The organism is Myxococcales bacterium (assembly GCA_016699535.1).
In the GTDB taxonomy this organism is placed as follows: domain Bacteria; phylum Myxococcota_A; class Polyangia; order Polyangiales.
Window position 1 is genome coordinate 226,483 of the sequence record CP064980.1, and the last position, 56,297, is coordinate 282,779.

The following is a 56,297-nucleotide window of genomic DNA, read 5'->3' on the forward strand; positions in this document are numbered from 1 at the left end:
AACCCTATCCGGCGCATCAAAGAAACCAAACACGTCAGATGCCGGAGGCGTATCAACAATGACTAAGTCATAGTCTTCCTCTTCAAGCACGGCATGAAGCTTTTCCATGGCCATGTATTCATGTGTGCCAGCAAGCGAGGTCGAGATGTAGCGATAGAGGCGATTGTTTAAAATGCGATCAAGATTCTTTGGATCTTTGGTGTGCCGTTTGAGAAGGTCATCAAACGTTTTTTTCTTATCAAGGACCAAAGCATAGAGCTGGCCAGAACATTCCAGCCCCTGCTCTTGAAAAAATTGCGATGAAATTAATTGGCCTTCGTTTGGGAGGGCATCAAGACCCAGACTGTTTGCCAAGCGCTTGGCAGGATCGATTGTAAGACAGAGCACTTTCTTCCCACTCATGGCTGAAATCACCGCAAGCGCCGCAGAAGTGGAAGTCTTTCCAACACCACCCGCGCCAAGCACGATGATGGTTTTTTTTGAATGAATGAGGTCTTCTACAGTCAGCGGCACGCCATACCAAGCTATCAAGTAATTAAGTCTTTGGCACCCTGCTCGAGCAAGCGCTCCGCAAGCTCAGTGCCCATGCGTCGCGCTTCGTTGTAGCGCTGCTCTTGGGTGGCGACAAGGATGTCTTCTTGGGTAAAGGAAGAAAGAGTGCGATCTCCGTCCGAAGAGGCAACCATGGCTTCGATTTTGAGCTGCTGCCCGTTTGACATCGATCGCGCTAAACCCGCGACCGGGACATGACAGTCAACACCAAGCCCCTTGGCCAAAGCTCGCTCTGCTTCGATTTCAAGCCGTGCTGTTGAATTCTCCAAGCATGAAAGTATTTCAGTCGTTCCCGTGTCATCTGTGCGGCCTTGCAAGGCAAGCGCTCCCTGCCCTATGGCTGGTAAGGATAAATCAAAAGGCAAAACACGAATGCGTTTGTCTTGAATACCAAGCCGGCGCAGGCCTGCTAAGGCAAGTACTATCGCGCTCACTTCCCCGCTATCAAGCTTACGAATGCGCGTGTCGATATTGCCGCGCAAAGGAACAAAAGCAAGATCCGGCCGCTTAGCTCGAAGTTGAACCGTGCGACGTGGAGAGCTCGTGCCAATGCTGCTGCCTGCCGTAAGCGCATCAAACTCTTCGCCTTCAAAACTTACAATCGCATCGGAGGGATCCTCACGAGGCGGAATGCACACGATATCAAGACCGTCGGCAATCTCGGCGGGCAAGTCTTTCATTGAATGTACTGCAAAATCTGCTTCCCCTCGCAGCACCGCTTGCTCAAGTTCACTGACAAACAAAGCTTTGCCGCCAATTTGCCACAGAGGCTTATCTTGTTCTTTATCGCCTCGTGTTACGATGGGAAATTCTTCAACCTCAAGCCCAGCATGGTGGAGTTGCAGTTGTTTGATAACCCATCGCGTCTGGGCAAGTGCAAGCTTACTGGTGCGTGTTGCCACCCGGAGTTTCATTTGCTTTCCTTTTCAGTTCTATCCAATGCAAACAGACGTCTTACTAAAGCTAATATTTGTTGTGAACCACTTTGTTTTGTGGCTTCTTTTAAACCGGTAAGAGGTTGGTGCAATACCTTGTTTACCATGCTTTCAGCGAAACGATGGATATCTTTTTCATCAGGCTTTACAACCAAGTCTAAGCTTTGGACAAAGCGCATCAATTCTTTTTCAATGGTCTGTTGTGTTTGCTCGCGCAAGGCAACAATAGTGGGCGTAAGTTCAAGAGAGTTTCGCCATTGCTCAAAACCTTCGACATATTCATCAAGCATGGCCTCTGCAGCGTGTGCTTCCTTTCGTCTGCTTTTAAGGTTGTCCTCGGAGACCTGCTTGAGATCGTCTAAATCATAGACATAAATACCATCAAGGCGCCCTACCTCGGTCTCAACGTTTCTCGGGACAGCAATGTCAATAAAGAAAAGCGGCCGATGCTTTCTCGCTTTTTGAACTGGCTTCATCTGATCCACTGTCACAATGGCTTGTTGAGCTGCCGTCGAAGTAATTACAACGTCAGCTTCACTCAACTGCTCTGTCATCTGATCAAAGGAAACAAAATGGCCACCAATGGCTTTCGCTAGATTCTGACCGCGTTCGGGGCTTCGGTTCATGACCCAAAGGTCGGCTCCCTCAGCCATGAGTTTCTTGGCTGCCTGCTCACTCATTTTTCCTGCGCCAAGCAAAAGCACACGTCTTGCCGCTAGATCTCCAAAAATCTTTGCGGCTAAATCACAAGCAACGGAACTTACGCTTACGGCTCCGCTTGCTATTTGAGTATCCGCACGCACCTTTTTTGCCACTGATAGTGCCGTCTCAAAACATCGACCCAAGACCGTGCTTAGAGCTCCGTGCTGCTGGCCCTGCAACATAGCCTGCTTGACCTGGCCCAATATCTGAGGCTCTCCCACAACCATCGAATCCAAGCTGGCTGTGACACGAAACACATGGCGAACCCCTTGCCGACCCAGATGTTTGTAAAGGTAAGGCTCCAAGGGCTCATCGCTTCGATCGCTTAGAAGTTGCTGAACGCTCGCTACAACCTGCTCGCTTTGCTCGGATGCCCCATAGATTTCCACTCGGTTACACGTGGAAATCAGCGTTGCCTCGCTCATACCAGGAATACGCAGAAGCTCACCAAGCACTTCTTGTTCATTACTCATCCCGCGGCTGAGTTTTTCGCGAACGCGAAGTGGCGCACTGTGGTGGGATAAGCCCACAACAAAAATCTCCATCATTGAAGCAGTCCCGGGGCTTGGATGGTGTAGCTCGCAAGAGCGATCATCGAAAAAACAAAGCCTACGATGGTTCCCCAAGCGGTGCGTCGTCCACGCCAGCCTGCAAGACCACGAAGCAGGAGCATCCCAAAAAAAACGAACCAAGCCAGAATGGCGAACACCTGACCTTTTCCGAAATCGAACAACACGTGATTGATGCGGTAATTCCAGAGTGCGCCCGTGAAAATACCCAAGGTAAGCAAAGGAAAGCCTAAGGTCACCAGCCATGAATCCAAGCTTTCAAGGACTTGCAGATCTGGAAGCCACTTGAACATCACGCCTAAACGTTTGGTGCGCAGCAAATACTCTTGAATCAAATAGGCCACCGAAACGCTGAATGCCAGAACAAATGCCGCTACACCAATAACACTAATCGCGACATGGAAGGTTCGTAGTGCTGCGCTCAATGCAACGTGTCGCGATCCTTCTGTGCGCACCAGTTGCGCTACAACAAAGAGGGTCAACACAAGCGGTGTGACAATCAACCCTAGTCCTCGCAGGTCTTTTTTCTTTGCAGTGCCCGCAAGATAGGCCAGGCCAATCACCCACGACCCAAACATCATCGCACCGCGAGCATCGAGCGCCATATAACCGAGATCTTTTAGATCGAGGAAAAAGGCTACCGTGTGCAAAGCAAGCGTTATTGTAAGTAGGGTTCGCGCGTGCGCGGCAGCCGGCTCAAAACCGCGCAAGAATGCTGCCAAATAAAGAAGCATGATCGCGCAATAAAGCGAGAGAATAACAATGGATAGAAAATAGATGCCCATAAATAGCGTATGGCTTGTTACTATCGGCTCAGGAAAAAACGCGCAAGCAGATCAAGTTCGGGAACGGAATTATCCGGTCTGCTATGCGTAGGAATCGAGCTTTTGTCTGCGCCTGAAATTGCCTCACCGACAAAGCCTTCGACAACTTCATAGGCATTATCGCCTAGCAGCACCGAGTCAGCGCAATGCTCCGCGCCTAGCATCGCAAGCTGCTCCATATCCTTGACCTTTCCCACAAGGTTAGCCTGATCTTGCTGACCACTAAGTTCACGCAGAAAACGAACGGCAGATTTTATGGCAAATTTCTGTTTACCCTTTGCCAAGGTCATGATCTCGCCCTGGATGTCAATCCGGCGATCGGAAAGCCAACTGTCTACGGCGTCTTGGGGAAGAAATACACGGTTCGACGTCATCACTGACAAGGCTACCATGTTGCACCGCTATCGGGTAGAATGCCTCGCAGACCTTCTTATTTGGATTGACAAGGCGATAAAGCAGACCTACGTTTCCGATACTCGAAAGGGATAGCTGGAAAATCTGGGCCCTTTCATACACTGCGGGAGACCCAGATTGATGCAGTCCCGAAAAAGGAGCAGCCATGGCAGGTAAAAATATCGTCCTTACCAACGACCAGAACTTCGAAACGGATGTTCTCCAATCCGAAGTCCCCGTTCTTGTGGATTTTATGGCGACCTGGTGCGGACCTTGCCGAGTGATTGCCCCTTTCATTGAACAGCTTTCAGATGAATACGAGGGCAGAGCCATATTCGCTAAAGTTGATATCGATGAGAGTCCTGGAACAGCCCAGCGCTATGGCATCCGTGGCGTGCCCACCCTCTATGTATTCAAGGGTGGTGAATTGTAGGCCAACAAGTCGGCGCAGCCGCCAAGCCCGCCATCGCCGCTATGATCGAGCGCGCCTTATAGCCAAAGGTTAGAGACTGCCACGCACAATTAGTCCGAGCATTCGGCACGCGAGGAGCTGTTGTTTTCAGGCACTCCCTTAGACGTTTGACGCGATCGCAAACGCTAAGGCAACGATAAGCAAAGCGAACCCCCCGGCAAGCAGTAGGGTAATGGTCCAGGTGCGAGCCGATGCGGGTTTTGTTTTACGGCCTATGGCAATAAGCATTTCAGCATTGTTGGTTTCGCTATCGAAATTATCCCCGGCTACCCGTTGCACGGTCGGCGTTTCACTGTACATCATAGGGTTGTTTGAAGGCTTGAAGCTTACAACCTCGATTTCTTTAGTTTTGACGTGTTGTTGTTCTTGAGACTCGGCATCAAAGGCAAGCGCATCAAGCAACCCGTTTCCAACTTTTTGTCTCGCTATCGGATCACGCTTCAAACACAGACTCAACGCTTCGCCTGTTTTACCAAGGTTTTTTACTTGGAGATCGGGATCCGGAAGACGACCTGTAAGGGCTTCATACACCACGGTTGCAAGTCCGTAGCAATCTGAAGCGGAGTAGCTTTGACCTTGCTCACTTATCTCTGGAGCAAAAGCAAGACGCAATGCCACGTTTTCTGAAAGGAAACGCTTGAAACGTTCAGCCGGTAAAAAACTCGTTAAATACCAACCGGACAATGCAATGTGATTCCCATCCACCCAGACATTCTCCGCGCGGATATTGCCGTGAGGAACGGTGTGCTGCTTTTTGTGCAACAACGCAACGATTGGCGCCAGAAGCAATAAAACTTCTTTTCGTGTGTAACGTTTTGCTTTTGATGCCCTGCGCCGAAGCGTTCGGCGCAAAGGAACACCATTGGGCAAGGGCTCAACTGTATAAACACGACTTCCTTCGATGCCTACATCGAGAATCGGCGCAGTGGTTTGAGCACTACTGCACTCTTTGATGCGATCAACAATATGCTGTCGTTCTTGCGCATTGGGGACCAACCGTGTTGAGAGGACATGCAACAAAGCCATCTCACCACGTTGAACGTCCGTCACTTTGTAAGCTCGAACGATGGCATCCTCATGAACACGCTCTACAATTTCATAACGCGAAGCAAAGAGGTCCCCTTTTAAAAGTTGCTCCGTCGAAGCCGAGGGTTTTGCTGAAACTTTCGTTTCCTCCCTCTCCTCGATCGTGCTTGCCTCAGGATTGTCCTGACTGGTTGGCGTATGTTCGTAGTTCATCATAAGTAGTGCTCGCGTTGCGCAAGCGCGCGCTCGACGGGGCGCCCAAACGATATGTTCCCTCAAAAAGCTGCTTTACCCAAAGCCTTCGGTTTTTATTTTACGGCGCATTGCTAGCAAAAAGCATGCTAGAAGTCCTACATTTTCTTACACTGTCGTTATTATAGCACTTTTCGAAAATAAACCGGGCTAGGAAGCCTGTTCGTGGCTACTATTGTTGCCAGTGTATGGGGTCAATGAGCCCCGGTGCTGCCAAAACCTCCGGAGCCACGCTCGGTACTACCGAGTTCATTGGCATCCTTCGCTTCGCTGACAGTAACCTTATTTACGGGTGCAACCACAAGCTGAGCAATGCGCTCTTTGGGTTTGATGGTGTAGTCCTCGGGTCCAAGATTAATTAGAATTACTTTTACTTCCCCTCGGTAGTCCTCATCAATGGTGCCTGGCGAATTGAGTAAGGTGATTCCATGCTTCGCGGCTAGGCCCGAACGTGGGCGGACTTGGCCTTCAAAACCCGAAGGAAGCGCTATGATTAATCCAGTCGGGACCATTAATGACACACCTTTACAAAGAAGTAGAGGTGTTTCAATCGCTGCTTGCAGATCGAGACCCGCAGCTGCATCGCTTGCATAAAAAGGAAGATCAACGAGCTCCGGATTTATTCGAAAAACCCGAAGCTCATTGCCCTTAGTCATGGGATCTTTCATGACGGATCCAAAAGCGCTTAACGGCGCCTCTCGCCTGAGCGATCGCGACGAGGACCACGATTGCCACCGGGGCGAGCCCCCGAGCGCTCAGATCGTTCTGGCCTAGGCCGCTCAACATAGCCCTCTGGTTTTGGCAAAAGCTCTTTTCTTGAAAGACGAATCTTACCATCACGATCCACATTGGTGATTTTGACCTCGGCTTCGTCACCTAGCTTGAAATAGTCCTCGACTTTTTCAACGTGCTGCCAGTCCATATCGGAAATATGACAGAGGCCATCGTGGTTCGGGGTGATTTCAAAAAAAGCTCCGTAGGGTTCAATGCGGCGTACGATACCTTTGTAAGTCTCACCCACTTCAGGTTCCCACGTCAGGCCACGAATCATTTCCAGTGCCTTCTCTGCTGCGTCGCCCTCAGAAGACGCAACATTCACAGTGCCATCATCTTCAACATTGATGGCTACTCCCGTCTGCTCGATGATGCCCTTGATGGTCTTTCCGCCTGGACCGATAAGCAATCGCACCTGGTCGGGCTTAATCTTGACCATGGTAATGCGAGGTGCATAAGGAGACAGCTCCTCGCGAGGCGTCTGCAGACTCTCGGCCATTTTTTCAAGCACATGCAAGCGTGCGTTCTTGGCTTGTGACAGAGCCGATTCAAGGATGCCACGCGTCAAACCGCCAATTTTGATGTCCATTTGAATAGCCGTGATGCCATCGGAGGTGCCACAGACTTTAAAGTCCATGTCGCCAAGATGATCTTCGTCACCAAGGATATCCGTTAGGATAGCATAATCATCGCCTTCTTTGATGAGACCCATGGCCACACCGGCAACGGACTTCTTCAAAGGCACTCCGGCATCCATCAGCGCCAAGGTCCCGCCACACACCGAAGCCATCGACGAAGAGCCGTTGGATTCTGTGACCTCTGAAACAATGCGAATCGTATAAGGAAACTCATCTTTTGATGGGATCATGTTCATGAGCGCGCGTTCAGCAAGATTGCCATGGCCCACTTCACGTCGACCCGGTCCACGCATTGGCTTAACTTCGCCCACCGAATAGGCTGGAAAGTTGTAATGCAACATAAAGCGTTTCCAAACGTCACCATTGAGGGTGTCAAGACGCTGTTCATCTTGGTTGGTGCCCAGCGTTGCTGTCACAATGGCTTGTGTCTCGCCTCGCGTAAAAAGCGCCGAGCCGTGCACACGCGGCAGTAAGCCAACTTCGGTAGTAATCGGGCGTACAGTCACCATATCACGACCATCGACACGCTTTTTCTCTTTGAGTACCTGAGCACGCATCGTGTTGAACCGAAGCTCTTCGTAGGCCTCTTTGATGTCGGATTCTTGCTCCGGAAGGCTTCTGCCAATGCCGCAACGGTTTCCTTTTTGATTTCCTTGAAGCGATCGTAACGATCATGTTTTTCAACGAGGTTGCAAGCTTCTTTTACCTTTGCCGTTGCAAACTCGGCGACCTTGGCATCGATGCCCTCGGGCTTAGCGGCTGGCTCGAATGCCCATTTTTCCTTGCCAGCAGCCGTGCGCATTTTTTCAACAAGCTCAATGAAAGGTTGAACCGATTTTTGCGCGAAGAACAATGCCTCGAGCAAATCTTCCTCGGAAACTTCTTTGCACTCGCCTTCGACCATCACAATGGCGTCTTTGGACGTTGCAACAACAAGCTCGAGATCGCCTTGCTCGATTTGCTCAAAGGTAGGGTTGGCTACGAACTCACCGTTGACACGTCCCACGCGCAATCCGCCGATAGGCCCATCCCAAGGAATGTTGCTCAAATGAATCGCAGCGGGTGCGCCCAAAAGCGCGAGCATATCGGGTGGGACTTCTTTATCGGCCGAAAGCACTGTGGCAATCACTTGGATCTCGTTCCGATAGCCTTCCGGAAATAGAGGACGGCAAGGACGATCAATAAGACGCGCCGTTAGAATCTCGTTATCTCGTAATTTGCCTTCACGCTTAAAAAAACCACCTGGGATTTTTCCCGAAGCATAGGTTTTCTCAATGTAGTCAACACTGAGCGGCAAGAAGTCCACGCCAGGACGGGCCTCTTTGGTCCCGCAAACAGTGACAAGCACCACGGTGCCGCCGCAACTTACCATCACTGAGCCCTGCGCCTGTTTTGCGATACGCCCGGTCTCAAGTGTTACGGTATGGTTTCCAATTTTTACACTTTCTTTGATGATCACGCTTCTATACTCCTGGTCTCAATAGAGACCCTGTCATGACATCAGCAAAGAAAAGGGCTCGGTCCTCGATTCCAAAATTCGGTGGGAGTAATTGTCCAGCACAAAACTTTCGAAGCGAAGATCGAACGGCCTGCTTTCCTTGCGTCCGCCGGGTTGAATGGCCGATAAACATCGACCGTCTGGTCTCCGTGGAAATACGAAGACCGCATCATACTACTTTCGAATGCCTAGCTCTTTGATGATTTTGCGATACCGCTCAATGTCGCTGCGTCGCAAGTAATCAAGCAAGCTGCGGCGACGTGAAACCATCATCAATAGGCCACGCCTTGAGTGATGGTCCTTTTTGTGCGTTTTGAAATGATCGGTAAGGTAAGTAATCCGCTCGCTTAAAAGCGCGATTTGAACTTCAGGCGACCCGGTGTCTTTTTCGTGTTGCTTGAACTTGTTAACGATTGCCTGTTTGTCTTCCACGTGGAGAACCATGAAATTCCTCGAGTTTTTGCTATGGATTTTAAATCTGCGGGAGTATGCAGTGCCTTGAAAGCGCCGTCAAGGCAAAGCTGCTTATCCGCTGTCAACGGAGAGGCCCTTGTAGCAGTTAAAGCCGCGCTCGACTATCAAATACAGGCGAAAATACTAATGATTTTGCTATTGAAAGCAACGGAGCGACTAGCAAAGTACCCGAAAATGCTCACTTTTCTGCCCCTATACCCAAGAATAAAATACTATACAACCTATGGGCTCTTCTGCTCGGCCACCAGAAAATCCAGCTCGACTCGAAGCGATGCATCGCCTGCTCAAAGAAGCTCAGCGTGGCGGGCAAGCCAAAGTTGATGCACTTGTCGCCCTGATTGCACGAGAGGTCTATGCGGTTCGCTCTCAGCAAAGCCCCTCAGGCTTAATGCACTACCAGGATTCCGTAGGCCATCTTGCGTTACCTATTTTTACCGATGGCACTACGCTGGCTGAAGCAGCCGAACGACACCAATGGCAGGTCAATGGCTCACCGGATTCGCTAGGCATCAAACTCGAAGTGCTTGAAGCATTTCGCTATGCCCTAGGACAGAATTTTGCGGGCATTCTCGTTGATATGGAAGCCCCGCACAGCGTTAGCATTTCACGACAAGAAATGCTCCCGTTCCTCGATGAAGGTGCACGTCGCGAAATAAAGAGCCCCTATGCGGTCCGCGGACGGTTGTCCTCTACTCTGATTCAAGCGGTGCAAGCTACTCCGTCGCAAGCTCCAGACAGTATTGTGCCCCCGCCTCCACCTCCTCAGGCTCTAGCAAAGCGGTCCAAGAAGAAAAGCGAAGTAGATCTGCAAACGGCTTTGAACTTAACGGATCTTTCCGATCTTGATCACGAACTCATGGAAGCTATTGCAGCAGGTTTACGTGATTTTCCTGAAGTCGAGTGGGCTGCATCTGCGGCTGGATGCTTCAACTCGAGTTGCTGCACGGTTTGTCTGCGTGTGGATCCAGGCTATCGAACGCGACTTGAGGAACTTTATGCTCGCATTCACAGCATTAGTGCTGAGCAAAGCAAAACCGTTGACCTTCGCTTACTGGATGATCCCGAGCTCACTCGCCTGACTCGAGAAAAAGGCCATATCTTCTATCCCTGGGCGCGCGACATTCAGAAAACGCCAACAAACGCTTAGAGCACTTTCCAATACAATTGCTCGCGATATCGCGCAGGACAGAGCGACTGAGGTAAAGCACGAGGACGAGTCGTAGTGGTGCTACGGCAAGGAGGAGCAACGCAGCCCCTCTCGCTCAACTCAAGACAAAAGTGCTCTAAAACTCTGGGCCAGCACACAGCACGCGAGGAATGATACTAGACTGAATGATTTCAGACCATGCATACTGTTGAGCAGTTTGTCTTCCAGCCATGCGCATGGATGTCATTTGCTCAAAACTATGGCGAAGCTGACTGTATAAGCCCATGAATTCCGAAGGCTGCCCTGTCTGAAGCACAAGTGCGTTGTGACCACCGATGGCATACTCCTCACCGGTACAGCCCGTGCAGGCAATGCCGCCTACAGCCATCGCCTCAAGTCCGACAAGACCAAAAGGTTCATGGCGACTGTTGGCCAGCACTGCATCCGAAGCTTGGAAAAGTACCCTTCTGGAACTCGAGTCGATAAAGGACTGGTAGTTGATGACATCGTATCCATTGTTTTGATCCAGTGCTTCAATAAAACCAGACAACCCTCCAGCTGCAGCGGCTTTGCGATCAAGAACGTGCAAACCACTATCAGCCATAGCTCGAAGGACCTCATCCCCATGTGCTTCACTTCCGCCTCGCGCAATCAAAAGAGGTCGGTAGCCCTGGCTTTTTAGCTCACGTACAAGTTCAACGGATCCAAGCCAACGCTTGTCCGGATCCCAGCGCGCCATTTTGGTCAGCAATAAACGATTGGAAAAACGTTGCCTCAAGGTTCTCACTGCTGCGCTGTCAGCAGGCTGATAGGCATCCGGGGCGAGGCCATTTGGAATACTGACGGACTCAATCCCTTGAGCCGCCATGAGTTGCTTCATGTATCGGCTGACAGTGGTGATGATGGCTGCCCGCTCAAGACGCTTCCAGTCAATGTGCTCAAAGCCAAACACGTTGTTCGCGTTCCAAAAGATGCGTACATGTTGGCGAATACCTGCTTTACGCAAGAGCCAGTCCAAGTGAAGGACTGCATTGACCGTTTGCCACTCTTCGGCAATGACTACGGCCTTTCCGCCTTTTTGGATATGAGGAAGAAGTTGTGCTTGAACCAGGTGCGGTGGCAGCGAGCTTGCATAATCATTTTCTTTGCCAGCATCGCCATCGTACACACCTTTAGGGTGGTAAGCGCTAATCCATTGACACCAACGATGAAGATGCAAGGCGCCGTCTGCTTCATAGCCAGGAAGGGCGGGATCCCCTACAAACCACACGTGGGTCGGGTAGCCAGCTCTCGCCAGGGCTTCAGAAAGACCAATCACCCTGGTACCCAGTCCGCCAGCGCGCGAATACGAATCGTGCGCTTCGAACGATAAAAGGTGAAACTGCGTGCGTTCCGGATTACTGGAAAGCTCGAGTTCCCGTGGCCTTAGTGTCACACTGGATTGACTGCCGGCGATCTCGTTCCAGGGTCTCTCAGTGGTGTTGCAGGTGAAGTCGTCCGTCATCCATTCCCCCCATCAGGGCACGCTAAACCGCCGGAACATCGCTTGGCGCGGGCAAGCGTTACTTTTGTTTCAAAGCTTTCCATCTAAGACTGATGAGAAAACCTTCTGATTTTTCAGCACACCCGAATACACTTCACTACCCTTTAGTGTGCATTCATACCTAGCTGATTATTAGTAGTCCTTTCCAGGACAAAGTCAAAGAAAGGAGGATTCTTTTTTGAGTTTATTCGATGTTCTTTTCGACTAGGTTGTTTAGCGCCCAGCGCACAATGGCCGCGCGAGCCATAAATTACGGCAAACTCTCGTCGCTACGCAGAACATGACTCACTTTTATCTTCGAAGGTTCGTGAAGCGAATGTCGCTCACTTGCGAATTCATTCGCCTCGACCAGTTTCGTTTTAAGAGGCTATAGGTGCCCGGTACATTGACTGATTCAAGCTCACCGGCCAAATCATCAACCGAAACCCCAAATAAGATACAAGGGGTCTTCGCCAAAAAGGCATGAATGAGCGGCGCCAGCTCCGAAGTATCCGCGGGTGTCCAGTCGGGACTGACAAAATTTAGACGCCTGAATAAGCGCACAAGTCGTTCTTGATCCCGAATTCGCTCCTGACACAACGCTTCAAATTCACCAGACTCGGTTATCTGCCCGGCCTCCTGTCTCGCCAGCAGGTCTCTTTCCTGCCAGAAACCTGCAATCGTGGGTAAATCGTGAGTGGTGGCTGTTACCAAGGATGGCTGCGCATAGTCCTGCGCGTCACGAAACTCACCCTGCTCATCGCGTTCGAAATAAAACACTTGCGAGCGCAGGATGTTCTGCTCTTGCATGGTCTGACGTAGGTGCTCGGGAACGATTCCCAGGTCCTCCCCAATCATCACGCAGTGGTGACGCAAGCTTTCTAGAGCGAGGATTCCAAGCAGGTCGTGCTCAGGATAGCCAACGTAGGCACCCTGTTTGGGGCTCTTGTTTTTTGGAATCCAAAATTGCCTGCTAAGCCCCATCACGTGATCGATTCGCAAAACACCCGCATAGCGGCACGAGGCGCGAAGCAAGTCGGACCAAAATCGGTAACCACCCTCTCGGAGTGCTCTGGGACAAAGCGGCGACAAACTCCACTGCTGACCTGTTGAAGAGAATGGATCAGGCGGAGCGCCTACCGTAGCGCCACGTGCAAACAAGCTCCCAAAGCTCCATATGTCGCTCCCGCCCGGAGCATTTCCCAAAGCCAAGTCCTGATAGAGTCCCAAAGGCATCCCTTGCGCCTGGGCATGTTCGTGAACATGCGCAAGTTGTGTTTCCATTTCGAACTGAAGATACAAATGAAAATCAATTTCGTTTTTGTACTGTTGCCTAAAGCTCTCAACGCTTGGGCTTTCTGGTGATTGGTACTGTTCGGGCCACTCGTAAAAGCCATTGTTCCCTTGTCCAGCACTTGGCAATCGTTCCTGCAATGCACAATAGGTTGCAAAATCGCTTAAGGCCTTACCGCCTTTATCAACAAAGGCATAAAAAGCTTGGCCGCGAGGGCTGCCACCATCGCGGTGCTGTTGGCAGAACTGACGAAAAAGCAATCGGAACAATCGGTACTTGAAACGCTGAATGCGTGGATAATCAAGCTGCGAAGCTTCACGCAATGCACCGAGTTCCTGTTTGGCCTCCGGGGATTCAAGAAAGGAATGAAGTTCCGGGCAAATTGAATACTCTTGGAAAGCTTGCGGATCGAGGTAAAGCGGGCTTCGAAAAAGCCGACTTGAAGGAAAATAAGGGTTGTAAGAAATGCTGTTTTCCATGGCAGCGTGCAAAGGATTGATGCCTATAAAACAAGCTCCTTCGGCTGCACTATTGTCAATCAGCGTTTTTAAATCGCGTAGGTCCCCGATGCCAAAGCCATTCGGATTGCGAAGCGAATACATATGAGTCCAACTGCCCCAGCCCTTTTTTTCGCTCAACGCTTCTTGAGCTGAAAAACAACGCGGTGGACAAAGAATCAATCGTTGCGTTTCCTGAAAGCTTGTGCCTGCTGCTCGGAGCGTAAGTTGCACGGTGTGGTAGCCTAGTGTTGCCGCGAAACTCGAAGGAAGCGCTAGGGTCGTAGGCTGATCGGCAGCTGATGTTTTTCCTTCACTGCTATGAACAGCTCCATGCTCTTCGATCAGCTGAATCTCCCATTCAACTCCCGCTCCGCCCAAAGCACCAAAGTTCACTGGCAGATGCAGCGCTGCAGGCGCTGAACCTTCCTCGACTCGCACTTTATCAATCACTTGCTTGGACCGAACGCTTTGCATGCGAATCAAGGCTTCTTCGGCCTTAGCTTCGCTGCTGGCATCGTAGCCCATGGCGGCTATCAATGCCTCGTAGGTGGCTTCGTCCGTACAGCAAAGCTTGCCGTAGTAGCCTCTGTACGAGGCCGCTATTCCAAGTGCGCCAGCTAAACGCTCAAGATAAGGTCGTTCTGCCATGTAGCATTATCCTACCTAGCGAGGTTCTAGCACCATGGCGCATAGTGGAGGAAGATTAATTTCAATCGACTGCGCTTGCCCATGCATCGCGATAGCTTGTGTTGTTGCAACAGTTTCGCTCTCATAACCGCTGCCACCAAACTCACGCCAATCGGTACAGAACGTCATTTGGTATTTCCCTGCCGCGGGCATGCCTATAAGGTAACGATCCCGCGGAGTCGGGGTCAGATTGAGCACGACGACAACGAAACCTGAATCGCTCCTACGCATAAAGGATACAACCGATTGCTGTTCATCAGAGGTATCAATCCATTGTGTGGCACGTGAATCGTGGTCACGCTGCCACAGGCAAGGAGAGGCGAGGTAAAACTTTCCCATCGTCTCCAAGAAATGTGAAAAAGCTTTGCGCTTAGGATCATTGAGCAGGTGCCAATCCAAACTGTGCTGGTAGTCCCACTCATCGTAGGGCGCAAGTTCCGTGCCCATAAACAGCAGTTTTTTACCGGGACGAAAATATTGATAGGCCAGCAACAAGCGCAGATTAGCCAACTTCTGCCAGGGATCTCCTGGCATCTTGTTGTAAAGGGAGCATTTACCATGCACCACCTCATCGTGAGACAGCGGCATGATGAAGCATTCTGAATATTCGTAGATCTGCGCGAAAGTCAGTTCATTTTGATGATGCTTACGATAAATCGGATCGCGCTTGAAATACTCCAACGTATCGTGCATCCAGCCCATGTTCCATTTAAAGGAAAAGCCTAAGCCGCCGTATTGCGTATCATTTGTTACGCCACCCCATGATGTCGATTCTTCTGCGACTGTTATACATCCTGGAAAATCATTTCTTATGATGGAGTTGACCTCTTGAAAAAAAGAAATGGCTTCAAGGTTTTCTCGGCCACCATAATGATTCGGCAACCACTCGCCTTCTGGACGGCTGTAGTCTCGATACAGCATGGAAGAAACGGCATCGACTCTTAGACCATCAAGATGATATTCTTTGAGCCAGAACAAGGCGTTTGCAACGAGGAAGTTGCGTACTTCGCGACGTCCATAGTTGAACACCATCGTGCCCCAATCAGGATGCTGCCCAAGCCGGGGATCCTCGTATTCGAAAAGGCAAGTGCCATCAAAATGCGCAAGAGCAAAGTCATCGCGCGGGAAATGAGCTGGGACCCAATCGATGAGAACTCCTATTCCGTGCTTATGGCATTCATCTACAAGAAAACGAAAATCATCCGGGCTGCCGTAGCGCGAAGTCGGAGCATAGTAGCCAGTGACTTGATAGCCCCAAGAACCATCAAAAGGGTATTCAGCAATGGCCATGAGCTCAAGATGGGTAAAGCCATATTTTTTGGCATGCTCAATAAGCCGTGGAGTGACCTCGCGATACGACAAAAAGCGATCACCGTCCTCTGGAACACGCGCCCAGGAGCTCAAGTGAACTTCATAGATAGCCAAAGGTGATTTGAAAAGATCCTTATGTCGGCGACTCTCAAGCCAAGAGGCATCATTCCAAACATAGGAGCTGGAATGAACCCGAGATGCTGTACTTGGTCTTAGTTCGCACTCAAAGGCAAAAGGATCTGCTCTAAGCTGCAAGCGACCACTTTGCGATACGAGCTCAAATTTATAAAAAGAACCGGCAGGCACGCCTGGAATAAAAAGCTCAAACACACCCGAGCTTCCAAGGGAACGCATGGGATACAAACGGCCATCCCAACCGCAAAAATCGCCCACAACGCTTACCCGCTTAGCATTGGGAGCCCACACAGCAAACGCCACGCCATCAACACCATCACATCTTCGCGGATGTGCACCCAAAATACTCCAAAGTTCGCGGTGAGTGCCTTCGTTAAAGTAATGCAGATCCTGTTCACCAATCGTTGGCAGAAAGCGGTAAGGATCAATGCGCTCAAAAGTACTGCCGTTCGAAAAGAAAAAGCGAATACGGTAAACCAGGCCTGGAGCTGCGTCGGGCAAGAAACACGCAAACAAGCCACCTTGGGCGGAATCCATCGCAAATTGCTCGCCATTGTCCTCAAGGATACACACCGCCTTTTTTGCATCAGGATGAAAGGCACGAATCATAACGCCCTTGCGTCGCCCTTTTTTAAAAGGATGCGCTCCCAGAATACGATGCGGTTCGTAGTGCTCGCCATCGCGTAAGGCCCTAGCATCGGACGAAGTCACGCCGATGGTTCTGAGTGAAACACCACCGGTCTCCGTAGCTTGTGTTGGAATCATAGGGGTCTCCTTTGCTCGATCACAACTACCGAGTGGTGACGCACAAGAATTTCATTGAAGTAAATACCAGGACCGTCTTTGGCTGACTGCAGCACAACCGTCCATTCATCGTTGTCCGGAATGTCTGGTAATTTAAAGAACACATCATCACCGCTGGAGTTTGCCACAAAAAGTAAGGACACGCTTCGATCTCTTTCTTCCAGGGATTGTTGAGTAGAAGTCGCCAATAATAGCATGCCTAAGCAATGTTGCGAGCCCGGGTCATGCCAGTCTTTTCCAGTCATTTCATGGCCTTCCGGGTGAAGCCAGGCCACTTCTTTTGACTGATCTTGGACCGCAGACGGATCCTTGAAAAATGCTTTACGCTTGAAGAACGAATATCTTTTACGCAGACGAAAGACTTCGGAGCAAAATTCAAACAACTCCCGTCGCTCATCATCGAGCTGCCAATCCACCCAACTGATATCGCTATCTTGGCAATAAGCGTTATTGTTTCCCCGCTGACTGCGCCCTATTTCATCACCCTGCGAAATCATTGGAACCCCAAAACTGAAACCCAATGTAGCGATGAAATTTTTCACAATTCGTCGTCGTATTTCCGAAATTCCTTGATCTTCAGTTGGGCCTTCGTGTCCCCAATTGTTACTAAGGTTATGGTTCGATCCGTCGCGATTGTCTTCGCCATTATCAAGGTTGTGTTTATAGTTGTAACTGACAAGGTCGTTTAATGTGAAGCCATCGTGTGCCGTAACAAAATTGATACTGGCTCTGAGACTGCGCCCATTGTGGTTAAAGATATCACTACTTCCGCACAGACGCGTTGCTAGCGCACCAATCTCCCAAGGATCGCCACGCCAAAAACGGCGAACACAATCGCGGTAGCGATCGTTCCATTCCGACCAAGCAGGAGGAAAACCACCGAGACGATAACCATCAAAACCAATGTCCCAGGGCTCCGCGATAAGCTTCGTTCGACTTAGCACCGGGTCTTGATGCACGGCCGAAAAAAGTGATGCACCATGTCGACGTCGTGAGCTCCTCTCGCCATGGCCACCGCCAAATCAAAGCGAAATCCATCAACGTGCATTTCGGATACCCAATAGCGGAGACTATCGAGTGTAAGCTTTAAAACCTGCGGGTGACGAATATCGAGCGTGTTGCCACAACCTGTCGCATCTGAATAATAAGCAGTCTCACCCGATTGGAGCTGATAGTAGCTTTGATTGTCAATGCCGCGAAAACTCAGAGTCGGACCAAAGCGGTTTCCTTCACCAGTGTGATTAAACACCACATCAAGCAGCACTTCGATACCCGCTTCATGCAAAGTCTTAACCATTTTTTTGAACTCAAAAACCTGTTTACCATTTCCGGCCGTTGCAAAACGGACTTCGGGAGCAAAGAAGCCGATGGTGTTATAGCCCCAATAGTTGATACGTCCCTGCGATACCAAATGGTGCTCGGAATAAGCTTGATGGACTGGAAGCAACTCAACAGCCGTCACACCCAGCGACTTTAAATGCCGAATCACTGACTTGTGAGCCAAGCCTAAATAGCTACCCCGCAAACGCTTTGGCAGCTCGGGATGAAGCGCGGTTAAGCCTTTGACATGGCATTCGTAAATTACCGTTTCCTCCCACGGAGTATTTGGATGCCTATCGCTCCCCCAGTTGAAGTGATCTTCAACAACAACACAGCGTGGCATCGCATCCGCACTGTCGCGTGGATCACTCAGCCCATCGAAAGGATCGCTACCCAATTTGTAGCCATGCAACGACGCGTCCCACTCGAGAGGCCCGTCAATCGCTCGAGCATACGGGTCAATTAACAATTTAGAAGGATTAAAGTAGTGCCCATGTTTTGGGTCATATGGACCATGAAAACGGTAGGCGTAACGCTGCCCGTGCCCGATTTCCGGCAAAAACACATGCCAAATGTCGTGCGTACGATCCCGTAAGGGAATCCGAACACTCTCTTTCGAAGCCTTCGTCCCATCAAACAAACAGAGTTCAACTTGGGTGGCATGAGCCGAAAAAATAGCAAAATTTGTGCCGTTTTTCGTAACATGAGCGCCTAGAGGATGGGGTTGACCTGGCAATGCCTGCAATTTGATGCTCCAAATAGAGAAAAACCGGATAGTACAAAAGAATCTCAGAAAGATCAGATATCTTGATTTCCTTCACTACCTTTCATCTACTATTATACTTCTCTTTGTTTGAGGAAAGACATGACTGAACTAGCAGAACGTTTGCGAAAATTGGCCGATAATCTTTGGTGGAGCTGGAATCATGACCTTGATCGTGTGTTTCGCATCATCGACGAAGAGCTTTGGAGAAAAGTACACCATAATCCGGTGGCTTTTTTGGCCGATGTGAGTCCTGAAAAACTCGAAGCCAGACAAAATGACGCAAATATCTTAGCTGCAGCCATACGCGCCGAAAGCCGTCTTAGTTCGTATACACAGAACGAAGACACATGGGCCGCACGATATGCTGCAGGCCTATCAGCGTTTCCCGTCGCTTATTTTAGCCCTGAATTTTGCATTCATGAATCGTTGCCAATCTACTCCGGCGGTCTTGGCGTGCTCGCAGGAGATCATCTGAAAAGCTGCTCAGATCTTGGATTGCAGGTCTATGGAGTAAGTTTGCTTTATCGTCAGGGATATTTCACTCAAGAGATCGATGCCGACGGTCGACAGCACGAACACTATCATGAACTTCAAACCGATCGCGTCCCCGTCCAACAAGTAGTGGACGCTAAAGGTAAGCCCTTGGTGGTTGAAGTGCCTATTGGTGAATACGCCATGCTTTGCAAGGTATGGAAATGTGAAGTCGGTCGATGTGTTTTGGTTTTACTGGATATCACCGATTCACCCATCCGCATTGGCGGACGTACGGATAGCACCATTCCGCTGCGACTTCGTCTTTACGGTGGCAACAAGCACACGCGTATTTTGCAAGAGCTTGCTCTCGGCGTGGGCGGATACCGAGCACTGCGAGCTATGGGAATCAAGCCGAGTGTACTTCACTTAAATGAAGGACATGCGGGCTTTTGTGCACTCGAATCCATCGCCGAACTCATGGAAAACACCGGTTTGCCTTTTGACGAGGCCTCCAAAATCGTCGCCAATTCAGTTGCTTTCACGACCCATACCCCGGTAGCGGCGGGACACGACTATTTTGCGCCCACGATGGTACTTGAAAATCTGAGCTTTCTGCAACAACGGCTAAAACTAACCGATAAGCAGTTCCTTGGACTGGGTCGTGCCAATCCTGAAGACGACAACGAAGAATTTTGCATGACTATTTTGGGCCTGAAATTGTCACGACGAGCGAATGGTGTAAGCACGTTGCACGGTCATGTGTCTCGTAAAATGTGGTCGCATTTATGGCCACACAAAGAAGAGCATGAAGTGCCAATCGGCCATATTACCAATGGTGCACATGTTCCAACCTGGATCGCTATGGAGTTACAACAATTGTACAATGATTGTTTAGGAAGCGATTGGATCGAGCACCTATCTTATCCACGACGTTGGCGCGGTATCGATAACCTTGACGAAATTGAATTGTGGCAAACGAAACTTGCTCTGAAACGTCGTTTGCTTGATTTTGTGGCCCGTAAAGGCAGACGACAAGCAGAACGCGTTGGCAAAAAAGCCACGCCTAAGAAGCTTCGCGGCGATGTACTTACCATCGGATTTGCTCGACGTTTTGCGACTTATAAACGCGGCCTTTTGTTCTTTGAGGATATGGATCGCGCGAAACGAATGCTCACCAATCGAGAGCGACCGGTGCAGATGATCTTTGCTGGGAAAGCCCATCCTGCGGACGAGCCCGGCAAAGAAGTCTTACATCGCCTGATTGAGATCAGTAACGATCCCGATCTCTATGATCATGTTGTTGTGCTTGAAAACCATGATCGTAGTGTGAGTCGTCACATGCTTGAAGGTTGTGACGTGTGGCTAAACAACCCTCGCAGGCCGTTGGAAGCCTGCGGAACAAGCGGCATGAAAGCTATCTTTAACGCGACGCTCAACTGTGCAACTTTAGACGGCTGGTGGGATGAGGCTTATGACGGCCGAAACGGCTTTGCTATTGGCGAAGGTTGCATTCATGTTGATTCTGCAGTGCAGGATAAACGTGACGCCATTGACCTGATGGATGTTTTGGAACATCAAGTCATCCCTCAATTCTATGACCGCAACGGTGACGAACTGCCTCTCGGCTGGCTACGAATGGTCAAACACGCGCTGACGACTTTGGCTTGGAGGTACAATTCCGACCGCATGGTGATGGACTACGTCAAACACTGCTACCTTCCTTGTGCAAACGCGGATACTTCGCATATGCCGTAGCGTCCGCGTGAATAAGGCTTGACCAGCGGAGCTTCGCTTGTCAAACCATAGGCACGAAGTCGATGGGCAGCACAACACACAAATCTTTTCCAGGGCCCCACTCTGTTGCTTGGCTCGATCGCCTCGCTCAGAGTGAATGCCCCGCATTGACCATGAGGCGCGCGCGTCGCAGCGAGCGCAGTGGATCAAGTCAAGATCCGATGGTTTGGGCTTCTGCAGAGGGGAGCACGGTAAAAGACGTTGACGGCAAAAGCTACATTGATTTGTGTGCAAGTTTTGGTTCAGCCGCGCTGGGGCATCGTCATCCAGAGGTACAGAGCGCTGTAGCGCAACAATTGCAGAAGCTCTGGCAAGCCATGGGCGATTTGCAACCTGCCGAAGTCAAGATTCAATTGCTGGAGCGCTTGTGTGAACTAAGCCCCTGGCCTCAAAGCCGTGTGATGCTTGGATTAAGTGGCAGCGATAGCGTTGAAGCTGCGCTAAAGACGGCAGCTTTGTACACGGAGAAACCAGGCGTGCTTAGCTTTCATGGCAGCTACCACGGCCTAAGTTACGGCGCGCTTAGCGTCAGTGCCTTTAACGATGATTTCCGTGCACCATTTTCAGAAAGCCTCAACCCCCAAGTTCATTTTGCACCCTTTCCTCAAGCACATGATTCCGCTGAACAACTGATATCGCTTGTTGAAACTCACTGGCGCGCCGATATCGGCGCGATTTTGGTTGAGCCGATTCAATCCCGCGGCGGAATCAATCTTGGTCCGGCTCATATGCTCCCTAAGCTAAAGCAATGGTGCCACGATCACGGTGCCCTTTTGATTGTCGATGAGATTTACACTGGTCTTGGGCGTTGCGGGGCGTGGTGGCTCAGCGCCAACGAAAATCAAATCAGCGCTGACCTAATCTGCATTGGTAAAGCACTTGGTGGCGGTTTGCCCATCAGCGCATGCCTCGGCGCAGAGTCCATCATGCAAGCTTGGGCTAAGTCAGGCCACGAAGCTTTGCACACCAGCACTTTTGCAGGGTATCCATTGGCTTGCGCCGCTGCCCTTGCAACCTTGCAGGTCATTGAAACGCAAGCTTTGCCCGAGCGGGCCCAAACGATCGGCAATCGATTCATGGAGGCTCTGAAGCACGCGCTTAAAGAGAATTCCCAAGTTAAAGCCGTTCGTGGCCAAGGTCTTTTAGTAGGCATTGAGTTGGTTGAGCCAGGTGCCGCACTTAAGCTTTACCAGCAATTGCTGGAGCGTGGCTTTATCACTCTTATTGCTGGCAAAGACGCACGGGTCCTTCAGCTCTCACCTGCACTCACCATTGAAAGTGAACTACTTATCGATCGCTTTATTCCACAACTAAAGAAAAGCATGAACGAGCTCTATGGAGCATGATGCAGGCTACCAAGCTCTGAAAGAAGAGATTCGAAGCTTCATCACACGCTGCGCGGATGCGAAGCCTCGCGATTCTGAACGTGATGCGCTTATCGATCAAGCATGTGCCTATCAAGCAAAACATGTGCAGCCTTACAAAAACTATCTAGAGCATCTAAAACGAAGCATGCAGACGCCGGATCCATTTCGCTGGTCAGCTCTTCCTACCGACGTTTTTCGCTATGCACGCATTGCATCCCATTCTGCGGACAAAGACATCCGAGTCTTTCAAACATCAGGCACCACAGCAGAACACAGCGGCAAGCATCCCTTTGCTGATCTTAGTCTGTATCAGCAAGCAGCTCATCACGCTGCCAAAGCAGCTCTCTTCCCCGACCGAGAACGCATGCGCATAGTGATTCTCGCGCCCAGCGAAACAGAAGCACCCCACTCTTCACTGAGTTACATGCTTGCTCGTTTCATCGACGATTTTGGAACCCCAAACAGCATTTACGTTTGGAAGCAAAACAGCATCCAGATGACACTAATGAAAAAGGCACTCGATGAAAGTGTAAATCACGAGGAGCCAATTGCTTTACTTGGAACCTCTTTTGCCTTTGTTCATGTGCTCGATGAACTTCAACAAAAGTGGCAGTTGCCCAGCGCAAGTCGCATCATGCAAACCGGTGGCTTCAAAGGCAAAAGCAGAGAAGTTCCCCGCGATGAACTCGAAAAACAGTTAAGCACAAGCTTTGGAATACCTTCCTCACACATCATTGCCGAATATGGCATGACCGAACTCAGCTCACAAATGTATGAAAACAAGTTAGTGCGCGCCCTCGCGCAGCAGAGCTGGAAGCCGGGCTATTTTTGCGCGCCCCCTTGGGTGCGCGTTTCCATAGTCGATCCCGATGATCTTGCGTCTGTCGAGGAGGGCCAAGAAGGACTTATTGAAATATTTGATTTAGCTAACCTGGATAGCGTCTGCGGAGTGCTCACATCCGATCTTGGCATCAAAGACGCGAATGGCTTTTATCTACTCGGCCGCGCCCCCGGCAGCCTTTTGCGTGGCTGCTCGCTAGTTGCCGAGGAATTTTTATAGAGGAGCGATTCTTGAGACAGTTTGCAACACTTGCCTCAGGGATCAAGGATACCGGAAACTCACACAGTCATGTGATTGCTCGAAACCATGCAAGCTAGACCAGCAGGTCTTGGACTATGCTCACCGTTGTAGTAGTAAAAAATTTCTATAAACACAGTGCTGCCCATGAAACAACGAAAGAAATATCTCAGCAAAAGACTATACCTTTTGGTTTTGATTCTTGGATTTCTCGTGCTGACGATGGCTTGGCTGACTATCACCGTTCCACACAACGATCGGGATTGGACCGAGGATCAAAAACGGCTTGCTTGGGCAGATGTCAGAGGCTCTGTTGTTCACCTAAACAATGTTCGAGACTTTCGATACCGGAGCGACGAGGCAGGCGATTGGAGTCCTGCATGGTACGCTCATACCTTCGATCTCAATCAACTTCGCAGAGCTTACTTCTTCGTTGATGAATTTTATGAAGCATCTTCGTTGGCTCATACCATGGTGAGTTTTGAATTTGCTGAAGCTACCGGTCCACGCTTTGTTGTGTTCTCAGTTGAGATTCGCAAAGAAAAAGGCGAGCAGTACTCGCCCATCAAAGGCTTGTTTCGGAACTACGAAATCCAATACGTGATTGCCGATGAGCAGGATTCCGTCAAATTGCGAAGCGTCACACGAGGCGACAAGGTTTATATGTATGAAATCAAGCGACCCGTTGGGCAACTACGTGCTTTTTTTATGGACATGGTCAAGCGTTTGAACGCACTCAAGAAGCAACCCGAGTTTTACAACACCCTTTGGAATAACTGCACCACCAACCTTGTGAATCACTTTGAAACAGTTAGCGAGCACGATCTTGGTTTTGACTACCGGATTTTGCTTCCGGCTTACAGCGCCAATTTGGCCTACGAGCTCGGTTTGCTCGATCGAAGCCTTCCTTACGAAACCTTGCGCAAGAAAAGCCTCATCACTCGGCTGGCGCGAAAACACGCAAACGACGAGGACTTCTCACTGAGGATCCGTCATTCACTTCGTACTAGGTGATGTGCTTCTACATTGATATGTTCGTGATTCTAGCTCGCTTTTGGTGGCATCAAAACAATCAGAGCTAGTTCGCAACCATGTTAACCGTCATTTCAAGTTTACTCATCTAGGTCATCCTGCGGCATATATCCAAAAGATCGGGTTGATTGTCATTCAACCTGCGAATGAACAGGGTAAGGCTTGCAAGCATCTTGCATATCTCATTGGCTATCGTTATGAAAACCTCTTTGACCGCCCACGGTATATGCTCTGAATCAAACGCTTTAGACATATCTGCAAAAATTTTAACAAGCGCAGCGATAGCTTCCATAAGCTCCGCTTTCACAGCCGATATGCAATCGATATCGTTGGCACATTCTTCTAAACGCGCCAGTAAGTTTGTAATTCGGGTAATAACATCGTGCACGTTACCTCGGTATACGCCAACGAGTTCTTCCTCGGCCTCTGTAAGGTTAAGCGCACTTTCAGCAATTGCAACTTCGTACTGCTGAACCAAAACTTGCCATTCAGCACTCACATAGGTGTTTTCAAGCGAAAGCGAGTTTGCAGGTTGCCTCACCAAAAGCCAAATTGCACCGCCTAGAACAACTAAACCTGCTATGATGAGCACTCCCAGTAGCGGAATTTTTTCAGGGGTAGGAGCTGGATTGACAGCTAGGTAACCTAGCACCGGAGTAGCCAAGCTAATTTGGAGCTCGCCGCTAACTTTGATAAAACCAGAATCCATGAATCCGAAGCTCGGATCTTTGTTGCTTTCATCTTGAAGAAACGCTGTAATACCTAGGTCAGCCAGCTCGACCTGGCCGCCACGGAACTCTAGCCGGCCGTAATCGAAGTATTGCACCGGTATTCGTGGTAGTTCTGCGTTGGGATTCCCCACCGGAGCACCAGCGACATCCGGTAAACAAAAGGGCTCAGAGACAGGATTGCCGAGTCCTTTTGCGGATCCGTTGAATAAAGCATAATAGCTAAACGCTTGAGCGGCCTTGAAAGCGGTGCATCCGCCAATCTGCGTATCACTTGCAAACGCATTGCTGTCGAAAAACCGACGTCCCAACATCACACGATATACTTGTTGAGTGCTACGGTCGAAAATCAACTTGCCGCGCTTGTAGTACTGAACGATATTGGCTACTTGCTTACCATCTTCCTCGTAAGCACGATACAGTGGTTCACCGTATCTATCTCCGCAACTGTCAAGGCCTCCATTGGCCAACACGTGATCACTAAAGCGTTGCTCAATATAGGGCTTGTAGCTACCAGCTAACTTATCGACGCTATCCTCGTAATTTCCTGGGCCTATAAATTCTAGACCTACATCAGTTTGGTTGAGAGGGATCAGGTAGTAGCTTCCATCACCCATGGAAGCCCCATCATCGAAGCCGAGATAAGAACCTGTGCCCACGGAGCAAGCGCTTAAATAGGCGCTACCTAAACTAAGAATATTGTATTGACTTCTTTATCAATGCGAAAACCATACCAAAAAGACGGAACACATCAGCGTTTTGATTTAACCTATCATATCGACAAGGTACGCACGCATGCTAGGTTAGAAGTAAAAGGACAATGGGGCCAAGCGTACCCTTAGACGGGCAGTACTATACCCACTGCACACCGCAAAGCATCTATATGACATGCTGCACGTACACCCTAGTGTTCGTTTAAGAAAATCCTGAGCCGTTCGGCTTGTTCTTTGCTCTGCTACCTGTGTTGCCATTCCTTGAATTATCAAGGGATAGTCCTGCATCATGGCGCCTTGGCATTAGAGCTAAGCCCGGCGCCTCGGTGACTCAGGATTTTCTTAAGCGAACGCTAGTTGCGTATTTCATTCCAAAACTGTCCAACAAAGCCATCAAGGAAATCTTGGTGGATAGCAGCGCGTTCAAAATCTCGCACACGATCAGCTATCGCTTGTTCAAACCTTGGAATGTCACTACCTAGCATGTCAAGAACGTTGGCAATTCGAAGATCGTTATGAACGGTAAACTCAAGGGTTTGGTAGAGGCGATCAACCAAGGGTTGAGCGATAACCAAATCATTGGACAGTCGAAGGGTTGAAAAAAGGCCGTCCGCAGTTTGTTCTGCGTTCAACATGTACTTGGCGGTCCAGATGGTCTTTGCAAACGTTTCGACCATACCCTGGTATGCGGCATCAGGGCTTTTCGTAAAAATGTAGTCCAAATCATAGAGATAATCGAGTCGATCTGCGAGCTCGACAAGCCAAATATCGAGATCCCCCTGTGTGCGTAGCAGATGCCCAAACACCGTATACTCCGCAACGTATCTGTCAGCTTGCAACACCACAACAACGCTGTCGTAATCAACAAGGGGCTCCATCAAAGTCACAACACCATCGCCAATTGCCTTGTCGGCACCCATGATGCGATTAATTTCTCCATATAGAATCGAACTGAGTTCTAAGTCACTTAGAGGAGTGCTTGCCGTGCGCTGAGCCTCGCGGAGAATCTCAAGCCAAGGTGTGTTGAGTGAGCTTTGTTTTCGAAACAAGCTAACCGTTTCCTCAATCACATCATGCCCCTGCGCCAAGATCGCCGCGCGACGCAAATCGTACGGGGCCTCAACGGTATCGAGAATATGCTGCATCACCTGGGTGGGATGTGCAGCGTAGGCAATGCCACTTTTTCTTACGTGTTCCCAAGTGCTTTGCATATTCAAAATAAATGAGCGAACAGTAAGTTCGTCATTGTGAAGAGAGCCCAACAATAGGCGACGCGTGCTTTCGTCTAGCGACAAAAATACGCGGACACTCTCATCGAAGTTTTCCAAGGGTAAAACTGTCCATAGTTCCCTGATCGAGTCATTCAAAACAACAAACCGGTGTGATGCCATGGTAATTTGTGTTGCAATATCTTGCACTCCACCCGCCGCCGGAAAACCAGAGCGAGCGAGGGTACCATCGGGCAGGGCCCAGTCGATGGCCCGAGCTTGACGATAAGTAGAAAGCGCATGTTTGACCGAAAGGATCACATCGAGCGCGCCAAGACCAAGGTTGATAGCAGCAAGAGTTGATTCAATCGCAAAGCGTTTCTGAAGTGCTTGAATGCGGCTTTGTGATTCAAGACCTTCGGAGGTCCCAAAATACCGGAAGGTTCGTGCCCAGCGCGCAAGCTCCGCGGTTTCTGAAACCTGAGCCGCAAAGAAAATCGCATCACCAAAGCAAACCATTGACGCTGCCGCCGGAAGCAATGGACCGCCGCTGGCCAAGCCCACTACCGAGGCCACAAGACAGCCCAGCGTAGACCAGGTATGCACCTTGTCGTTTTGCGAAAGCTGAGCAAGCATGTAACGATGATAGGGCCCCAAGTCGGGATGCTGCTCAAGGAGGGTTTCATTGAGCAAGGCCAAAGGCACAAGCTCTTCGATTCCAACCTGACCTGCTTCAAGCTTCTGAGCCAAGCTCGTGTCATAGTGTGCACTCTGCGCAAGAGCTTGATTCACAGCAGAAACAAAGTGCGGCAGCGTGCCTGGAATGAGCAAGGTCGTAATTGAGAACTTCCAAGCGTTGGCTCGATCGACGTGTTCTGAAGGGTGTTATAAGTACTCAGCGCAGCCTCTTCAAGCCCTGCAAGTTCAAGCAAGGGATACGACTCGGCCAGCATTTCCGTCAGACTAAGCGCATGCGTCACGTAGCCCTCCACAGCAAAGGGAAACTCCACCAAACGCGCACGCATAGCGCACGCTTGACTCCCCTGCTCAAACGCTGAAAGACCCGAAGGAAGCACTGTCGTAGCCAAGGCATTAAACGTGTTTTTCAGCGATGCAATCGGGTAGTACTGCGAGTCGCTACCGGCTACTTCTTCAAGACCTTCGATAAGGTTGTAATACATCGCCAAGCATGCATCGGTTTTAGTATTGATCGGGTCTCGCCCTTGAGTGGGATCGAGATGAGCCGGGGTAAAGCTTTTGTTTGAAGTCGCATCAAAGAGCTCGGTGAACAACTCCGAGCAGTCACGCAGCTGCGGGCTCCAAGAAAAAGTCTCCTTAAAACTGCTTTGCTCTTGCATGTAGCCGTGCACCAAATCATTGAAGGCACGAGCTTGTTTCTTTATGGAAGCTATCGCTGCAAACTCTTCAACCAAATCTACCGCGCTTTGCACATCTTGGATGCGCATCGCAATCGCATTTCGCTCTTGCTGCGCCCGGTAACGAACTTCGCTTACTAGGCTGCGCTTGGTGTAGCCGCCATTGGGTGTATTAATGTAATCATTGTCCCCAATAAGTTCATCAAAGTAGCGCTCTTGTAAACTGCCCATATTGGAAGGAGGAGCCGGTACAGTTTCTGAACCAAAGAGCTCCTCGTCCTCGGTATCGGCCACCGGCGCATAGCCTGCGCACTCATGCTGCGCAACGCATTTACCTTCGTGCGAGAGCAACGTACCTGCCGGACAATCCTCACTCCATGCATACGGCTCTGAAAACGTATTGGCGCCTTGTGCTTCCCCAAGCCCTGTTTCCCCTCCGGGTTGGCAGCTCAACAGGGCCAAAGCAAACACAGTAAAAATAGCTGCCTGCAATCGGTTTAGAGTCATTGTTATTAAAGAGCGAATTTTTATTGTCTCTCGATCTTGAAGGGTTCAGGGAGACGAAATGGGTATCCATTGCCAAACTGTAATTTTCGGATCGGAACCGTAGTTTTGGACCTCAATAAAATTAGGTGCCCAATCGGCCTCGGGCATCATGCCACTAAACTCAAAGCGCACTTGCCTTGTGTCGAGCCCGGGAAAGCTCCGGCCAGAAACAAATTCAATGACCTGCTGAGGATTTGACAGAGGTGGACTTTGAATTTTTAATTCTTCGGTGGCGATGCGACGAGCGGCGGCGATATGCCCTTCGCCCGCACCAAGCTCAACCTTCTCCGAGGCAGACCATGGAAAGTTGCGCACCCGGGCTCGTACAGATCCATCATTAAAGCTCACGCGCCCCTTCGCATCAAAGGCAAATGCGCCAGAACTGTCGCTGGTAAACATGCCTGCCGAATCATATTGAAATGTTTCCGCATGCTGCAGAGCAAACGCTGTTGCCTCCTCAGGACCGAAGCCCGCATCAGCATTAAGAAAGACTTGCATGGTTTCGCGAAGAATATAATCCTGAGCGCCGTCGGAATAGTGATAGAAAACTGCTGCGAGTTGCGTCTCACGAAGGAGCTTTCCGTCCGATGTTTGAACCAAACGAGAGGTGCCTTCTTCAAGCTCTTTCCAGAACGAGTCGATACTCTTTGCGCTTCCAGTACCCCATTCGTCGACGGGAATGCCTGCAGCGTGCAAACGAGTTGCAAGTTCATCGATACTTGAAAAGCTCAATGGTTCAAAAACCTCATCTACACCCGCCGCCGGAAAACCAGAGCGAGCGAGGGTGCCATCGGGCAGGGCCCAGTCGATGGCCCGAGCTTGACGATAAGTAGAAAGCGCATGTTTGACCGAAAGGATCACATCGAGCGCGCCAAGACCAAGGTTGATAGCAGCAAGAGTTGATTCAATCGCAAAGCGTTTCTGAAGTGCTTGAATGCGGCTTTGTGATTCAAGACCTTCGGAGGTCCCAAAATACCGGAAGGTTCGTGCCCAGCGCGCAAGCTCCGCGGTTTCTGAAACCTGAGCCGCAAAGAAAATCGCATCACCAAAGCAAACCATTGACGCTGCCGCCGGAAGCAATGGACCGCCGCTGGCCAAGCCCACTACCGAGGCCACAAGACAGCCCAGCGTAGACCAGGTATGCACCTTGTCGTTTTGCGAAAGCTGAGCAAGCATGTAACGATGATAGGGCCCCAAGTCGGGATGCTGCTCAAGGAGGGTTTCATTGAGCAAGGCCAAAGGCACAAGCTCTTCGATTCCAACCTGACCTGCTTCAAGCTTCTGAGCCAAGCTCGTGTCATAGTGTGCACTCTGCGCAAGAGCTTGATTCACAGCAGAAACAAAGTGCGGCAGCGTGCCTGGAATGAGCAAGGTCGTAAATTGAGAACTTCCAAGCGTTGGCTCGATCGACGTGTTCTGAAGGGTGTTATAAGTACTCAGCGCAGCCTCTTCAAGCCCTGCAAGTTCAAGCAAAGGATACGACTCGGCCAGCATTTCCGTCAGACTAAGCGCATGCGTCACGTAGCCCTCCACAGCAAAGGGAAACTCCACCAAACGCGCACGCATAGCGCACGCTTGACTCCCCTGCTCAAACGCTGAAAGACCCGAAGGAAGCACTGTCGTAGCCAAGGCATTAAACGTGTTTTTCAGCGATGCAATCGGGTAGTACTGCGAGTCGCTACCGGCTACTTCTTCAAGACCTTCGATAAGGTTGTAATACATCGCCAAGCATGCATCGGTTTTAGTATTGATCGGGTCTCGCCCTTGAGTGGGATCGAGATGAGCCGGGGTAAAGCTTTTGTTTGAAGTCGCATCAAAGAGCTCGGTGAACAACTCCGAGCAGTCACGCAGCTGCGGGCTCCAAGAAAAAGTCTCCTTTAAAACTGCTTTGCTCTTGCATGTAGCCGTGCACCAAATCATTGAAGGCACGAGCTTGTTTCTTTATGGAAGCTATCGCTGCAAACTCTTCAACCAAATCTACCGCGCTTTGCACATCTTGGATGCGCATCGCAATCGCATTTCGCTCTTGCTGCGCCCGGTAACGAACTTCGCTTACTAGGCTGCGCTTGGTGTAGCCGCCATTGGGTGATTAATGTAATCATTGTCCCCAATAAGTTCATCAAAGTAGCGCTCTTGTAAACTGCCCATATTGGAAGGAGGAGCCGGTACAGTTTCTGAACCAAAGAGCTCCTCGTCCTCGGTATCGGCCACCGGCGCATAGCCTGCGCACTCATGCTGCGCAACGCATTTACCTTCGTGCGAGAGCAACGTACCTGCCGGACAATCCTCACTCCATGCATACGGCTCTGAAAACGTATTGGCGCCTTGTGCTTCCCCAAGCCCTGTTTCCCCTCCGGGTTGGCAGGCGTTCAGCGCAAAGAACGTAACAATCCCAATATAAATAAGAAGAGTCCGATATATCATGCCTTGTAGCCAAGCAAAAAGCAGGCCAGCGAAAATGTGCTGAGTTTTCAGTATGTTTTGAACGAGAGGTCCGTATTTAATGTACAACACCGCTATACCACTATGGTCTTCTCAAAAATGGTAGAGTTTTCAAAACGATATGGTGGGGACTCTATTACCCATCCATGGAGCACGAAACGCGCTACAAAACGCGCCAAGGTGTTTTCCAGCTGCAGAATCTACTATTTCCGCGTTAGGTCTTATAGATGTAGCAACACGCCCACATGTGCTTCTTTTGCTTTACTGAAGATCCATGGGTTCTAAATGAAGCGTGATGAACTTGTTGCCGTAGGCAAAGGGAACAGTGGCTTTGTATGGTTTGCCGTCTACAGTGAACTCAAAACCCACTCGATAAGACCGTTCGGTTGCGCAGGTAGAGCGCAAGTGGCCTGATCAGCAAACTCCCACTTGTTGCCATCCCAATCGAAGGTGATGCTCTCGCCGTCATTAATCGCGGCATCGGTTGATGCATAGGGCACAGTTGGACATTCGCTTTGTGGGTAGCCACATTCGGCAACGTCACAAGGGCGCTCATAGGCAAAACTTTGCCCCACGGCCTGCAAACTTCCTAAACCATCAAACGCGATCACAGCTCCGGTATTGTTAAACACCTGAAACTGCGTGCCCACTGGGTCATCCTGGCAGGCCCCAAGTACGAGCAAAAGTAGTACCCCTATCGAGCGCATGGCCTTTTACATAGGCAAAAACAATGCCAAAACGAAAGAGAAAAAGATGCCTGATTTCGGGAAAGCAAAAGGCATGATAGGACAACAGATGTTCTTGCTGGGGTCATTCGGCCCCTACCTGCCATTGCCATATTTGGCAATTTTCTACTAGTTTTAATGCCACAATTGTCTGAATTTGATAAAATTATTGCTATACTTGTCAACTCAGGACCTGTTTTGCGAGCGTCTGCGCCAAAAGACATTGCCCAGGCATTGGCAATCGTGGCTAAGAGGCTCTTTGATCCCAACGATCCTATCGGGGCTTCTCTGCGCGCAAGACTTCCCGCAAGCACTGGCTTAAGTCCACAGATGGTTAACTTTGGTCTCGAGCAGAGCCTCGGGCTGAGCAGTCAAAGCGAGTTGAGTAGGCTCCAGGAGCGTCTAACCGAGACACCGCGAAATGACATGGTCCGCAAAGCAGCAGGGTTGAGCGTTGTGGTCCTGGCTTCAAATCTTTTTGTGGGCAGTTGGCGCGCTATCCTCGAGCCCTTACTGCAAGGCAGCCCGACTTTAGTAAAAGCACCTTCTTCTGATGCAGTCTTTGCGCAACATATCAATGAATGCCTCGATGAAGTCGCCCCGGAGCTCGGGCAAGGCCTTGCTGTGCTGGATTGGCCACGTGAGCAGTTTTCTTTTGATGCAAAGGCTTTGGAACACGTCGAAGTGCTTTCGGTGTTTGGAAGCGATCAAACGATTCAAAGCATTTCGCAAACACTTCCTCCGCAAACACGTTTGCTGGCGCATGGGCATGGTATCGGAGCGGCTTATATCGATGCCTCAAGTCTCTGCGATGAGAGCTCTGCCCACAGGCTTGCCATGGATGTTGCTTTGGATCTTACGGCTTACGATCAGCGCGGATGCATGTCGCCTTATTCGCTCTGGATTCAAGACGGTGCATATCTAAGCGCAAAGCATTTTGGAGAATTGCTTGCCGAAGAGGCTTTACCGAAAGTGAATCAGCACCTACCCAAAGGTTCGCTGCCAAAAGCAGTACGAATTGCCGAGCAGCAATGGCGAGCAGTGGCTGCAGCGCGCTCCCATCTTTTTGAAAACGAGGCAGGCGCAGTCGCTATTGAACCGGATCATCGTTTGCGTCTATCGCCAGGGTACCGAAACCTATCCGTTCATGACTGCAAAGATATTAAAGTTGTGATCAACGCTCTAATTCCACTGGGCACGCATCTAAAAACACTGGGCGTTGCTACCGAATCAGAGAGCCTGAAGAGCATTGCCCAGCACCTTCCTGCGCCCTTATGTCCGCGGATTTGTAAAATTGGCCTCATGCAAAAGCCCCCTCTTGATTACATTGCCGATGGCTTGCCTTTGGCGGGAAACTTTTCGCATTGGATTGACTGTTCGTAGAGAGGAACTAGCACATGGATCTCAAACTCTTTGTCTCAACGTTTGTCGCAATTTTTATCGCCGAGATTGGCGATAAAACCCAATTGGCTACGCTCTCCTTTGCCTCGGGCAGCACATCACGCTGGACGGTTTTTGCTGCTTCGGCCTTGGCTCTGATTTCAACCTCCGCAATTGCTGTGCTTGGAGGTGAGACAATCAGTCGTTTTGTTTCGCCACTTGCTTTGAAACGTGCTGCTGGTGTGCTGTTCCTAGTCTTAGGCGCCGTTTTCTTGTTCGGTAGTGCCTCTACAAAAAGCTAGCGCTCAGATCAAAAAGATCGTTTCTATCTACGTCATGCGCGACATTGAGCGCAGTTCGATCTCGGTTATTTCGGCTGGGATACCTAGACGCATGGGTGGTCCCCAATAGCCAGTGCCGGAGCTTACATAAATCTGCGTGGGTCCGTGCTTGTGCAAACCAGAAACGTAGGGCTGCTGCAAGTGCACCAGATAATTAAAAGGAATCATCTGCCCGCCATGGGTGTGTCCTGAGAGCTGCAAATCAACATCAAGCTCGGCTGCTTCATGCACGGCGCGAGGTTGGTGAGCAAGCAAAACCACCGGAACTTCAGGGTCTCGTTCATGCATTGCGTTTTTTAAATCCGGTTTGTGCCCGTCGGTAAATTGCCCTGCCGAGAAATCATCGATGCCGGCTATATCAAGCTTGGCGCCTTGATGTTCAATGCGCACCCGCTCGTTACGCAACACTCGGATGCCTTGTGTTTCTAAAAAACGTACCCATGCGCTTGCACCAGAATAGTACTCATGATTACCGGTAACAAAATACACACCATGCTTTGCCCGCAGGGCAGATAGTCGTGCCACGATGGGGCCGAGTTCTTCAACCGAACCATCGACAAGATCACCCGTGATGGCCACAAGATCCGGTTGCAGACGATTGCTCTTGTCGACAATCTCTTCAATGAACGACAGACCAATGGTCGGGCCAACGTGAATATCGGTGAGCTGAACAATGCGAAAACCATGCATGTCAGCAGAAAGCCGAGAAAGCGAGATGGGTACTTTCTTAATGCGTACTGGCTTTGTGCCTTCCCATAGCGCCACCCCTCCAAGACCCAGTCCAAGCAGACCTGCAAAGCCTGCAAGACCCCGTGAGAGCATGGCTCTGCGTGATGCATCGAAAGCTGTTTCACTAATCTTGTTAAGCAACAAAGCGACTAAAGGACGCAGGCCTTCATTGAAAAGCAAAATAACAAACCAAATAAACAACAAGCCAGTCCAAGTGTAGGAAAACCATGCCAAGGATGACCCTAATGTTTTGGGTAATACGCGCACAAGTGCGGGTGTCAGCGGAAAGCTAAGTGCACCGATAAAAATCAATACCGTCAAAGCAATCGTCCAGGCGATAGGCCATTTGGGATCGCGAACCAGACGTGCCCACAGAAAGAAATGCAGGCCGCCGGAAAGCAGCGACACAACGACTAAAAAAACTAACCAGCGCCAGACGGACATAAGGAAGATCAGACACCAATGAACAGACGATGACCGAAGTTGTGTTCAAGGTCTCCCGCGAATACTTTTTCTGCTGCGGCCTCGATATCGTATTCCACTCTTTTAAATGAGAAATGTTTTTCTTCTGTATCGTAAACTGTGTAGGCCGCTCGATTGTCATGATCGCGTGGCTGACCCACCGAGCCTACACTGACAATGTATTTGTAGCCTTCTTCCAGACTAAAGCCCTCGGCTGGAAGCTCACGCACTTCGCCGGGTTTCAGAGCAAACACTTTGCATAAGTGGGAATGGCCGATCAGCGTAATGTCGCCAAGCTCATCCCAAATGGCCAAGCACTCTGCAGCTTGCTCCGGAGCAAAGATATAATCGAACTCCTCAAGCCGTAGCGGTGAGCCGTGACACAGATGGACTCCGTATGCATCTAGCTCATGCTTGTACGGTAGTGATTTGAGCCACTCCATGTTGATATCGCTGAGCTGATCAGCGTGCTTATCAAGAGCGTGCCTTGCTGCATCATAGTAATAGGAATAGTCCATGCGGCCAGCTACCGCTGCATCGTGGTTGCCAACAATGGTAACTTCAGCCATCTCGCGCACGATGTTGCAGCACTCATTGGGACTGGCGCCATAGCCGACAATGTCACCTAGACAGAAATAGCGATCAATCTTTTCCGTTGCGTATGCCCCCATAACGGCCGAAAGCGCCTCGATGTTGGCATGAACATCACTGAATATTCCGAGTTTCATAAACGATGCAGAAAATTAAACGTTTTAACTGATCGATAGGTATACGACCCTTGCCCTCAACTGTCCAATAGAAGTGAGAAAAGAGGGCATTTTTTCAATACAGCCTCCCACAGCAGGCATCAAGAAGCATCCTATAGCCGAGCCAACATGGCTTCTTTGTGCTATCTTGTCGCCGTGGAAAATAGCACAAAAACTGCATCAAATCTGATCGACGAATTAGCGGGAAGCTGTGTCAGCTTCGTCAAGCGCGCGCTCGATCTCGAACTGGATTTCACCTCCGAGACCCTACCTATTGTTGACCACTATCTGCGTGAGCACACCGCAGCAGTTGCTAAAAATAGCGACTCAAAAGCCTATGAAGAAGTTGTGAGCCTCATTGCTCCAGCAGCGGGCGCTTATTTTGGGACTGTCGTACAACGAGAACTTAAGCAGGGGCGTTGGTTCTGTCCTGAACAAGATTTTTCAAATTATCGTTTTGAATTCGAGCATTGTTTTTTGCATTTTAATCCAATCGGGACAGCACTTGAAACGATGCTCCGTGAACACGCACCCGGATGGCACTCGCATTTCGAGCTACTTTCCGAGGATCAGGAAGTTGTTACCGAATCGCTGAAGCGCAGCACAGAAATTAGCGAAGACGACTATTTCAGGCTCAGCGTGCGTTTCGATACATTGCAGCATATTGAAAGCATTTTAATGGCAAAGGCCGCGGCAGAGGGCAAGCAAAACCAAGTGTTTCAGCATGAAGCCTATGACGCAGAAATTGCTAGACAATCAAAAATACAATCGAAGGAAAACTAGCGTTTCGATTTGGAAACTACGACTTCAAGTCGTTAAGTAGCGCTTGTAAAGTAGGATCATCTTCTAAGGATGCTTCAATCCATGCCTTGAGCTCTGCTTGTTGGGTTTCAGAAAGCATGGCGCCTCCGTTGCTGAGCACCGCATGCTCTACCAAACGTTGCACGGCCGACGGTGCGTCAATGCTTCCTGTCTGAAGTTGTTCTGCCACCTGAGTTACCACGTCTATGCCCTGTCCTTCTGTCGGCGCATCGGCTTTTTGTGCTTGTTCCACAGCCTGAGAAAACTTCTCACGTGCCCCGGATGAGGCTTCGGGACCTTCATTTTCAGTGGGAGCCCCGTTTTGGACGGAGCCTGTCCCAGGTGGTTTAATCGGCGTACTCATTTTGTTTAATTTAGCGTGCTCAGTGTGAAATATGCAAGCAGACAGTCGATTCCTTCTTATTCCTTGTTTGTTTTAAAATTCTTATCGACCGGGATATTGAGCGGTTGCGTGCGCTTTGACGTTTTTAGTAAAGTTTTCAGGATAGAGTGCGCTTTGTCACACGTGAGGAAACCGGGGGCTTTACAAGGTTGACTCGAGAAGAGCGGCGCACCAGTATGCTGCTGATGAAGCAATTTCCCCTTAAAGACGCCGCAAATTCGATTCGTAGCTTTTTACAGCAGATTGGCGCCCCGGTTGGCGAGGATCCCGAACTTGCCGAAACCGGCGCTCGCGTGGCGCAGGCCTTTTACGAGGAACTGCTAAGCGGCTACCGGCAGGATCCCACGGCCATACTTCGCGACGCCACGGCATCAAACAGCGATGCATTGGTGGTTCTGAAAAACGTACGCATTTTTCCGATCTGCCCTCATCACCTTCTTCCGAATCCGGGCTTTGCACACATCGCATACAAACCGGCCGGTCGAGTAATAGGGCTAGGAGCCTTGGCACGATTGCTTCAATGCTTTTCACGTCGTTTGATCTTGCAGGAAGAACTCGCCAAACGCTGCAGCGAATCAATCGTTGAAGAACTCAACAGCCCATGGGCCGCTTGCGTCATTGATGCAGAGGCGCTGTGTCTTACCGCTCGAGGAGCACGAGCGGAATCAAGCCGCTCCACCATTGTGCATGTTGCTGGCGAGAAAAAAGACGACTCTTTACTCCTGCAAACCTTTTGGAACACCATCAAATCCCACTAACACCCTTGCCACTAGCTCCGCTTTACAGAATGTTCTGCGAATGCTTTTAGCTCGGCTATCTTGAAGCAAAGAGACCCACGGGGTCCCCACGCGCAGTTCCGCAGCGAAGCGAGGACTGTCTGAGTATGGGGACCTTGGGTCTCTTTGCAAGCAAGCTCTAGTCGATTAGATGACCCATGCGTTTACGCTTTGTTTCCAAATAACCGCGGTTGTGATCGTTTGGCTCAACGCTCATCGGCACGCGCTTTGAAATACGAACTCCATCTTTCCGCAAGGCCGTGACTTTGTCTGGATTGTTTGTCAACAGCGCAATGGACTTCACGCCTAAATCCGCAAGCATCGCACTGGCAACCTCGTAGCTTCGCATGTCGTCATCGAAACCAAGCATACGATTTGCATCCACCGTGTCGTGGCCCTGCTCTTGCAAAGCGTAAGCCCGAATCTTGTTGCAAAGGCCAATACCGCGGCCTTCTTGCCTAAGATAAAGGACTGCACCCTTCTTTGACTTGGCTATGAGAGAAAGCGCCATATCAAGCTGTTCACGGCAGTCGCATTTCAAGGAATGAAGCACTTCGCCTGTAAGGCATTCACTGTGCACTCGTAGCAGTACATCGTCTTGTTTATCAATGTCGCCAGAAACGATGGCACAGTGCTCCTTTAAACTGTCCCGTTCTTGATAGACAACCACGCGCAGCATTCCGTATTCGGTTGGCATCTCGGCCGAAGCATATCGTTGAACAAGAGCTTCTTCCGCGGACTGTTTTCGTTGTGCAATGGTCATGGCATGCTCTGGGCGGGTAATGTAAGCACGAAACAGCTTTCGTCAAGGCATGTAATTCGACCCGCTTAGGCCCCGACCAACGTCATCGAGCACTCGATGATTTGCCGCGGGTGATACACGGAAGCTTACTAGGACAAAAAGGCTAAGAATATCCGCCAATCAATGTTTTTAAGAGTGAATGTTGGGTGATTTTTATCAAAAACGCTCCACTAAATTTTGACGAGAAGAGGGCTAAGGACAATTACGAAATTCCTAACTTCGTGCTAACTCTATCGATGTGCTAGCTGCTGGAGCCTCAATCGACAGTCTGGAACGGGACATTTTGGCACTTTCGGACACCTTGGTGGTCTCAAAAAGTGAGATGGATCGTAGCACCTATTCGGCCGATCTCTGGCCGAGAAATTTCTTAAAACATGAAGCATTAGAAAAGCCGTGCCTCATTGTTTGGCCTCAAACTCTCGATGACTTAAGTCATTTGCTCCGCTTCGCTGCGCGATATTCCATACCCGTTGTTCCCTATGGTGGCGGCAGTGGTGTATGTGGCGGCATTCGTCCAACAAAAGAAAGCATCGTGCTTGACCTCAAACGGATGCGCGCTGTGAAAACAATCAATAAGAGCGCCCTTCAGGTCGAGGTGGAAGCTGGATGCTACGGACAAGAACTTGAAAATCAGCTTAGTGCAAAGGGTTTTACCTTAGGTCATTTTCCGTCGTCAATCAGTTGCTCAACAGTAGGCGGTTGGCTTGCCACGCGTTCTGCAGGGCAATGCTCCGGACGATACGGTAAAATCGAAGATATGGTTTTGGGCTTTCAAGCCATCGATGGCATCGGACGGAACATCAACGTACAGCACAACACAAGTAGCGCAACTCTTGGACCATTGCTCATCGGCAACGAGGGAACTCTTTGTGTGTTCGGCGAAGCTTCGTTACGCATTAATCCTGCGCCAGAACACCGACGTTTTGCAGCTTTTGACTTTGAGACCATTGAAGATGGCACTGAAACCATTCGAAGAGCTTTTCAGGCCGGACTTCGCCCTGCGGTCTGTCGTCTCTATGATCCTCTCGACAGTGCGTTTGCCAAGCGCCACTTGGAGCATCCAGAAGAAGCTGAAGCAAAAGTATTCCAGGAAACTCGCTCCGGAATTCTCAGCCCCCGCCATCAACTGCTCTATGGGCATTTGCTACGCTACCCTAAACTTCTAGGGATGAGCAGGAGTATAATTGAGAGCTTGGCCCTCTTCCGACCCCTGCTGATTCTTGTTTGGGAAGACAACGAAGCGATGGCGGAAAGCGAATTTCGACATTTTCTTGGGCTCGCTCATGAGCATGGGGGAGATTTTCTCGGTGAGCGCCCAGCAAAACATTGGTTTGACCATCGCCACGCTGTTAGTTTTAGACAGTCACCTGTCATGAGCGCGGGTGCCTTCGTTGATACAATGGAAATTGCGGTAGGTTGGAGTCAGCTAACGGAATCTTACTATGCAGTACGTCGAGCTCTCAGTAAACACGCATTTGTGATGGCTCATTTTAGTCATGCTTATCCTTCCGGAGCGTCGATCTATTTTACTTTTGCGAGGCACCCAGGAAGAAACAAGGATGCTTTATCCATCTATGACAATGCCTGGAAAAGCGCTTTAGACGAAGTGCTTAGACAAGGCGGCAGCGTTTCTCATCATCATGGCATCGGCCGTGCGAAATTAGAAGCACTGGGAAAAGATTCAGCAAACAACTTCAGGACCTTACGCCAGCTTAAGCGAGTGTTCGACCCACAAGGCATTCTTAATCCTGGAGCGCTTGTCCCGAAAGATTGAGCTATGTCGCAGCAAACTTTCTATCAAAGCATTGAAACCGAAGGCATCACAAAAACCCGGTCACTCTCCGAAGGCACAACCTTGCTTCCAAATAGCACAGAACAAGTTTGTCGCATCTTGGAGCTCGCTGACGCTTATAATCTTCGCGCATGTGCTCCAGGAAGTCGACGCGATCCGCGAAGTTGTTTCGTGCTGTCGCTTGCTCAAATGAACACGCACATCGCTATCAACGAACTCGATCATATTGTAACGGTTCACGGTGGGATGTCACTACGGAACTTAGATAGGCATCTTAAGACCGCGGGGTTTATGAGACGTGCTGCTCCGATGCAACTGAATCTGAGTGTGAGCGAATGGATTGCAACAGGCCTTATCGGTGCGGAGACAAGCGAGGTCGAGCCTCTTTCGGCCTGTCTTTTGGGACTTGTTGCTGTGCGAAGCGACGGCAGTAAAATGCGTTGTCGGCCGGCCCCACGTAAAGCCATGGGTCCAGAACTTTGGCCATTATTTGTTGGAACACGCAGCAAGTACGCCGTCGTCACGGAAGCTACCTTTGCAATTCGCTTTTACCAAAACTTAATACGCAAGGATTTCGTGTTTGAGACACGTAGCGATGCCGGTCAGGCAAAAGCATGGCTTAGAGCCTCGGGTCTACGGGGCAGCTATTTTCTCGTTGACGCTTCTGGCCCCGGATCAAAGCTTGTCGTTTATCTTGATGAAGATGGACCATTTTGCCATGCGAACAAGGCAATTTTAAGCGAAGTTATCAAACAGTTTAATGGAAAGGCCTCGGCTATTGGCTCTTCGGTTATTGCTCCAGCTCGGCAAAATACCGTTGATGCGCCTTACTTATCCGAGATTCTTAAACATGCCGATCCCAAGGGTATCCTCGGATAGTGATTCAAGACATTCCCTAATCAGCGTTTTGTTGAGCTTTGAGGAGCTCTGCTTGATGGTAAGTTTTCAGAGCGGTCTAATTTTCTTCGATATGTCCTTCAACAATCAAATCGAGTTTGTGCAATGTGAGACCCAAACGGTGGTCGGTCACTCGGTTTTGCGGGTAGTTGTACGTACGAATTTTTTCTGAACGTTCACCGGATCCCACCATGTCGCGACGTTCTGCAGAAATCGCATCTGCTTGCGCCTGCTGTTCAATCTTGAGCAAACGGGAACGCAACACTTTCATGGCCTTAGCTTTGTTCTTGATCTGAGAACGCTCATCCTGGCATTTAACGATGATTCCCGTTGGTTTGTGCAAAAGCTGCACAGCGGAATTGGTTGTGTTGACGCCCTGTCCGCCCGGTCCACCCGAAGCCGCAATGCTCATCTCAAGATCGGCATCGTTCACTTGCACGTCGACTTCTTCGGCTTCGGGCAAAACAGCAACTGTCGCTGTTGAAGTATGGACACGTCCTTGGGTCTCAGTGGCCGGAACCCGTTGCACACGATGAACGCCGCCCTCGTAGCGCAAGTTGGAATAAACACTGTCGCCGCTAATAAGGGCAATAACTTCTTTCAAACCACCCGCAGCCGCCGGACTGATGGACATCACTTCCACTTTCCATTTTTTTGACTCCGCGTATCGACCGTACATACGAAATAGGTCCGCTGCAAATAGAGCTGCCTCTTCGCCTCCCGTGCCGCTACGTATCTCCAGGATGGTGTTTCTGGCATCATTGGGGTCGGATGGAATAAGCAGAAACTGAATCTGTTTTTCTAGTTCTTCTAGCTTGCCTTCAAGTTCGGGAATTTCTTCCTGAACCATTTCCCTATTCGGGATCATTCAAAGCTTCGCGATCTTCGTTAAGCTGCGCCTGAACTTTTTTGTATTCCGAATACGAGCTAACCACTTCGCTGAGTTCAGCACGCTCCTTATTCAGGTCCATGAAACGCTTCGAATCAGAAAGCACATCTGGATCACAAAGGAGCTGCTCAAGCCGGGCGTGCCGAACACACAGGTCCTCAAGTTTATCTAAAGGAAGCATTCGTCAGCCTTGGGCAACGCTACAAAATTTTCATCCTTAGGGTCCTGTTCACAAAAACAAAGCATATCTAGCATGAAGATTTCCGGGACGGTCTAGGAGCGAGAGCCCCCACAGCAACAACGACGATTACACATCGGCATAGGAGGAGGAGTTCCGAGCAGATAAGCCGCGTCTCGGTGGGCGTGGAAATCTACTTTTTTGCTCGACAAGTTGTTATTAACCCTAGGCTTGTTTCTTTACGCCGTATCTGCGCTTGAAACGTTCCACACGGCCGGCGGTATCAACCATCTTTTGCTTTCCAGTAAAAAAAGGGATGACAAGCTGCGCAAATGTCAACGCTGAACGAACCACGAGTGGAACGTGTTTGGTAGCTTTCACCGCAGGCACAGGTAACCGTAGCTTCGTTATATTCTGGGTGTATTCCAGTTTTCATGACCTAACTCCAAAGAAGTGCATTTACCTTACTCCCGAGGCCTTGGCAAGTAGAACATCGTATTGCTGCTCAACGGAAAAGGCACAGGGCTCAGATGAGTATATAGCTTGGCAAGCAGGGTGAGTCGTGTAAGATCGTCTGCAATTGATATGGCTCAAAAACGGTTACAATTAGTGGTTCGCGGACGTGTTCAAGGGGTTTTCTTTCGTGCAAGCGCACGCCGTGAAGCAAAACAGCTTGGACTGACAGGATGGGTTAAAAACCGCCCAGACGGCAGCCTAGAGGCCCTAGTGGAGGGCGAAGAAGGTTGCGTCAAGGAATTCCTAGCCTGGGCACAAGAGGGGCCCACAACCTCCAGAGTCGATGCTATCGAAACAAAATGGCGCGGTTTCACCGGAGAGTTTCCCGATTTTCGAATCGTCCCTTAAGGGCGGCAGCGAATTCAAAGAACCCGCAAAACGAAAGCAACGGTCAACTACTTCTTGGTTGAGTCCGCTTTTGCTTTCTTTGATTCCTTTTTAGGGGCAGCTTCTTTCGCAGCGCTTTTCTCGCTTGCTTTGGCCGTGGTTGCTTTCGCTTTTTTGGGCGCAGCTTCTTTTGCCTCTGCTGCTACTTCAGTCGATTTGCCTACAGCGCTCTTTTTTGGCTTGGGTGCTGCAGCAGCCTTCCCGCCCGACACAAACTCAATGTAAGACATCGGTGCGTTATCGCCACGACGAAGTTTGCCTTTGATGATGCGGGTGTAACCACCGCCTTTTCCCGCCTTCACGCGATCCAAATACCGTGGCGCGATGTCGTGGAAAAGCTTGTAGACAAGATCCACATCTTCAATATCACCGTCAGATTTGGTCTTTGCCATAGCTTTTGGCAAAAAGCGTGCAACTTGACGCTGAGCATTCAAGCGAGAAGCCATGACACCCTCGCGCTCCTCTGGAGTCTTGAGCTTGCCAACATCCACAATAAGATTGTCGCCTAAACGCAATGCTTGAGAGACCAAGCGCTCAGCGATACGCCGAAGCTCTTTCGCCTTGGCATCCGTAGTCTCAATGCGTTCATGCAACACCAAGTTACCCACCAAGTTACGAAACATGGCACGACGATGGCTGGTATTTCTTCCGAATTTTCTTCCCGCTTTTTGGTGACGCATGGCGACCTTTACCTAGTTTTTCTGAGCTTGCTGCTGTTTCCAGCGTTCCAACATTTCTGACCAGTTATCAATACGCATACCTAAGGATAGGCCCATGCGTGAGAGAATCTCGCGAATCTCTTTCAAAGACTTACGACCAAAGTTTTTGGTCTTGAGCATGTCAGCTTCGGTACGTTGAACGAGTTCACCGATGAAGTTGATGTTTGCATTCTGCAGACAGTTTGCCGAACGCACCGAAAGCTCTAGTTCTTCAACACTACGGAAAAGATTCTCGTTGAGCGGCTCTTCTTCTTGCTTTTCAAAAAGCTCAGGCTCTTCTGTCTCTTCAAAGTTAATGAAGATAGTAAGCTGCTCTTTAAGTATTTTGGCAGCATAGGCCACGGCATCTTGTGGAGTAACAGAGCCATCGGTCCACACTTCCAGCGTAAGCTTATCGTAGTCGGTGATCTGCCCAACACGCGCATTGGTTACCGTGTAGTTGACTTTGCGAATCGGTGAAAAGAGCGCGTCAATGGCAACCGTGCCAAGGGGATCCTCGGGATCTTTGTTTCGATCCGAAGGCACATAACCACGGCCTACGTTTACAATGAGCTCTGCTTTAAAACGACCGCCCTTGGCTACGTTGCAAATCACATGATCGGGATTGAGCACTTCAACCTGATCGGTGACTTGAATGTCGCCGGCTTTAATCTCGCACGGTCCTTCTTTGTCAAGGTAGACAGTGTGTGTCTTAGCAGTATGGGCACGAACAACAACTTGCTTGAGTCGAAGCACAATATCCGTGACATCTTCGACGACGTCAGGCACCGAGGTAAACTCGTGCAAAGCACCATCGATCCTCACTTTGCTGATGGCTGCACCTTGCAATGAAGACAACAGCACCCGGCGCAACGAGTTTCCAAGGGTAATGCCAAAACCGCGCTCAAGCGGCTCACAGACAAACTTTCCATAGGTAGCGGTCACTGACTCGCTGTCCACAGGAATGCTGCGTGGCTTAATAAGATCTCTCCAGTTTCGACTAACAATCGTGCTCATGTGTTTCTTTCCTTGCTGGATACTATCGGGAGTAGAACTCAACGATCAGCTGTTCCTGAATCGGGAGGGTATTCACTTCTGCTTGGAAGGGTCTTGATAGTGCCTGAGAAATTGGCCTTATCGATTTCAAGCCACTCGGGCATACCATGGCGCTCCGCATTGTCTATCGCACTTTGAATGCGGACCATCTGCTTGCTCTTTTCTCGAATCGCAATGGTATCGCCAGGCTTAACGAGAAAAGATGGAATATTGACTGACTTACCGTTGACGGTCACATGCTTGTGCCGAACAAGGTGACGTGACTCCGCGCGAGTTGCCGCAAAACCAAGACGGAAACACACGTTGTCTAAACGTCGTTCAAGCAGGTTAAGTAGCTGTTCACCCGTAACGCCTTTAACACGGTCTGCCATCTGGAAATATTTGCGGAACTGCTTTTCGAGCACGCCATACATACGGCGCACCTTTTGCTTCTCACGAAGACGTAAGCCGTATTCTGTAACTTTAGAGCGCCGTTGACCGTGCTGACCTGAAGGATAAGGACGGCGATCAAAGGAACATTTATCCGTGTAACAACGCTCTCCCTTTAGGAAGAGTTTCATGTTCTCACGACGACACTGCTTGCAAACTGGACCAATATACCTAGCCATTTCGACTCCTAAACCCTTCGTCGCTTCGGTGGACGGCACCCGTTGTGTGGAATGGGAGTAATATCCCGGATCAGTGTGACTTTCATTCCAACGTTTTGAAAAGCACGGAGCGCTTGCTCTCGGCCAGAACCTGGACCTTTGATAAACACAGCAAGTGCTCGCATGCCATGATCTTGTGCTTTACGTGCAGCATCTTCAGCAGCAAGTTGAGCAGCAAAGGGCGTACTCTTTCGAGAGCCTTTAAAGTTTCTAGCGCCTGAACTTGACCACGACACAACGTTGCCGCGTGGATCGGTGACAGTGACCAAGGTGTTGTTAAAGGTACACTGAATGTGCGCTATCCCAGTGGGAACGTTCTTTTTAACTTTGCGCTTTGTTTTGCTTGCTGTTGGCTTTGCCATAATGCTTTCCTAACTTCTACTTTCTAAGGACGCCCTTACGCGGTCCTTTTCGAGTACGAGCGTTCGTGTGAGTTCGTTGTCCGCGAACAGGAAGTCCACGTCGGTGACGCAAACCACGATAGCAACCCAAGTCCATTAAACGTTTAATGTGCATGGATATTTCGCGTCGAAGATCACCTTCTACTTTAAATTTTCCATCGATGATCTCACGAATGCGCTTCATTTCGTTTTCATCAAGATCGTCGGCAATTTTATTTTCAGGAATGTTTGCTTCCTGACAAATTTGTTTCGAAATGTTTGGGCCGATTCCGTAAATGTAACGCAATGCAATGGTAATATGCTTGCGACCTGGAATGTCTACGCCTGCTATACGAGCCATGGTTCTTCTACCTTATCCTTGCCGTTGTTTGTGACGAGGGTTGGTGCATATAACACGCACGACGCCCTTGCGACGGATGATTTTACATTTTTCACAGATTTTTTTGACGCTTGGCCTTACTTTCATGGCTTCCCCTACATCAAGCTGCGTTAATCACGCTTGTTATTCGTCCCGTCACATCGTCCAAAGAGCCTTCACCTTCGATATGAGTCACTACATTTTGTGTCTCGTAGTGCCTCAAAACAGGTTCAGTTTTCTCTTGGTACTCCTCATAGCGCTTCCGAACGACTTCTTCTGTGTCGTCCTTCCGCTGAATCAGCTTACAAACGCCACGAGAGCAGTCCTCGGGCGAAGGCGGCGGATTATAGCGCAAATGAAAGATGTGTCCACAGGTCTGGCACACTCTTCTTCCAACAGCGCGTTCCACCAAGCTTTCCAGGGGAACATCAATGGCTATAACTTGGTCTATTTTTCGATTAATCCGGGCTAGCAGGACGTCCAACGCCTCAGCTTGAGCGACGGTTCGCGGGTAACCATCGAAAATTACACCGTTTTTAGCATCGTCCTCAGTAAGCCGCTTGGCGACGAGTTCCAGCACGAGCTCGTCCGGCACAAGCCTTCCTGCACCCATGTATTCGGCGAAACGCTTTCCCAGCTCCGAGCCAGAATCACGTTCTTTTCGCATAACATCGCCGGTAGAGAACTGCGGAATACCCCGAAGCTCCACCAAGCGTTTGGCCTGAGTGCCTTTTCCTGCACCCGGAGGACCAAAAAGTACCAGATCGAGGCTCACGCCATGGCCTTTCTGCCGCGGATGCGTGGACCGCTGGAGCCGGTCAAACCCTCATAGTGTCTTGTAATAAGATGAGATTCGATTTGCTGGACCGTGTCTAAGGCCACACCCACAACGATCATGATGGAGGTTCCGCCGAAATAAAAGGGCACGTGAAACCAACTACGCAGAAGATCTGGCACAGCACACACAGTCGCTACGTAAAAAGCACCACCAAAAGTAATGCGCGTCATGACACGATCAATAAAGTCCGCTGTCTGCTTTCCGGGCCGCACTCCAGGAATAAACGCGTTCTGCTTCTTGAGATTGTCCGCCACCTCAACAGGTTGAAAGGTCACTGCTGTATAGAAAAAGCAGAAAAAGACGATCATGGACATGTAAACTACCATGTAACGCCAATCGCCGGGGACAAGCCAGCTGCTTAGCTCTTGCATGCCAGGGATCTTGAGGTTGGCCAATGTGTTTGGAAACATGAGCAACGATGAAGCGAAAATAGGCGGAATCACACCTGAAGCATTGACGCGCAAAGGCAGATGTGAGGTCTGCCCACCGTACATTTTTTTGCCGATGACCCGCTTAGCGTAATGCACCGGTACGCGGCGCTGTGCGCGCTCGAAATACACAATGGTAAGAATCACTACCATCATGATTAGTGATATCAAAAGCAGAGGCACAGGCTTGATGTTGTCTTGCTTGACTTGGTCAAAGGTTGCCAGTGCAGCACGCGGCAATCCAGCCACGATGCCCGCAAAAATGATCAACGAGATACCATTGCCAATACCACGCTCGGTGATCTGCTCACCAAGCCACATAATAAAAGCGGTACCAGTCGTGAGTGACACGATAGTGAGGAAGATAAAAAATGGACCTGGGTCACGCACCACGTTTGCGCCGTTTGGACTGGTGAGTTGTTGCAGGTAAATTGAAATACCGGTGCTTTGGATGATGCTGATAATGACCGTTCCGTAGCGCGTATACTGATTGATCTTTCGGCGCCCAGCCTCACCCTCTTTGCGCAGCTCATCGAGCGGCTTAACAACCACCGTCATGAGCTGTAAAATGATACTGGCCGTAACATAGGGCATAATACCGAGTGCGAAAATCGAGAGTTGCTCGAGCGCACCACCGGTAAACATATTGAACATGCCCAAAAAGGAGCCCGACTGCTGCTGCATGATGTCTCGCATCACGTTACGATCCACACCTGGAGTCGTAACGAATACGCCAACACGGTAGACGGCAAGCATGCCGACAGTGAATAGAATCCTGCGTCTCAGCTCAGGGATTTTGGCAATGTTCGCAAAGCTGCTCATCAAAGACCCTTATCGGCTCGGGAGTTATTCACTCCGGTTGGTTTTTTTTGCAGCGGCTTCGATTACGATAGCTTGACCGCCCGCTTTTTCGATTTTTTCTTTGGCTGACTTACTAAAAGCTTCTGCTTTAACCGTAAGCGCTTTGCTGAGCTCTCCACCACCCAAGATCTTGATAGGGGCAGGAGTCCGACGGATAAGACCCGCATCTTTCAAGCTTGCGCGATCCACTGTCGATCCAGCATCAAAAGCTTCCAAACTCAATAGATTCACAATCGCATACTCTTTTGAGTTTAAAGGCTTGAAACCCATTTTTGGCAATCGACGTTGCATCGGTGTCTGACCACCTTCAAAGTGCAACTTACCGAAGTCTCCTGGATGACGTGCTTTTTGGCCCTTTTGACCTTTACCCGCGGTTTTCCCCAAACCAGAACCTGCTCCACGGCCCTTGCGCTTTTTATTTCGCACTGCGCCTGCAGGCGGACGAAGCCTGGAAAGAATGGGCACTTGGTTTTCAGTCGTTGTCATTGTTGTTCCTGCACTTTCACCAAATGGAGAACCTTTTTCACCATGCCGCGAAAGCTTGGTGTGTTTTCCACCTCAACTGAACTATGTGGACCTCGAAGTCCTAAGCCACGAAGCACCGCACGTTGATTCTGAGGACGTCCGATACCGCTTCGAATCTGGGTTAATTTTAGTTTGCCACTCATAATGCCACAACCTCCTCTACAGATTTATCGCGGCGGGAAGCAATCTGTTCAACCGACTCAAGCTCTTTGAGTGCGGTGATCGTTGCATGCACAACATTGTTAGGATTTGTTGTTCCTAGGATCTTGGAGAGCACATCACGAATGCCAGCTGCTTCAACCACAGCGCGCACTGCGCCACCGGCGATAACGCCAGTACCCGGACTGGCCGGACGAAGCAAAATGTTACCAGCACCGTAGTGACCCACGACGCGATGCGGAATCGTGCCACCAACCAACGGAATCTTGAACAACGATTTACGAGCTTTGTCGTTACCTTTGCGAATCGCATCGGGCACTTCGTTCGCCTTGCCTAGACCTACACCAACATGACCTTTGCCGTCGCCAACCACGATAAGAGCGCTGAAACTAAAGCGGCGACCGCCTTTGACAACCTTCGCAACACGATTGATGTGAACAACACGTTCTTGCAAATCTTCTAGAGTATTTGGATCAATAAAATTCGACATCAATCTCTCCTAAAATTTGAGCCCTGCTTCGCGAGCAGCATCGGCTAGTGCACGGATTCGTCCGTGATAGATGTATCCATTGCGGTCAAAGACCACTTGTTCAATTCCCTTGCTCTTGCAAGCTTCGGCAATGCTCTTTCCAACAGCCTTCGCTTGTTCCGTCTTCACACCTTGAATGTCCTTTGACACAGTAGAAGATGCATAAGCCAAGGTATTGCCCGCAAGATCATCGACAACCTGTGCGTAAATATGCTTCGCGCTTCGGAAAACGCTTAGACGGGGGCGCGCCGCATCACCAAATATTTTCTTACGAATACGACGCTTACGTCGCTCACGACCTGTAACACTCTGCGCCATGACTTATTTCCCTTTCCCGCCGGCCTTGCCAGCTTTCTCACGAATCCGCTCGCCGGTGTACCGAATGCCCTTGCCTTTGTAAGGCTCAGGTGGCCGGAGCGAACGAATATGAGCCGCAACTTGGCCCAACAAGTCTTTTCGATGTGAACTAAGAATCAAGCGAGGACGCTTCTGTCCACCTTCATCAACAACTTCCACTTTAGCTTTGATTTCTTCAGGAAGATTCAAAGTCACGGTATGCGAAAGACCAGCAGCAATAGTCAGCTGAGAGCCCTTTAGTTCAGCGCGGTATCCAACGCCATACAAATCCAAGGATTTTTCGTAACCTTTGTGAACGCCCTCGATCATGTTCAACAAAATCGAACGTGTAAGGCCCTGAAACTGAGCGCCTCGTGGACCACCAACCTTAGGCACGATTGAAAGCTTGCCATCGTCTTTGGTAATTTCCACCAAAGGAGAAATCGAATTGGTGGTCTCTCCTTTTGGGCCCTTGACGTGCACGAAGCCATTATCAATCTTCACATCAACGCCTTGAGGAACTTCCACTGGACGTTTGCCAAGACGAGAGTGTTTGATCTCATTTATTTTATCTTCAGTCGCAGGCATCACCATACCTCACAAAGTACTTCACCGCCCACGCGCTCTTTGCGCGCATCATGGTCGCTAAGCACACCTTTGGACGTTGATAGGATAGCAAGGCCCATACCGTTATGAACCTCAGGAATGTCTTCATGGCCTACGTAAAAACGGCGGCCAGGCCTACTCGCACGCTTTAGACCTGCAATAGCTGATTGCCGTTCTGCTCCATACTTAAGCTGAATCTGAATCACGGGAAAACGGTTCTGTTCGATTTTGTAGTCTTCGATGTAACCCTCGGCTTTGAGGATTTGCGCGACTTTTTCTTTGAGCTTCGACGCTGGAACTAGTGTGTGTTCATGACGCGCAAGAATCGCGTTACGAATACGGGCTAACATGTCAGCGAGTGGGTCGGTCATCATAGCGTTTATTCCTCTACCAGCTTGATTTCGTCACGCCAGGAACATCCCCAGCGAGCGCGAGTTTGCGCAAACAAATGCGACAAAGTTGAAATTTACGATAAAAACCGCGCGGACGACCACAACACTTGCAACGGTTGCGGTGCCGAACGGCGAATTTCTGTTTTCTTACGAGTTTTGCAAAAGCTTGTGCGCTAGCCATAACGATCTCCTAGTTCCGGAAAGGCATTCCGAGATGGCGCAACAACGCGCGGCCATGCTCATCGGTTTGTGCATTAGTAACAAAAGTAATGTTCAGACCTGTGGTCTGATCGACTTTGTCAAAATCGATTTCTGGAAACACAATCTGCTCACGGATTCCCAGAGTGTAGTTACCTCGACCATCGAAGGCCTTAGGACTAACGCCTTTAAAGTCGCGAACACGGGGCAGAGCCAAGGAAATCAAACGCTCCAAAAACTCCCATTTACGACTCTGTCGAAGAGTGACCATGGCACCAATGGCTTGGCCTTCGCGCAGTTTAAAACTCGCTATGGACTTTTTGGCACGCGTGACAACCGGCTTTTGGCCAGTGATGGCAGCAAGCTCCACTGTGGATTGTTCAATAAGCTTAGGACTCACAACAGCGCGTCCAAGCCCCATGTTCAACACAATGCGTTCAAGCTTGGGTACTTCCATTGGATTTTTCAATCCAAGCTCGCTCATCAGAGCAGGAATTACCGTTTCTTTATATTTCTTTAATAATCGAGGGACATTCTGCTGCATCACGAACTCCGTTTAGCTTTCCAAGCTACTTCCGCTGCGAGCGGCTGTGCGATTTTTTGTTTGGTCTTTGGACATCGTGTACCGAACACGCGTTGCTTTATCCGTCTTTGGATCCACAGGCATAACGTTGGAAATATGAATAGGGGCTTCCTTTTCAACGATGCCGGCTTCCTTAAAACGCTGAGGGCTCTGATGACGTTTGACGCGATTGACGTTTTCGACAATCACCCGATCGGTGTCTTTGAATATTCGCAGCACTCGACCACGGTCACCCTTGTTGCGGCCTGCAATCACTTCCACTAAATCATTTTTCTTGATGCGAGCAGCCATCACACAACCTCTGGAGCCAAAGAAATAATTTTCATAAACCGACGGTTACGTAGCTCGCGAGCCACCGGTCCAAAGATACGGGTTCCGATCGGCTCTTTCTGTGCGTTGATCAGCACAGCACTGTTGCCGTCGAACTTAATGTACGTGCCATCAGGCCGCGCACACTCTTTGGTGGTACGAACCACCACTGCACGAGCCACTTCACCCTTTTTTACACGGGAAGCTGGTAGTGCTTCTTTAATGGAAACCACGATGACGTCACCTAAACTGGCATAACGACGGCGAGATCCACCTAGTACCTTGATACATTCCACACATTTTGCGCCACTGTTGTCAGCCACATCAAGCTCTGTTTGCACCTGAATCATGCTTAGACCTCCTCCGGACGCTCAAGCAAGCGGGTTACGATCCAACGCTTGGTTGCTGAAAGCGGACGGCTTTCTTTTATCTCAACCAAATCACGTGTCTGGTAAGTGTTGGTTTCATCATGGGCGTGGTAGCGCTTACGACGCTTCACGTATTTTCCGTACACCGGATCACGGAAACGACGGACGACTTCAACCACCACGGTCTTTTGAGCACGCTTTGGGTTGGAAGTGTCATTGACCACACGACCAGACAGGCGCCTTCGGCTGCCACGCTCGGTAGTCGGCTCAGTTGCCTTTGCGCTTTGCGCTGTGTTTAGGGGACTATTCATTGACCGGCCTCATTTGCTTGGCTTTGGGAAAGACGTTGGGTTTTTAGTGTTTTTGCCCGAGCAATGTCACGGCGCAAACGCTTGATTTTTGCGGTGTCCTCGAGTTGATTTGTCGCATTGGCGAAACGAGCCTGCCAAAGTTCCCTTCGCAGTTCCTTTTCCAAACCTTCCAGATCATCTGTGGATCGCTCTTTGATTTCTTCGAACTTCATAACTGATCCTCACGGCGAATAAATCGCGTTGGCAACGGTAGCTTCACGCTGGCAAGTCTGAATGCTGCTTCGGCAATCGCCTCTGGAACACCCTCAATCTCGTAGAGTACCTTGCCTGGTCGAACGACACTCACCCATTCTTCAACACTGCCTTTACCTTTACCCATACGAGTTTCAAGTGGCTTTTTGGTGATGGGCTTGTCAGGAAATACGCGAATAAAGAGTTTGCCTTGACGTTTGACGTGACGCTGAATCGCCATACGAGCAGCTTCGATTTGCCGAGCAGAAATGCGGCCACAACCAAGGACCTGCAACCCGTAATCGCCAAAGGACACATCGCTACCGCGGTGCGCTACGCCGCGCATACGGCCCTTCATTTGCTTTCTGAATTTTGTTCGTTTTGGACTTAACATGGCTTATCCCCGCGCTTGCTGAGCCTGACCACCGCGCCACTGACGCTGTGGAAGAACTTCACCTTTAAAAATCCAACATTTAACACCAATGGCACCGTAGGTAGTGTGCGCCGTAGCCACTCCAAATTCGATGTCGGCACGAAGCGTATGCAAAGGCACACGACCTTCGCGGTAACTTTCGGAGCGCGCGATTTCCGCGCCACCAAGACGGCCTCCGGCATAAACACGGACACCCTTGGCTCCAAATTTCATGGCCGTTGACATGGCTTTTTTCATAGCGCGGCGAAAAGAAACGCGACGCTCAAGCTGTGTTGCGATGTTTTCAGCAACCAACTGGGCGTTGGTTTCCGCACGACGCACCTCTTGAATGTCGATGTAAAGCTCGTTTTCGGTAAGCTTCTGAAGCTCAGCCTTGAGTTGCTCAACACCGGCACCACGCTTGCCAATAATGATACCGGGACGTGAAGTAGCGATGACAACTTTAACTTTATTTGCTGCGCGCTCGATCTCAATGCCAGCAATGCCCGCGTGCATGAACTTCTTCTTAATGGTCTCACGAAGCTTAAGATCTTCATGAAGCCAACGTGAATATTGCTTATCGCCATACCACTTAGAGTTCCAGGTGCGGGTCACTCCAAGCCGAAAGCCAAACGGATGTGTTTTCTGGCCCATTTAGTTCTTACCCTCTCTTTGACTGAGGACCACAGTGATGTGGCTCATGCCTTTAACAATACGCGTGGCCCGGCCTTGTGCCCGTGGACGCCAACGACGCATCATCGAATCTGGTGCCTTGTTTGCAAAGGCCTCGCTTACGAAAAGCGCGTCTAGGTTAACAGCATCATCCTTGTCGCGTGCATTGGCTATCGCGCTGTCAATGAGCTTCGCCACGAGCGGCGCTGCAGATTTTCTCGTAAAACGAAGAATATCCAGCGCTTCTGCCGCATTTTTGCCACGCACAAGATTAACAATCACTCGCGCTTTACGCGGGGATATTCGTGCGAATCGAGCTTTAGCAACCGCCTCCATGAGCCTCTCCTAATCGTCTTTCTTCTTCGCTACCGGGAGCCGAAAAAGGGTCAGGTCTGTAGCATGGCCGGCCCAAACGCTCAAGGCGACCGCACTACGATAAAGCCGTTTAACCCGGCTAGATTCTACTTCTACTTCAAACATTTAGCGTTTTCCTGTGGTCGGATTGACCTTCTTGCCGGTTTTGCGGTCAGCCGCATGTCCGGTAAAGGTCCGAGTTGGCGCAAATTCACCCATTTTGTGCCCGACCATATTTTCAGTCACAAATACAGTGACAAACTTACGGCCATTATGAACTGCAAAGGTCAAACCAACGAAATCGGGTGTAATCGTCGAACGGCGAGACCAAGTTTTGATGATTTTCTTCTCATTGTTCTTCTGCGCATTGTCCACTTTGCTTTCCAAGTGCGAATCAATGAAAGGACCTTTTTTAACTGAACGTGCCATCTTCTAACTCTCTCACTTCTTCGAGCGACGTTTGACGATAAACTTGTCGCTTCGTTTGTTCGTTCTTGTTTTTAGACCTTTGGACTTCTGACCCCAAGGCGAGCAAGGGTGACGACCACCGGAGGTACGGCCTTCACCACCACCCATAGGATGATCCACTGGGTTCATGGTCACACCGCGGTTATGCGGACGACGTCCAAGCCAACGGGATCTTCCAGCTTTACCAATCGAGATACGTGCATGCTCAGCGTTGGAGACTTGCCCGACCGTAGCGCGGCAGTCCAAATGCACCATTCGCACCTCTGAAGACGGCAACCTGACCTGAGCATAATCGCCATCTTTAGCCATAAGCTGCGCCGCTGTTCCTGCGGAGCGCACAAGCTGTGCCCCTTTGCCAGGCTTCATTTCAATCGCATGAACCATAGTGCCCAGCGGCATGTGCCGAAGAGGCATGGCGTTGCCCGGTTTGATGTCCGCATTTCGGGACGAAAGGACTTCATCTCCAGCACTCAAGCCATCGGGGGCAAGCATGTAAGCTTTGCTTCCATCAACGTAGTGAATAAGAGCAATGTGCGCACTGCGGTTTGGATCGTATTCAATCCAATGCACTTTGCCTGGCACACCAATCTTGCCTCGTTTGAAATCAATCAAACGGTATTTGTGCTTGTGACCGCCTCCACGAAAACGCGAAGTAATGCGTCCAAGATTGTTACGACCTGCCGTGCTGCTCTGAGCTTCAGTAAGCTTTTTGAGCGGTCGCTCCTTGCTTATGTTCTCAAAAGTGTTGACTTCAAAGTAACGGCGCGCAGGTGATGTCGGTTTAAAACGTCTTACTGGCATGATCAGGCCCCTTCAAACATTTCGATTTGTTGGCCAGGCTTCAAAGTCACCATGGCTTTTTTCCAGTTTCTAGTTTTAGCGTATCCACGACCCATGCGTCGCATCTGTCCGCGCATGATAAGCGTGCGAACATTGTCAACATGGACGTTGAAAAGCGATTCAACCGCGTTGCGGATTTCAGCTTTATTGGCGCGCAGATCGACCTCAAACAAGTAGGTGTTCTCTTGCTCGCGAAGGGTATTTCCCTTTTCCGTCAAAACTAAAGGTTTTTTAATAATGTCTTCTATTTGCACAATCTACCTCACGCGCTCTTGCATCGATCTTGCAATGCCATGGCAGCTTCTTTGGTGACCACCAAATGCTCATGACGTAGCAAGTCGTAAAGGTTAACTCCCTCGGGAGGAAGATATTGATGCTTTTCAAGGTTTCGGGCACTTAGCCGAAGCTTGTCATTGCTGTCTTTATCAACAATAAGTGAGCTCTTGACGACTTTGAGGGCTTTGAGCACATCGTTCAAGGTCTTGGTTTTGGTCTCTGCAAGCTCAAAACCATCAACCACTGTGAGTTTGCCTTCTTTTA

61 protein-coding genes and 6 pseudogenes (2 of these 67 only partly in view) are annotated in these 56,297 nt (G+C 50.0%); 13 read left to right on the top strand and 54 right to left on the bottom strand.

The window, feature by feature from the left end:
• The 5 genes in view from IPJ88_01185 to IPJ88_01205 are tightly spaced (at most 20 nt apart) and all read right to left on the bottom strand, a layout consistent with a single transcriptional unit that may run on beyond the window.
• Positions 1-531, bottom strand: partial view of an ArsA family ATPase gene (locus IPJ88_01185; GenBank protein ID QQR90391.1) — the start only. 630 nt of this gene lie to the left of the window's left edge; 531 of the gene's 1,161 nt are visible here — the first part of the coding sequence; its start codon is at positions 529-531; its stop codon lies off the left edge, out of view.
• Positions 528-1,466, bottom strand: coding sequence for a hydroxymethylbilane synthase (gene hemC / locus IPJ88_01190; protein QQR90392.1), 939 nt, complete (start codon positions 1,464-1,466; stop codon positions 528-530). The genes IPJ88_01185 and hemC overlap by 4 nt, the downstream gene beginning before the upstream one ends.
• Positions 1,463-2,737 (bottom strand): glutamyl-tRNA reductase, encoded by a 1,275-nt coding sequence (locus tag IPJ88_01195; GenBank protein ID QQR90393.1) that lies wholly within the window; start codon positions 2,735-2,737, stop codon positions 1,463-1,465. The genes hemC and IPJ88_01195 overlap by 4 nt, the downstream gene beginning before the upstream one ends.
• Positions 2,734-3,543, bottom strand: coding sequence for a cytochrome c biogenesis protein CcsA (gene ccsA / locus IPJ88_01200; protein ID QQR90394.1), 810 nt, complete (start codon positions 3,541-3,543; stop codon positions 2,734-2,736). Before ccsA ends, IPJ88_01195 begins: the two co-directional genes overlap by 4 nt.
• A gap of 20 nt (positions 3,544-3,563) precedes the next feature.
• Positions 3,564-3,974: a hypothetical protein gene (locus IPJ88_01205; protein QQR90395.1), complete on the bottom strand. Its 411-nt coding sequence runs from the start codon at positions 3,972-3,974 to the stop codon at positions 3,564-3,566.
• 167 nt (positions 3,975-4,141) lie between these two features.
• On the opposite strand from IPJ88_01205, the pseudogene trxA reads away from it, so the two are divergent.
• Positions 4,142-4,470, top strand: a pseudogene (trxA, locus tag IPJ88_01210) (thioredoxin).
• Positions 4,471-4,546: 76 nt separating this feature from the next.
• On the opposite strand, the gene IPJ88_01215 reads toward trxA, so the two are convergent.
• The 4 genes and pseudogenes from IPJ88_01215 to rpsO all read right to left on the bottom strand — a co-directional run bounded on the left by IPJ88_01215 (position 4,547) and on the right by rpsO (position 9,079).
• Positions 4,547-5,689 carry a hypothetical protein gene (locus IPJ88_01215; GenBank protein QQR90396.1) on the bottom strand — a complete coding sequence of 381 codons (1,143 nt, stop codon included), beginning with the start codon at positions 5,687-5,689 and terminating at the stop codon, positions 4,547-4,549.
• A 230-nt stretch (positions 5,690-5,919) separates the two neighbouring features.
• On the bottom strand, positions 5,920-6,393 hold the full coding sequence (gene dut, locus IPJ88_01220) for a dUTP diphosphatase (protein QQR90397.1): 474 nt from the start codon (positions 6,391-6,393) through the stop codon (positions 5,920-5,922).
• Positions 6,394-6,410: 17 nt separating this feature from the next.
• A pseudogene (gene pnp / locus IPJ88_01225) lies at positions 6,411-8,509 on the bottom strand (polyribonucleotide nucleotidyltransferase).
• Positions 8,510-8,809: 300 nt separating this feature from the next.
• Positions 8,810-9,079 carry a 30S ribosomal protein S15 gene (gene rpsO, locus IPJ88_01230; GenBank protein QQR90398.1) on the bottom strand — a complete coding sequence of 90 codons (270 nt, stop codon included), beginning with the start codon at positions 9,077-9,079 and terminating at the stop codon, positions 8,810-8,812.
• 253 nt (positions 9,080-9,332) lie between these two features.
• Here rpsO and IPJ88_01235 point away from each other — a divergent pair, with 253 nt between their 5' ends.
• Positions 9,333-10,256, top strand: a complete 924-nt coding sequence (locus IPJ88_01235; GenBank protein QQR90399.1) for an SseB family protein — start codon at positions 9,333-9,335, stop codon at positions 10,254-10,256.
• 136 nt (positions 10,257-10,392) lie between these two features.
• On the opposite strand, the gene IPJ88_01240 is transcribed toward IPJ88_01235, so the two are convergent.
• The 5 genes from IPJ88_01240 to IPJ88_01260 all read right to left on the bottom strand — a co-directional run bounded on the left by IPJ88_01240 (position 10,393) and on the right by IPJ88_01260 (position 18,574).
• Complete coding sequence (locus IPJ88_01240) at positions 10,393-11,760, bottom strand: glycosyltransferase family 4 protein (GenBank protein ID QQR90400.1); 1,368 nt, start codon at positions 11,758-11,760, stop codon at positions 10,393-10,395.
• A 330-nt stretch (positions 11,761-12,090) separates the two neighbouring features.
• Positions 12,091-14,220, bottom strand: a complete 2,130-nt coding sequence (gene malQ, locus IPJ88_01245; protein QQR90401.1) for a 4-alpha-glucanotransferase — start codon at positions 14,218-14,220, stop codon at positions 12,091-12,093.
• A gap of 15 nt (positions 14,221-14,235) precedes the next feature.
• Positions 14,236-16,470: a 1,4-alpha-glucan branching protein GlgB gene (glgB, locus tag IPJ88_01250; GenBank protein ID QQR90402.1), complete on the bottom strand. Its 2,235-nt coding sequence runs from the start codon at positions 16,468-16,470 to the stop codon at positions 14,236-14,238.
• Positions 16,467-17,468: a hypothetical protein gene (locus IPJ88_01255; GenBank protein QQR90403.1), complete on the bottom strand. Its 1,002-nt coding sequence runs from the start codon at positions 17,466-17,468 to the stop codon at positions 16,467-16,469. The genes glgB and IPJ88_01255 overlap by 4 nt, the downstream gene beginning before the upstream one ends.
• Positions 17,447-18,574, bottom strand: coding sequence for a hypothetical protein (locus tag IPJ88_01260; GenBank protein QQR90404.1), 1,128 nt, complete (start codon positions 18,572-18,574; stop codon positions 17,447-17,449). The genes IPJ88_01255 and IPJ88_01260 overlap by 22 nt, the downstream gene beginning before the upstream one ends.
• Positions 18,575-18,694: 120 nt before the next feature.
• On the opposite strand from IPJ88_01260, the gene glgP reads away from it, so the two are divergent.
• From glgP to IPJ88_01280, 4 genes are all read left to right on the top strand, one after another.
• Positions 18,695-20,824, top strand: a complete 2,130-nt coding sequence (glgP, locus tag IPJ88_01265; protein QQR90405.1) for an alpha-glucan family phosphorylase — start codon at positions 18,695-18,697, stop codon at positions 20,822-20,824.
• A 152-nt stretch (positions 20,825-20,976) separates the two neighbouring features.
• The gene (locus IPJ88_01270; GenBank protein QQR90406.1) at positions 20,977-22,209 is read left to right on the top strand and encodes an aspartate aminotransferase family protein; all 1,233 of its coding nucleotides are present in this window, start codon (positions 20,977-20,979) and stop codon (positions 22,207-22,209) included.
• The gene (locus IPJ88_01275) at positions 22,199-23,290 is read left to right on the top strand and encodes an acyl-protein synthetase (GenBank protein QQR90407.1); all 1,092 of its coding nucleotides are present in this window, start codon (positions 22,199-22,201) and stop codon (positions 23,288-23,290) included. The genes IPJ88_01270 and IPJ88_01275 overlap by 11 nt, the downstream gene beginning before the upstream one ends.
• A gap of 213 nt (positions 23,291-23,503) precedes the next feature.
• Positions 23,504-24,322, top strand: coding sequence for a DUF4105 domain-containing protein (locus IPJ88_01280; protein QQR90408.1), 819 nt, complete (start codon positions 23,504-23,506; stop codon positions 24,320-24,322).
• Positions 24,323-24,428: 106 nt separating this feature from the next.
• On the opposite strand, the gene IPJ88_01285 is transcribed toward IPJ88_01280, so the two are convergent.
• The 7 genes from IPJ88_01285 to IPJ88_01315 form a co-directional block, all read right to left on the bottom strand.
• On the bottom strand, positions 24,429-25,727 hold the full coding sequence (locus tag IPJ88_01285; GenBank protein ID QQR90409.1) for a hypothetical protein: 1,299 nt from the start codon (positions 25,725-25,727) through the stop codon (positions 24,429-24,431).
• Positions 25,728-26,134: 407 nt separating this feature from the next.
• Positions 26,135-27,781 (bottom strand): hypothetical protein, encoded by a 1,647-nt coding sequence (locus tag IPJ88_01290; GenBank protein QQR90410.1) that lies wholly within the window; start codon positions 27,779-27,781, stop codon positions 26,135-26,137.
• Positions 27,778-28,872: a hypothetical protein gene (locus IPJ88_01295; GenBank protein ID QQR90411.1), complete on the bottom strand. Its 1,095-nt coding sequence runs from the start codon at positions 28,870-28,872 to the stop codon at positions 27,778-27,780. The genes IPJ88_01290 and IPJ88_01295 overlap by 4 nt, the downstream gene beginning before the upstream one ends.
• A 45-nt stretch (positions 28,873-28,917) precedes the next feature.
• Positions 28,918-30,744: a hypothetical protein gene (locus IPJ88_01300; GenBank protein ID QQR90412.1), complete on the bottom strand. Its 1,827-nt coding sequence runs from the start codon at positions 30,742-30,744 to the stop codon at positions 28,918-28,920.
• Between the two features lie 10 nt (positions 30,745-30,754).
• Entirely contained in the window at positions 30,755-30,919 is a 165-nt protein-coding gene (locus IPJ88_01305; GenBank protein ID QQR90413.1) for a hypothetical protein, read from the bottom strand.
• Positions 30,920-30,966: 47 nt separating this feature from the next.
• Positions 30,967-31,335, bottom strand: coding sequence for a hypothetical protein (locus IPJ88_01310; protein ID QQR90414.1), 369 nt, complete (start codon positions 31,333-31,335; stop codon positions 30,967-30,969).
• Positions 31,336-31,700: 365 nt separating this feature from the next.
• Complete coding sequence (locus tag IPJ88_01315) at positions 31,701-32,060, bottom strand: hypothetical protein (GenBank protein QQR90415.1); 360 nt, start codon at positions 32,058-32,060, stop codon at positions 31,701-31,703.
• Between the two features lie 156 nt (positions 32,061-32,216).
• Between IPJ88_01315 and IPJ88_01320 the strand changes: the two genes are divergently transcribed.
• Together IPJ88_01320 and IPJ88_01325 are read left to right on the top strand one after the other, a co-directional pair.
• Entirely contained in the window at positions 32,217-33,461 is a 1,245-nt protein-coding gene (locus IPJ88_01320) for a hypothetical protein (GenBank protein ID QQR90416.1), read from the top strand.
• Positions 33,462-33,475: 14 nt separating this feature from the next.
• Entirely contained in the window at positions 33,476-33,760 is a 285-nt protein-coding gene (locus IPJ88_01325) for a TMEM165/GDT1 family protein (GenBank protein ID QQR90417.1), read from the top strand.
• A gap of 27 nt (positions 33,761-33,787) precedes the next feature.
• Here IPJ88_01325 and IPJ88_01330 read toward each other — a convergent pair whose 3' ends face one another.
• Complete coding sequence (locus IPJ88_01330; protein QQR90418.1) at positions 33,788-34,972, bottom strand: metallophosphoesterase; 1,185 nt, start codon at positions 34,970-34,972, stop codon at positions 33,788-33,790.
• A gap of 8 nt (positions 34,973-34,980) precedes the next feature.
• Positions 34,981-35,718, bottom strand: coding sequence for a metallophosphoesterase family protein (locus tag IPJ88_01335; protein QQR90419.1), 738 nt, complete (start codon positions 35,716-35,718; stop codon positions 34,981-34,983).
• Between the two features lie 174 nt (positions 35,719-35,892).
• Here IPJ88_01335 and IPJ88_01340 point away from each other — a divergent pair, with 174 nt between their 5' ends.
• Positions 35,893-36,519: a hypothetical protein gene (locus tag IPJ88_01340; GenBank protein QQR90420.1), complete on the top strand. Its 627-nt coding sequence runs from the start codon at positions 35,893-35,895 to the stop codon at positions 36,517-36,519.
• A 16-nt stretch (positions 36,520-36,535) separates the two neighbouring features.
• Here the strand turns inward: IPJ88_01340 and IPJ88_01345 are convergent, their stop codons facing one another.
• On the bottom strand, positions 36,536-36,901 hold the full coding sequence (locus IPJ88_01345) for a hypothetical protein (GenBank protein ID QQR90421.1): 366 nt from the start codon (positions 36,899-36,901) through the stop codon (positions 36,536-36,538).
• Between the two features lie 224 nt (positions 36,902-37,125).
• Between IPJ88_01345 and IPJ88_01350 the strand changes: the two genes are divergently transcribed.
• Positions 37,126-37,698 (top strand): GTP cyclohydrolase I, encoded by a 573-nt coding sequence (locus tag IPJ88_01350; GenBank protein ID QQR90422.1) that lies wholly within the window; start codon positions 37,126-37,128, stop codon positions 37,696-37,698.
• Positions 37,699-37,855: 157 nt separating this feature from the next.
• On the opposite strand, the gene ribA is transcribed toward IPJ88_01350, so the two are convergent.
• Positions 37,856-38,479: a GTP cyclohydrolase II gene (gene ribA, locus IPJ88_01355; protein ID QQR90423.1), complete on the bottom strand. Its 624-nt coding sequence runs from the start codon at positions 38,477-38,479 to the stop codon at positions 37,856-37,858.
• A 277-nt stretch (positions 38,480-38,756) separates the two neighbouring features.
• Between ribA and IPJ88_01360 the strand changes: the two genes are divergently transcribed.
• Together IPJ88_01360 and IPJ88_01365 are read left to right on the top strand one after the other, a co-directional pair.
• Positions 38,757-40,292, top strand: coding sequence for an FAD-binding oxidoreductase (locus IPJ88_01360; GenBank protein ID QQR90424.1), 1,536 nt, complete (start codon positions 38,757-38,759; stop codon positions 40,290-40,292).
• A gap of 3 nt (positions 40,293-40,295) precedes the next feature.
• Entirely contained in the window at positions 40,296-41,189 is an 894-nt protein-coding gene (locus IPJ88_01365) for an FAD-binding oxidoreductase (protein ID QQR90425.1), read from the top strand.
• A gap of 76 nt (positions 41,190-41,265) precedes the next feature.
• Here IPJ88_01365 and prfA read toward each other — a convergent pair.
• Positions 41,266-42,277: pseudogene (prfA, locus tag IPJ88_01370) on the bottom strand (peptide chain release factor 1).
• A 222-nt stretch (positions 42,278-42,499) separates the two neighbouring features.
• Positions 42,500-42,710, bottom strand: a pseudogene (gene rpmE / locus IPJ88_01375) (50S ribosomal protein L31).
• A 149-nt stretch (positions 42,711-42,859) separates the two neighbouring features.
• Between rpmE and IPJ88_01380 the strand changes: the two are divergent.
• Positions 42,860-43,138 carry an acylphosphatase gene (locus tag IPJ88_01380; protein ID QQR90426.1) on the top strand — a complete coding sequence of 93 codons (279 nt, stop codon included), beginning with the start codon at positions 42,860-42,862 and terminating at the stop codon, positions 43,136-43,138.
• 47 nt (positions 43,139-43,185) lie between these two features.
• Here the strand turns inward: IPJ88_01380 and rplQ are convergent, their stop codons facing one another.
• From rplQ to rplD, 27 genes and pseudogenes are all read right to left on the bottom strand, one after another.
• A complete protein-coding gene (gene rplQ / locus IPJ88_01385) occupies positions 43,186-43,857 on the bottom strand; it encodes a 50S ribosomal protein L17 (GenBank protein QQR90427.1) in 672 nt (223 codons plus the stop codon).
• Between the two features lie 12 nt (positions 43,858-43,869).
• A complete protein-coding gene (locus tag IPJ88_01390) occupies positions 43,870-44,892 on the bottom strand; it encodes a DNA-directed RNA polymerase subunit alpha (protein ID QQR90428.1) in 1,023 nt (340 codons plus the stop codon).
• Between the two features lie 22 nt (positions 44,893-44,914).
• Positions 44,915-45,539, bottom strand: a pseudogene (gene rpsD / locus IPJ88_01395) (30S ribosomal protein S4).
• Between the two features lie 8 nt (positions 45,540-45,547).
• Positions 45,548-45,940, bottom strand: a complete 393-nt coding sequence (gene rpsK / locus IPJ88_01400; protein ID QQR90429.1) for a 30S ribosomal protein S11 — start codon at positions 45,938-45,940, stop codon at positions 45,548-45,550.
• A gap of 16 nt (positions 45,941-45,956) precedes the next feature.
• Complete coding sequence (rpsM, locus tag IPJ88_01405; GenBank protein ID QQR90430.1) at positions 45,957-46,319, bottom strand: 30S ribosomal protein S13; 363 nt, start codon at positions 46,317-46,319, stop codon at positions 45,957-45,959.
• Positions 46,320-46,331: 12 nt separating this feature from the next.
• A complete protein-coding gene (rpmJ, locus tag IPJ88_01410; GenBank protein QQR90431.1) occupies positions 46,332-46,445 on the bottom strand; it encodes a 50S ribosomal protein L36 in 114 nt (37 codons plus the stop codon).
• A gap of 13 nt (positions 46,446-46,458) precedes the next feature.
• Positions 46,459-47,112, bottom strand: a complete 654-nt coding sequence (locus IPJ88_01415; protein QQR90432.1) for an adenylate kinase — start codon at positions 47,110-47,112, stop codon at positions 46,459-46,461.
• Positions 47,109-48,425: a preprotein translocase subunit SecY gene (gene secY, locus IPJ88_01420; protein ID QQR90433.1), complete on the bottom strand. Its 1,317-nt coding sequence runs from the start codon at positions 48,423-48,425 to the stop codon at positions 47,109-47,111. Before secY ends, IPJ88_01415 begins: the two co-directional genes overlap by 4 nt.
• A gap of 24 nt (positions 48,426-48,449) precedes the next feature.
• On the bottom strand, positions 48,450-48,950 hold the full coding sequence (gene rplO / locus IPJ88_01425) for a 50S ribosomal protein L15 (GenBank protein ID QQR90434.1): 501 nt from the start codon (positions 48,948-48,950) through the stop codon (positions 48,450-48,452).
• Positions 48,947-49,132 carry a 50S ribosomal protein L30 gene (gene rpmD, locus IPJ88_01430; GenBank protein ID QQR90435.1) on the bottom strand — a complete coding sequence of 62 codons (186 nt, stop codon included), beginning with the start codon at positions 49,130-49,132 and terminating at the stop codon, positions 48,947-48,949. The genes rplO and rpmD overlap by 4 nt, the downstream gene beginning before the upstream one ends.
• Complete coding sequence (rpsE, locus tag IPJ88_01435) at positions 49,129-49,638, bottom strand: 30S ribosomal protein S5 (protein QQR90436.1); 510 nt, start codon at positions 49,636-49,638, stop codon at positions 49,129-49,131. Before rpsE ends, rpmD begins: the two co-directional genes overlap by 4 nt.
• 9 nt (positions 49,639-49,647) lie before the next feature.
• Entirely contained in the window at positions 49,648-49,995 is a 348-nt protein-coding gene (locus tag IPJ88_01440; GenBank protein ID QQR90437.1) for a 50S ribosomal protein L18, read from the bottom strand.
• Positions 49,996-49,998: 3 nt separating this feature from the next.
• Positions 49,999-50,601: a 50S ribosomal protein L6 gene (rplF, locus tag IPJ88_01445; protein QQR90438.1), complete on the bottom strand. Its 603-nt coding sequence runs from the start codon at positions 50,599-50,601 to the stop codon at positions 49,999-50,001.
• Positions 50,601-50,993 carry a 30S ribosomal protein S8 gene (gene rpsH, locus IPJ88_01450; protein ID QQR90439.1) on the bottom strand — a complete coding sequence of 131 codons (393 nt, stop codon included), beginning with the start codon at positions 50,991-50,993 and terminating at the stop codon, positions 50,601-50,603. The genes rplF and rpsH overlap by 1 nt, the downstream gene beginning before the upstream one ends.
• A gap of 13 nt (positions 50,994-51,006) precedes the next feature.
• The gene (locus IPJ88_01455; protein QQR90440.1) at positions 51,007-51,192 is read right to left on the bottom strand and encodes a type Z 30S ribosomal protein S14; all 186 of its coding nucleotides are present in this window, start codon (positions 51,190-51,192) and stop codon (positions 51,007-51,009) included.
• Between the two features lie 9 nt (positions 51,193-51,201).
• Complete coding sequence (gene rplE, locus IPJ88_01460; protein QQR90441.1) at positions 51,202-51,753, bottom strand: 50S ribosomal protein L5; 552 nt, start codon at positions 51,751-51,753, stop codon at positions 51,202-51,204.
• 12 nt (positions 51,754-51,765) lie between these two features.
• A complete protein-coding gene (rplX, locus tag IPJ88_01465) occupies positions 51,766-52,083 on the bottom strand; it encodes a 50S ribosomal protein L24 (protein ID QQR90442.1) in 318 nt (105 codons plus the stop codon).
• Complete coding sequence (rplN, locus tag IPJ88_01470) at positions 52,083-52,451, bottom strand: 50S ribosomal protein L14 (protein QQR90443.1); 369 nt, start codon at positions 52,449-52,451, stop codon at positions 52,083-52,085. The genes rplX and rplN overlap by 1 nt, the downstream gene beginning before the upstream one ends.
• Before the next feature lie 2 nt (positions 52,452-52,453).
• Positions 52,454-52,780 (bottom strand): 30S ribosomal protein S17, encoded by a 327-nt coding sequence (gene rpsQ / locus IPJ88_01475; GenBank protein QQR90444.1) that lies wholly within the window; start codon positions 52,778-52,780, stop codon positions 52,454-52,456.
• Positions 52,777-52,992 carry a 50S ribosomal protein L29 gene (gene rpmC / locus IPJ88_01480; protein QQR90445.1) on the bottom strand — a complete coding sequence of 72 codons (216 nt, stop codon included), beginning with the start codon at positions 52,990-52,992 and terminating at the stop codon, positions 52,777-52,779. Before rpmC ends, rpsQ begins: the two co-directional genes overlap by 4 nt.
• On the bottom strand, positions 52,989-53,405 hold the full coding sequence (gene rplP, locus IPJ88_01485; protein ID QQR90446.1) for a 50S ribosomal protein L16: 417 nt from the start codon (positions 53,403-53,405) through the stop codon (positions 52,989-52,991). The genes rpmC and rplP overlap by 4 nt, the downstream gene beginning before the upstream one ends.
• 3 nt (positions 53,406-53,408) lie before the next feature.
• Entirely contained in the window at positions 53,409-54,077 is a 669-nt protein-coding gene (gene rpsC / locus IPJ88_01490) for a 30S ribosomal protein S3 (protein QQR90447.1), read from the bottom strand.
• Entirely contained in the window at positions 54,078-54,431 is a 354-nt protein-coding gene (rplV, locus tag IPJ88_01495) for a 50S ribosomal protein L22 (GenBank protein QQR90448.1), read from the bottom strand.
• A 144-nt stretch (positions 54,432-54,575) separates the two neighbouring features.
• Positions 54,576-54,878 (bottom strand): 30S ribosomal protein S19, encoded by a 303-nt coding sequence (rpsS, locus tag IPJ88_01500; GenBank protein QQR90449.1) that lies wholly within the window; start codon positions 54,876-54,878, stop codon positions 54,576-54,578.
• Positions 54,879-54,890: 12 nt separating this feature from the next.
• Complete coding sequence (gene rplB, locus IPJ88_01505; protein ID QQR90450.1) at positions 54,891-55,718, bottom strand: 50S ribosomal protein L2; 828 nt, start codon at positions 55,716-55,718, stop codon at positions 54,891-54,893.
• A 2-nt stretch (positions 55,719-55,720) separates the two neighbouring features.
• Complete coding sequence (locus tag IPJ88_01510; GenBank protein ID QQR90451.1) at positions 55,721-56,011, bottom strand: 50S ribosomal protein L23; 291 nt, start codon at positions 56,009-56,011, stop codon at positions 55,721-55,723.
• 8 nt (positions 56,012-56,019) lie between these two features.
• A pseudogene (rplD, locus tag IPJ88_01515) lies at positions 56,020-56,297 on the bottom strand (50S ribosomal protein L4) (it continues 353 nt past the right edge of the window).

Excerpts from the sequence above, each read along its gene's own strand:
- hemC (QQR90392.1), bottom strand. The coding sequence starts at position 1,466 with ATGAAACTCCGGGTGGCAACACGCACCAGTAAGCTTGCACTTGCCCAG.
- IPJ88_01195 (QQR90393.1), bottom strand. The coding sequence starts at position 2,737 with ATGATGGAGATTTTTGTTGTGGGCTTATCCCACCACAGTGCGCCACTT.
- ccsA (QQR90394.1), bottom strand. The coding sequence starts at position 3,543 with ATGGGCATCTATTTTCTATCCATTGTTATTCTCTCGCTTTATTGCGCG.
- IPJ88_01205 (QQR90395.1), bottom strand. The coding sequence starts at position 3,974 with ATGGTAGCCTTGTCAGTGATGACGTCGAACCGTGTATTTCTTCCCCAA.
- IPJ88_01215 (QQR90396.1), bottom strand. The coding sequence starts at position 5,689 with ATGATGAACTACGAACATACGCCAACCAGTCAGGACAATCCTGAGGCA.
- dut (QQR90397.1), bottom strand. The coding sequence starts at position 6,393 with ATGAAAGATCCCATGACTAAGGGCAATGAGCTTCGGGTTTTTCGAATA.
- rpsO (QQR90398.1), bottom strand. The coding sequence starts at position 9,079 with ATGGTTCTCCACGTGGAAGACAAACAGGCAATCGTTAACAAGTTCAAG.
- IPJ88_01235 (QQR90399.1), top strand. The coding sequence starts at position 9,333 with ATGGGCTCTTCTGCTCGGCCACCAGAAAATCCAGCTCGACTCGAAGCG.
- IPJ88_01240 (QQR90400.1), bottom strand. The coding sequence starts at position 11,760 with ATGACGGACGACTTCACCTGCAACACCACTGAGAGACCCTGGAACGAG.
- malQ (QQR90401.1), bottom strand. The coding sequence starts at position 14,220 with ATGGCAGAACGACCTTATCTTGAGCGTTTAGCTGGCGCACTTGGAATA.
- glgB (QQR90402.1), bottom strand. The coding sequence starts at position 16,470 with ATGATTCCAACACAAGCTACGGAGACCGGTGGTGTTTCACTCAGAACC.
- glgP (QQR90405.1), top strand. The coding sequence starts at position 18,695 with ATGACTGAACTAGCAGAACGTTTGCGAAAATTGGCCGATAATCTTTGG.
- IPJ88_01270 (QQR90406.1), top strand. The coding sequence starts at position 20,977 with ATGAGGCGCGCGCGTCGCAGCGAGCGCAGTGGATCAAGTCAAGATCCG.
- IPJ88_01275 (QQR90407.1), top strand. The coding sequence starts at position 22,199 with ATGGAGCATGATGCAGGCTACCAAGCTCTGAAAGAAGAGATTCGAAGC.
- IPJ88_01295 (QQR90411.1), bottom strand. The coding sequence starts at position 28,872 with ATGACTCTAAACCGATTGCAGGCAGCTATTTTTACTGTGTTTGCTTTG.
- IPJ88_01305 (QQR90413.1), bottom strand. The coding sequence starts at position 30,919 with ATGCGCATCCAAGATGTGCAAAGCGCGGTAGATTTGGTTGAAGAGTTT.
- IPJ88_01310 (QQR90414.1), bottom strand. The coding sequence starts at position 31,335 with ATGATATATCGGACTCTTCTTATTTATATTGGGATTGTTACGTTCTTT.
- IPJ88_01315 (QQR90415.1), bottom strand. The coding sequence starts at position 32,060 with ATGCGCTCGATAGGGGTACTACTTTTGCTCGTACTTGGGGCCTGCCAG.
- IPJ88_01320 (QQR90416.1), top strand. The coding sequence starts at position 32,217 with ATGCCACAATTGTCTGAATTTGATAAAATTATTGCTATACTTGTCAAC.
- IPJ88_01325 (QQR90417.1), top strand. The coding sequence starts at position 33,476 with ATGGATCTCAAACTCTTTGTCTCAACGTTTGTCGCAATTTTTATCGCC.
- IPJ88_01330 (QQR90418.1), bottom strand. The coding sequence starts at position 34,972 with ATGTCCGTCTGGCGCTGGTTAGTTTTTTTAGTCGTTGTGTCGCTGCTT.
- IPJ88_01335 (QQR90419.1), bottom strand. The coding sequence starts at position 35,718 with ATGAAACTCGGAATATTCAGTGATGTTCATGCCAACATCGAGGCGCTT.
- IPJ88_01345 (QQR90421.1), bottom strand. The coding sequence starts at position 36,901 with ATGAGTACGCCGATTAAACCACCTGGGACAGGCTCCGTCCAAAACGGG.
- IPJ88_01350 (QQR90422.1), top strand. The coding sequence starts at position 37,126 with ATGAAGCAATTTCCCCTTAAAGACGCCGCAAATTCGATTCGTAGCTTT.
- ribA (QQR90423.1), bottom strand. The coding sequence starts at position 38,479 with ATGACCATTGCACAACGAAAACAGTCCGCGGAAGAAGCTCTTGTTCAA.
- IPJ88_01365 (QQR90425.1), top strand. The coding sequence starts at position 40,296 with ATGTCGCAGCAAACTTTCTATCAAAGCATTGAAACCGAAGGCATCACA.
- IPJ88_01380 (QQR90426.1), top strand. The coding sequence starts at position 42,860 with ATGGCTCAAAAACGGTTACAATTAGTGGTTCGCGGACGTGTTCAAGGG.
- rplQ (QQR90427.1), bottom strand. The coding sequence starts at position 43,857 with ATGCGTCACCAAAAAGCGGGAAGAAAATTCGGAAGAAATACCAGCCAT.
- IPJ88_01390 (QQR90428.1), bottom strand. The coding sequence starts at position 44,892 with ATGAGCACGATTGTTAGTCGAAACTGGAGAGATCTTATTAAGCCACGC.
- rpsK (QQR90429.1), bottom strand. The coding sequence starts at position 45,940 with ATGGCAAAGCCAACAGCAAGCAAAACAAAGCGCAAAGTTAAAAAGAAC.
- rpsM (QQR90430.1), bottom strand. The coding sequence starts at position 46,319 with ATGGCTCGTATAGCAGGCGTAGACATTCCAGGTCGCAAGCATATTACC.
- rpmJ (QQR90431.1), bottom strand. The coding sequence starts at position 46,445 with ATGAAAGTAAGGCCAAGCGTCAAAAAAATCTGTGAAAAATGTAAAATC.
- secY (QQR90433.1), bottom strand. The coding sequence starts at position 48,425 with ATGAGCAGCTTTGCGAACATTGCCAAAATCCCTGAGCTGAGACGCAGG.
- rplO (QQR90434.1), bottom strand. The coding sequence starts at position 48,950 with ATGACAACGACTGAAAACCAAGTGCCCATTCTTTCCAGGCTTCGTCCG.
- rpmD (QQR90435.1), bottom strand. The coding sequence starts at position 49,132 with ATGAGTGGCAAACTAAAATTAACCCAGATTCGAAGCGGTATCGGACGT.
- rpsE (QQR90436.1), bottom strand. The coding sequence starts at position 49,638 with ATGTCGAATTTTATTGATCCAAATACTCTAGAAGATTTGCAAGAACGT.
- IPJ88_01440 (QQR90437.1), bottom strand. The coding sequence starts at position 49,995 with ATGGCGCAGAGTGTTACAGGTCGTGAGCGACGTAAGCGTCGTATTCGT.
- rplF (QQR90438.1), bottom strand. The coding sequence starts at position 50,601 with ATGCCTGCGACTGAAGATAAAATAAATGAGATCAAACACTCTCGTCTT.
- rpsH (QQR90439.1), bottom strand. The coding sequence starts at position 50,993 with ATGATGACCGACCCACTCGCTGACATGTTAGCCCGTATTCGTAACGCG.
- IPJ88_01455 (QQR90440.1), bottom strand. The coding sequence starts at position 51,192 with ATGGCTAGCGCACAAGCTTTTGCAAAACTCGTAAGAAAACAGAAATTC.
- rplE (QQR90441.1), bottom strand. The coding sequence starts at position 51,753 with ATGCAGCAGAATGTCCCTCGATTATTAAAGAAATATAAAGAAACGGTA.
- rplX (QQR90442.1), bottom strand. The coding sequence starts at position 52,083 with ATGGCTGCTCGCATCAAGAAAAATGATTTAGTGGAAGTGATTGCAGGC.
- rplN (QQR90443.1), bottom strand. The coding sequence starts at position 52,451 with ATGATTCAGGTGCAAACAGAGCTTGATGTGGCTGACAACAGTGGCGCA.
- rpsQ (QQR90444.1), bottom strand. The coding sequence starts at position 52,780 with ATGAATAGTCCCCTAAACACAGCGCAAAGCGCAAAGGCAACTGAGCCG.
- rpmC (QQR90445.1), bottom strand. The coding sequence starts at position 52,992 with ATGAAGTTCGAAGAAATCAAAGAGCGATCCACAGATGATCTGGAAGGT.
- rplP (QQR90446.1), bottom strand. The coding sequence starts at position 53,405 with ATGTTAAGTCCAAAACGAACAAAATTCAGAAAGCAAATGAAGGGCCGT.
- rpsC (QQR90447.1), bottom strand. The coding sequence starts at position 54,077 with ATGGGCCAGAAAACACATCCGTTTGGCTTTCGGCTTGGAGTGACCCGC.
- rplV (QQR90448.1), bottom strand. The coding sequence starts at position 54,431 with ATGGAGGCGGTTGCTAAAGCTCGATTCGCACGAATATCCCCGCGTAAA.
- rpsS (QQR90449.1), bottom strand. The coding sequence starts at position 54,878 with ATGGCACGTTCAGTTAAAAAAGGTCCTTTCATTGATTCGCACTTGGAA.
- rplB (QQR90450.1), bottom strand. The coding sequence starts at position 55,718 with ATGCCAGTAAGACGTTTTAAACCGACATCACCTGCGCGCCGTTACTTT.